A 53389-nucleotide genomic window follows, 5' to 3' on the forward strand; every position below is an offset into this window, starting at 1 on the left:
GTACGGCGTTGCTGACAAAATCTCCTACATCTCTACCGGTGGTGGTGCCTTCCTCGAGTTCGTCGAAGGCAAAACGCTCCCGGCAGTAGCGGTACTGGAAGAACGCGGCGCGTAACGAGTCACTGAAAGAATCCAACTATCCCCAAAGTCCAAACGAAGGAGACGACCCATGGCCCTGATTTCGATGCGGCAAATGCTGGATCACGCCGCCGAGCATGGTTACGGTGTGCCAGCCTTTAACGTCAACAACCTGGAACAGATGCGCGCCATCATGGAAGCCGCCGACAAAACCGACTCCCCGGTGATTGTCCAGGCCTCCGCCGGTGCCCGTAAATACGCCGGCGCCCCCTTCCTGCGCCACCTGATCCTGGCGGCCATCGAAGAATTCCCGCACATCCCGGTGGTTATGCACCAGGATCATGGCACCAGCCCCTCCGTGTGCCAGCGCTCCATCCAGCTGGGCTTCAGCTCCGTGATGATGGACGGCTCCCTCGGTGAAGATGGTAAAACCCCCACCGACTACGAATACAACGTCGACGTTACCCGTCGCACCGTTGAAATGGCCCACGCCTGTGGTGTTTCCGTAGAAGGTGAGCTGGGCTGCCTGGGTTCCCTGGAAACCGGCCAGGCCGGTGAAGAAGACGGCATCGGTGCCGAAGGCACCCTGGACCACAGCCAGATGCTGACCGACCCGGAGGAAGCGGCGGACTTCGTCAAGAAAACCCATGTGGACGCCCTGGCCATCGCCATCGGCACCAGCCACGGCGCCTACAAGTTTACCCGTCCGCCCACCGGCGACATCCTGGCCATCGACCAGATCAAAGCCATCCACGCCCGCATCCCGGACACCCATCTGGTTATGCACGGCTCCAGCTCCGTACCCCAGGAGTGGCTGAAGATCATCAACGAATACGGTGGTGAGATCCCCGAAACTTACGGCGTACCGGTTGAAGAAATCGTTGAGGGCATCAAGCACGGCGTGCGCAAGGTCAACATCGACACCGACCTGCGTCTGGCCAGCACCGGCGCTGTCCGTCGTTTCCTGGCTGAAAACCCGGCCGAGTTCGACCCGCGCAAATTCCTGAAGGAAACCATGAAGGCCATGACCGAAGTGTGCATTGCACGTTACGAAGCCTTCGGTTGTGCCGGCAACGCCAGCAAGATCAATCCGGTTAACCTTGAGCGCATGTTCGAGCGCTACGCCTCTGGCGAGCTCGACCCCAAGGTCAAGTAAGCTTAAGAGACTGGAACCTGATTGGCCTCCGCATTGCGGGGGCCTTTTTGCTTATGGCGCCAGGCTGCAAGGAAAATAAGCAGCCCGAGGGTTGCTGTAGTAGCCCCGACGTAGCCCGTCGATGACCAGCCGAAACCGGCTGTGATTGCCATGCCCGCCAGCCACGGCCCGAGGGCGTTGGCGACATTGAAGGCGGCATGGTGCGAAGCCGCCGCCAGGTTCTGTGCGCCATGGGCTACATCCATCAGATGGGTCTGAAGTGCCGGGCCCAACGCGCCCATCATGGCTACCAGGAAACAGGCAACCAGCAATACCGGGAGGTTGCCGGTGGTGGAAGGAAAGGCCAGCAGGATGCAGGCGCTCAGCAAAAGAATTACGCCGACTGCCCGAAATCCCAACCGATCGAACAACCAGCCACCGAGCAGATTGCCGGTAAAGCCGCCCAGCCCGAACACTGCCAGGGCCAGGGGAATCCAGTACTCCTCAACCTTTGTTACTTCCAGCAGCGTGGGCGCCAGGTAGCTGAACACGGCGAACATACCGGAAAAGCCGATGGCGCCGATGGCCAGGGCGAACCAGATACCGGCCCGGTTGAAAGCCCGGATTTCGCTGAACGAACCCTTCCGTTGTTCCTGCGGATCCACCGGCAGCACCGAGATCACCATGGTCAGTGTGATCACGGAAATCAGGCCCACGAACATATACACGTAACGCCAGTCCAGCGACTGCCCCATCCAGGCCGCCATGGGGTTGCCCAGCAGCAGCGCCAGAGTCAGACCCATCATGACGCGGCTGACCGCTTTCGCCCGTTGATGGACCGGTACCAGGGACGCCGCCACCAGGCAGGCTACGCCGAAATACGCCCCATGAGGGAGGCCGGCCACGAATCGTGCAATCATGACCCCCGTGTAGTCATCCGCCAGCGCGCTCGCCAGATTACCCACTGCGTAGAAAGCCATCAGCCAGATCAGCAACTGGCGCCTGAAAAAGCGGGCGCCGATCACTGCCAGCAGCGGCGCGCCCACCACAACCCCCAACGCGTAGGCGCTGATCAGGTGTCCCACCTGTGGTTCGGTAACACCGAGATCCTGCGACACATTGGGCATCAGGCCCATGATGGCGAACTCCCCGGTACCGATGGCAAAGCCACCCAGGGCCAATGCGAATTCGATCAGGAAAATCCGGAGTCGTGTGGCTGGTTCGCTGCTCAAAAAGCACTCCCTGAAGCCGGTTGAAAGAGTAAAACCGGCAATTGTCACCTTTCCCGGAACAAGATGCCATACGAATTACCACAGTCGGCACGGCCACAAGTGCCACCGGGTTTGATCTATCGCAACTGGGCATCACCGGGTGCTTGTATTTTCGCTGCCAGCGTCAAATATAGGTATCAGAGATCAATAATTGATCATGCCTGATGATCAGTAACGAGGAGTGCCATGGACTTCAAAGACTATTACGCCGTACTCGGTGTCAGTGAGTCTGCCTCCGCCGAGGAGATTAAAAAGGCTTACCGAAAGCTGGCACGGAAATACCATCCGGATGTCAGCAAGGAAGAGGACGCCGACACCCGATTCAAAGAGGTTGGTGAAGCCTACGAAGTACTGAAAGATCCCGAGAAGCGAGCGGAATACGACCAGCTGCGCAAATACGGCGCGAAGGCGGATGGCTCCTTCGAGCCGCCTCCGGGCTGGCAAAGCGGGGCCGGTTTCGGTGGCGGGGGTTACACCGAGGCCGACGCCCGCCAGTTCAGCGATTTCTTCGAGGAGATCTTCGGTGGTGGCCGCCGGGGCGGTTTTTCCGATGGCTTCGGTGGTGGTTTCCGCCAGAACATGAAACTGCGTGGTGAGGACGTGCACGCCAGGATTGCGCTGTTCCTGGAAGAAGCGTTTCACGGCTGTGAAAAACAGGTGTCTTTCGCGGTCCACGAGGCCGATGAGCATGGCCGGGTAATTCCCCGGCAAAAGACCCTGAAAGTGAAGATCCCGGCCGGCATGCGCGAAGGCCAGCACATCCGCCTCAAAGGCCAGGGCGCGCCAGGTGTAGGCGGTGGTGAGCCGGGAGATCTGTTCATCGAGGTGGAGTTTGCGCCGCATCCACACTTTGCTGTGGAAGGTCGGGATGTTCTGGTAACTGTGCCGATAGCGCCCTGGGAAGCGGCCCTGGGTGCAACGGTGACCATACCGACCGTAGGCTCAAAGGTGAATGTAAAAGTGCCGAAGGGCTCCACCAGTGGCCGGAAGCTTCGGCTCAAGGGCAAGGGCTTCCCGGGCAAACATCCGGGCGATCAGATTGTCATTCTGCAGATCGCCATGCCCGAAAAACACAGCCCGGAAGCCGAGAAGCTCTTCGAGCAACTGGCAGAGGCAGAGAAGAACTTCAATCCACGCAGCAAGCTTCACGTTTAAGCGGGAGAAAGGTATGAGCAAGCAGGATCATATTCTGACGGTAGAGGTGCTCGACCAGGATGGAAGCACCTTCACCCTGCGTGAGATCTGCGAGCGTGGCGAGTGCCATGCCGAGTTCGTGATCAAGCTGGTGGACTACGGGATTATTGCCCCGCTTGAGGACTCACCAGAGGCCCGGCAATGGGAGTTCGATATCGCAGCCCTGAGCCGATTGCGCAAGGCTCAGAGATTACAAAGGGACCTGAAAATGAACCTGCCCGGCCTCGCCATGTCACTCGAGTTGCTCGACGAGGTGGAGGAAATGCGTCGGGAAGTGACCCGTCTCAATCAGCGCATCCGGCAATTGATGGGGGAGTAGACCCTCCCCCGCTTATTTCTTCTCTTCCAGCGCCTGAATCTCGGCGTAGATCTTTTCCGCCTCCTCCATGAGGGTTCCGTGAGTTCTCAGATCGCCATTGCGCTGGGCATCCAGTGCCTTGGCGAGCTTCGCCTCGTATTCCTTCTGCAGTTTTTTCTTCGGATCGCCCTTCAAAAATCCCAGCATAGTAATGAACCTGTTTTGGCTGACTGTTCAGAGATTTACGTTTTCCGCTCCATAAAGTTCACAAAATTTTCATGATCAAAAACTGGACAGCTTCAAAAAATGGGATTAAATTCCCAAATACAAATTGGGAAAAATATCCCAATTAATGATCGGGTGGAAAACGTTGTCGCCCGCCGATGCAATAACAAGCCTGGAGAAGAACGATGAATCGCAAACCTTTAGCAATTGCAGTGAAGTTGGCCATGACCGGGGCTCTGGCCGGTGCCCTTGCCGCTTGTGGTGGCGGTGGCTCCGGAGACACTGCCACTAGTGGCACCTCATCGGGTACCAGTGTTGGGGCGGTATCCGGCTTCGGCAGTGTTTACGTTAACGGCACTCGCTTTGAAACCAATGGTAGCGTTAGCAGTGACGATGGCCTGGAACGCGAAGATCAGCTCGAAAAAGGCATGATCCTCAAGGTTGAGGGCGACTGGGATGACCGTGGCGAAGGCCGGGCCGACAGGGTCAGTTACGACGATACCCTGCGCGGACCGATTTCCGATATGAGCTGGGACGATGTAACCCGCACCGGAAGCCTCACGATGCTGGGCCAGAGCATCTCATTGGACGGCAAAACGGTCTTTCGTGGCGTGACTCCAACGACCTTGGCTGGTAACCCCCAGGGATATCGGGTAAGGGTCAGCGCCTGGCGCCTTGAAGATGGCAGCTTCCGGGCCAGCTTTGTCGGCGCCCGTGCCATCGGCCTGGATTTCGATGACGACAACGAGGTGGAAATTGAAGGCGTTGTCGCCAATCTGGATACAAGCGCCGAGACCTTCACCATCAATGGTTTCCTGATCGATTACACCAGCGCCGTCGGTGATGACGACTTCTCCCTGGATGACCTGGCAGACGGAATCGTGGTGGAAGTGGAAGGCTACCTGAACGGCAATACCCTCATGGCCGAGGAAATCGACGATGAGGATGACCTGTTCGACGATGATGACGACGTCGAAATCTCCGGAAGCGTCTACGACTACGATGCTGTCAGCCGTCAGTTCTCGGTGAATGGGGTCAGAGTCCAGATTAACGGTGGCACCGAGTTCGACGATCTCCGTGAAAGCAGCCTGGCCGATGGCCTGTTTGTGAAAGTGGAAGGGGATTACCGCAACGGCGTCCTGGTGGCTGAAGAGATTGAGGGCCGGGAGTCCGACGCCGAACTGGATGGCCGTATCGAATCCATTAATCTGGCCAACGAATCCATGGTCGTCAGTGGCGTTCGGGTTCAGCTAACCAGCAATACCCTGATTGATGACGACGACGATGATGACGATGACCGTCGCAGTCGTGTCCAGGATATCCAGAGCCTGCAGGTGGGTGACTATCTCGAGATTGAAGGCCGCCAGCGCAGCCGCGAGGGCGGATTTCTCGAAGCCCTCAGCATTGAGCGTGAGGATGACGACGACGATGACGATTTCGAACTCGAGGCACGGGTGAGTGCAATCGGAGCTGATTCCATCACCATCATGAACCTTGAGGTGCTCCGCAATGGCTACAGCCTGTCCGGGGCCCAGGTTGGTGACGAAGTGGAAATCGAGTATCGCCGAACCAGCGGTGGCCAATATGAGCTGACCGACGATGTCGAAGTCGACGATGATAATGACGACAATAACGACGATGATGATTGATCATTGAATTGCCGGTGCGGGCCGGACTGTTGCCGGCCCGCATCCTGGCTTTCGAAGTCGCTATGGGAATACAATCCCAAACATGAAAAAGTCCAACCCCCTGCATCAAGCGCTGTTTCGCATTCTGCGCCCTCTGGCGAGGTTGCTCTTGCGAAACGGCATTCCCTTCGGGGAGTTCTCCGAGCTGGTGAAACGTGCCTACGTGGAAGCCGCCCTGGAGGACTTTACCGACGGCCGGCGAAAGCCCACGGACTCACGGGCTGCGGTTATGACCGGGCTGACCCGCAAGGAAGTGAAGCGCCAACGGGAGATCCTGGCAGGGGAAGATACTGGGCACCGCGATGTACTTCATACCAACCGGGCGTCCCGGGTGGTATCAGGCTGGGTCCACGATGCGGTCTTCCAGGCCAAAGACGGAGAGCCAGCCATGCTGTCATTCGATGGGCCGGGGAGTTTCAGCGAACTGGTCAAGCGATACAGCGGCGATATGCCGCCCCGCGCCGTGCTGGACGAGCTGCTTCGGGTAGGCGTGGTGTCGGTAGACGGTGAATCGGGCCGACTGATACTGCAGCAAAGGGCCTATGTTCCGGCCGGAGACAGTGAGGAAATGCTCCAGATATTCGGCGAGGACGTATCAGATCTCATAGCGACCATTGATCATAATCTGGTCAGTGACGAGTCCGGACAGCCACCGCTGTTCCAGAGAACCCTGACCTACAACAACATTCCTCCGGAAGTGATGGAGCGCTGGCGCAGGCACGCAGCCGCCCAGTCCCAGGCACTGCTGGAACAGCTGGACAAGTGGCTCGGCCCCCATGATCGCGATATATCGGGGCAGAAGTCTGGCAGTGAGTCCGGGGATCCGGTCCGCACCGGCGTGAGCATCTTCTTCTTTGAAGAGCCTGCCGGGAAAGAGCCGAAAGGAGATTGAGTGCCATGAGTCTCACGAGGCAGCCGAACATTATTTGTCGCTGGGAGCCAACGGAGCTTGCAAGCACCATACTGTCCCCATCGTCCCGGCAGGTGATTCGTTCCTGGATCAGCTTCAACGAATTCCTCGATGAGCATCATGACCCTGTCATGCTGTTGATGGACAATCACGCGACGAATTCTTTCCGCAATCTGGTGCAAGTGACCAATCCCGATTTTGCCCCCACGGTAGTTCTGAATGAATTGCTCCGTAAGGGTGTGGTCGAACCCCTGGATAGCGGCTACCTGATGCTGAGGCGAAGTGTCTATGCGCCTTCGCAGCCCCGGCTTCCAGGCGATTCCCGAGTTGACCAGGTTTTTGAATCCGAGGACGAGATTCCGCGCAGGCGCTTTAACGATGCTGTCTAACATATACCGGCCAGGAATGCCGGAAAGGGAGAGGAACGAAATGAAACGGCACATCCGCAATCGTGTTATCGGGCTGGCCGCCGGCACAGTGGCCTTCGGGGCGATTTCCGCCTGTGGTGGAGGAGGCGCTGGCGGAGGCCTGGATATTGCCGATGGCGGTATACGGGGCACCGGGTCCAGCGTTGGGCCGGTTTCCGGGTTTGGGAGTGTGTTTGTTAATGGTGTGGAGTTCAGCACCGATGACATTCCGAATCGGGAAGTTGAAAGCAACGATGGCATCACCGCTGAGGGCCTGCTGAGCGAAGGGATGATTCTCAGGGTTGAAGGCGAGTGGCGAGATGATGGCACAGGGACGGCTGAGAAACTCAGTTACGACGATACGCTGCGTGGTCCGGTAGGCCAGGTGACTGCTGATCCGAGTGGCGCCGGTGAATTCGTTACCCTTTCAGTCATGGGGCAGTCAGTGCGGATCGATCGCCAGACGGTGGTGCGCGGTACAACCTACGCCACTCTGCTTGGCGGATCTCAAATTACCGATCATGTCCGAGTCAGCGCCTGGCGTCAGGCCGATGGCTCTTATCGGGCTGGCTACATCCAGATAATCAATCCGGATCTGACCGATATTGAATTGGAGGGCAGCATATCGGCGGTGGATACGGCGATCAATGAGTTCACGATTGGCACGATCACTGTTCAATACGATGAGAACAATGTCAGCTTTGGCTCCGGACTCACAGAGGCAGACCTGGAAACCGCCACCGCGCTGGAGGTTGAGGGGGAACTCAACGGGACCACGCTGGTAGCGGCTACGATCGACCGGGATGACGCCCGACGCTTTAGTCGCAGCAGTGCCGACGATATCGAGTTCACCGCGACAATCGATTCGTCCTACACCTCTTCGGGCGCTGTTGGCACAAGACCGGGTGAGTTTACGATGGGAAGTCTGACAGTTCGGGTGACAGATGAGACCGAACTTGATGACGGCATCACTCTCGACGAGCTCACTGAGGGGCTTCTGATTCAGGTGGAAGGGAAGTTCCTCTCCGATACGGTTGTTGAGGCAGATGAAATCGAACTCCGGGACGGCAATGCGAAAGTTAAAGGTGTGATTTCTTCCTCTGCGGACAACGCCTTCTTCGTCGGCGGTGTTGAAGTTCGGATTTCCTCGACGACAACCTTCACCGTTGAAGACGGCTCTGGTATCTCATTCCAGACCCTTCCCATTGGTACTACCACAGTGGAAGTCGAAGGTGTTGAGAAGGGGCAGGGGGCAGACATCTTCATCGAAGCCTTAAAGGTAGAGGTGGATGACGAATTCGCTGATTTCGATGATCGAGATCAGTATGAGCTGGAAGGGAAGCTTACGAACATTACCTCTAGCTCCATCACGATTCTCGGCGTATCGATAGATGCCGGTCCAACAGCCTATGAGGATAGTTCTCAGAATGAAATTATCGAACGTTTCGATGATGGCGAGCTTCTGATTCTCGAAGTTGAATACTCAGGAACGGGGAACGACTTCACCGCAGACGAAATCGAACTCGAAGAAGACGATGACGATTAACTACAAAACCCGTACATAAATGCGGCCCACGCCGGCCCGGGTTTTGCTATACATACGGACACGCTTCGCAGGGACGCTGTTACCGACTGTGCAGGATGCATGAAGCACACATGCTCGCGGAGTCCGTATGTCACTCAGTTTTATCCGGCGGCTGATCTCAAGCCGCCTTCTCCGACCGGTATTCATCGTTCTGGTGGTCGCCGGTCTGGTTCAGGTTGTGGTCAGCCAGTGGCTGATTTCCAGTCAGGTGGAGCGCCTGGTCAACACGGCGGGGTCTGCCCTTGAGGCCAGCAGCCAACAGGTCAGCGCCTCATTCGGGGATACCCGTGAGGATGTCCGAACCCGCCTGGAGACCATGCGGCAGAAGACCACCGAGGAACTCTCCGCCGAACTCACCCGCCAGCAAACCGCACAACAGGAGCGCGTTGCCGGCAACGTTCGAACCGCTGTCATGGCTGAGGCCCAGGGCCTGGCCGATGTGCTGGCTGCCGTCGCCGCTCCGCTGATCTGGGATCGGGATGTACCCCGCCTGACCGATCTGGTGGAACTGGCCGACGCCCGGGAATCTGTGCTGTTCGCGGTTTACTACGACCAGTACGGTGATCGACTTACCCGCTATGTGGATCGCACCGATGACCGGGTGCGCACCTTAATGGAGCAGGGCGAAGGCCGTGGTGCGGCAAATAAGGTCCTGGATGCGGCAAGTCGTGACCCCAATGTCGTGATCATCACTGCTGATATTGCACCCCAGGGTTCCGCCATAGGCCAGCTGAAACTTGGATTGTCCCTGGAAGGCATCAATCGGGACCTGTCCGCTCTGGAAGAGGAATTCAGTGCCACCATCACCGGCAGCATTGATGCCCTTCGCGACACCCTGGAGGCGGAAACCGATCAGGTGAACCAGCGCCTTCAGCAGCAGCTGGCCGGCATGGATTCCGACACTCGCTCCAGAATCCAGAGCACGGTGGAGGCGCTGAATGCCGAGGCTTCAAGCCTCTCCGCCAACCTCAGTATGCTGGCGATTGGCTCCGTGGTGGTTCTGATTCTATTGGTGGCATTGGTGCTGGGCGGAGGCCTTCTTCCACGAGTGTTCCGTTTGAGCTCGGCGATCTGGGGCATCGCCGATGGCGAGGCCGATCTCACCCGCCGGGTATCCATGAAAGGCAAGGATGAACTCACCGAGATGGCCCAGGGCGTGAACCGCTTTATTGCCCGAATCCAGGAGCTGGTCTCGGAAGTCAAAGAGTCGGCCGAATCGGCCGCCGGCCAGGCCCAGGCTCAGGGCGACATAAGCCGCAGTGCCGTGGCCGCGGTGAATCGCCAGGAGCAGGACGTGGCCGAGGTATCCGGCACCATGGAAGCCATGTCCCGCAGTATTTCCGAGGTGGCGGAAAACATTCAGGACATCGCCGGCTCCGTCAGCAATGTCAGTTCGGAGAGCGAGGCTACAGCGGGCATCTCCCGGGAAGTGCGAAGCCGACTGGATCAGGTGGTTCGTAACGTTGAACAGGCAGTAGAGGCCGTTAATCAGCTGGACCACCAGAGCAAGGAAATCGGATCTGTGCTGTCGGTGATTGGTGCCATTGCAGAGCAGACCAACCTGCTGGCACTGAACGCCGCCATTGAGGCTGCCCGCGCCGGGGAATCCGGACGGGGCTTCGCCGTGGTGGCCGATGAGGTCCGCACTCTGGCAAGCCGAACCCAGGAATCCACCACCGAAATCCAGTCCATCATCGAACGCCTGCAGAAGGGCAGTCGACAGGCGGTCAGCGCTATCGGTGAGGTTTCCGGCCAGGTTGCGGAATCCTCCTCGGAGTTCCGCCGGGCCGATGAACACTTCGATCGGATCAACCAGTTGCTCAGCAGCCTTCAGGATCGTGCCCTGGCGATTTCGTCCGTGGCAGAAGAGCAGGGCCGGCATGCCAGTGAGGTCAGCGTGAGCGTGAGTGATATCGCCGGTTCTTCCCGCCAGACGGTTGAAGCCATTGAGAGCTCCGATGAGGCCAGCGGCCAGATTGCCCGGACACTGACCTCGTTGAAGGATAAAGCCTCACAGTTCCAGGTTTAGGAACCTGAAGATAGCAGGCGCTCCCGGGCGTTTCTGTATTCGTCGGTCAGTCGGTTCACCAGATCCGGGACGGTCAGCACGTCGTGGATCTGGCTGACCCCCTGGCCTGCGGACCACACGGTTTTCCAGGCCTTGGCTTCATCGTCAATGGGCTTCAGTTTTTCCCCGTAGTTGATCTCGCCGGCCTGGTTTAATTTGTCCATCGGGAAGCCGGCCGCTTCCAGGCTCTGGCGCATGAAGCTGGCGGGTACACCAGATACCGCCGGTGTATGAATAATGTCGCCAGACACTGCCTCGATGATCATGTTCCGGTAGGCTTCGTCCGCCTGGGACTCGAACGTGTTGATAAAACGTGTGCCCAGGTAGGCCAGGTCCGCGCCCAGGGCCTGGGCCGCGAGCAGGTCCTCGCCATGGGACAGCCCGCCGGCGAGCAGAATGGTGCCATCAAAGACTTCCCGGATTTCATGCACCAGAACGAACGGGTTGATGGTGCCAGCATGGCCACCGGCACCCGCCGCCACGGCGATGATGCCGTCAACCCCCGCCTCCGCTGCCTTGCGGGCATGCTTTTGGTTGGTCACGTCATGGAACACCACACCGCCGTAGCTGTGCACCGCCTCCACTACCTGGCTGGCGGCGCCCAGGGAGGTAATGATGATGGGGACCTGGTGCTTTACGCACAGCTCCAGATCCGCCTGCCAGCGCGGATTGGTCCGGTGCACGATCAGGTTAACGGCGTAGGGCGCCGTTGTGACATCCGGATTCGTACTTCGAAAGGCTGCCAACTCTTCATTCATCTGGATCAGCCAGTCTTCAAAGCCTTCGCTGGACCGCTGGTTCAAAGCCGGGAAACTGCCAACGATGCCCTGCTTGCAGCAGGCAAGCGCCAGTTCCGGGCCAGAGATCAGGAACATGGGTGCGGCCACCAGAGGCAGTGAGAGGGAGTCTTTCAGGGAAGCGGGCAACGGCATGAGGATTCCTTAATTTTTGTTGGAACTTTTGTAGGATATAAAGGATCTTAGCGTGCCACGCCCGATCTGAAAACGGTCGCGACCTAATTAATTCCGGAAACCAGAAACACAATAAGGAGTCCCTCCATGGGTGAAGCAAAACGTCGCAAGGAAACCGGCGCACCACCTCCCAGAAAAGCAAAGTCCAACAAGCCGCTGTATGCAGGCATTGGTCTGCTGGTTCTGGCCGCCGTGCTTCTCGGTGTCTTTTTCCTGACCGCAGCACCCGAACCGAGCTCTGACGAACTGCCCGTCGCCGCGCCCAATGCCGACGAGTTCCCTGCCCAACTGGACCAGTACGGTGTCTCTGTAGGCCCAGAGAATGCCCCGGTAGTGGTGCGTGAATTTGCCGATTACCAGTGTCCTGCCTGCGGCAGCTTTTCCTCCGCCAGCAAGCAACTGAAGCAGGAATACGTGGACGCAGGCAAAGTTCGCTTCGTCTACTTTGATCTGCCACTGCAGCAGCATCAGAACGCGATGCCAGCCGCCCAGGCAGCCCGCTGCGCCGGGGATCAGGACGCCTACTGGCCCATGCACGATCGCCTGTACGATTCCCAGGCCGAGTGGAGCGGCTCGAACGATCCGGTTGCCACCTTCACCCGTTACGCCGGTGATCTGGGCCTGGAGGAGCGTCGCTTTCGCCGTTGTATGACCACCGAACTGCACCGGGAAGCCGTCGAGCAGAGCCGCCAGGTGGCCATGCAGCTTAGGGTAACCAGCACGCCCACCGTTCTGGTAGATAACATTCGCCTGACCCGGCCGGGCTGGGGTCAACTTTCGGCCGTGGTTGAGCGTGAGCTGGCCAGTGAGGCGGACTGATGCTGCGTAACCCCGCACTTGATCCTGAGCCTGAGTTGGTTAAAATTTGCGCCCTCTCAGGCTCAGGCCTCTGAGACGTTCCAACAGTCCCGAAACCATGCTCCGGATTTACGGTCCGGCCCGCAGGAGAAAATGATGAGCAACAACGTTGTTGTCTGCGCACTGTACAAGTTTGCAGTCCTGAATGATTACAAATCCCTCCGCCAGCCGCTGCTGGACCTGATGCTCGAGAAAGACGTGCACGGCACTTTGCTGCTGGCGCGCGAGGGCATCAACGGCACCATTGCCGGCAGCCGGGAAGGCATTGATGCCGTGAAAGCCTGGATCGCCAGCGACGAGCGGTTCGACGGCATTGATTACAAAGAGTCCTTTGTCGACATCCAGCCGTTTAAACGCACCAAAGTGAAGCTCAAGAAAGAGATCGTCACCATGGGTGTGGACGGTATCGATCCGAAGCGCATTGTTGGCACGTATGTGGATCCTAAAGAGTGGAACGATCTGATTTCCGATCCGGATGTGGTGCTGGTGGACACCCGTAACCAGTACGAAGTTGAAATCGGCACCTTCAAGAATGCCGTCAATCCGGCCACTGATACCTTCCGGGAGTTCCCGGAATACGTGAAACAGAACCTGGATCCCTCGAAGCACAAGAAGGTGGCGATGTTCTGTACCGGCGGCATCCGTTGCGAGAAATCCACCGCGTATCTGAAGGAACAGGGTTTCGAGGAGGTCTATCACCTCAAGGGCGGCATCCTGAAATACCTGGAAGAGGTGCCGGAAGAACAGAGCCTGTGGCACGGAGAGTGCTTTGTGTTTGATGACCGGGTAACGGTCAACCATCGGCTGGAGCGCGGCGATTACGACCAGTGCCATGCCTGCCGCCGACCGATTACCGAGGAAGACAAACAGCGCCCCGAGTATGAACAGGGCGTGAGCTGCCATCAATGTATTGATTCGCTGACCGAAGAGCAGAAAGCCCGGTTTGCCGAGCGTGAACGTCAGATGCGCCTGGCGGAGGAGCGGGGCGAAGCTCACGTGGGCGGAGAAGCCGCGCGCATCATTGCCGAGCGCAAGGCCCGGAAAAAGGCTGAAAGAGAACGTCAGGCCCGGAAAAGCCTGGAAGGTGAACTCGGTGTCAGATGAAAAGTTCATCTGACCCCCTTTTCAGAAAGGAGGCTTCATGGATTTACGACAGGCTGTAGCCATTGCCGCAGTTGCTATCGCGCCCTTTGCAGGTGCGCAGGAAGCAGACAACTGGAAGGGCGAAACCGAACTGGGTGTGTTGATTACCTCTGGCAATACCGAAGAGACCAACATCAAGGGTCGCCTGGGTCTGATCCATGAAGTCGAAACCTGGCGCAACACCGGTGAATTCCGCACCAATTATTCCGAGACAGACAACCAGACCACGGCCGAGAAATATCAGGCCGCGCTGGAGACGGATTACAAGTTCGCCGAGAATCAGTACTGGTTTCTCCGTGGCTCCTACGAGGACGACCGCTTCTCCGGCTACGATTTCGAATCTTCAGTGACTACTGGTTATGGAAACCGGGTCTGGAATTCAGGAGATCGCTCCTTCCTCGATCTCTCAGTCGGTGGCGGTTACCGCTACAACAAACTGGACATGGTGAATGCCCAGGGCGAGGATGCCGAAGAAGAGGCCATCGCCCGTCTGGCAGGCCAGTTTGATTACGCACTGTCGGAAAACTCTCTGTTCCGCCAGAAGCTGAGCACGGAAATCGGCCTGGATGAGAACAACACGGTGACCGAATCGGAAACGTCCCTGCAGGCGAACGTGGTGGGAAATCTCTCCATGAAGGCGGCGTTCCGGATCAAGCATCTGTCGGATCCGCCCGCAGGCTCTGAAGATACCGACACGGAAACCTCGCTCTCGCTTATCTACGGTTTCTGATCGAATTCTCGAACCTGGGGTGAAATGAAAAAGGGGTCAGATGACATTTTCATCTGACCCCGATTTTAGACGTTGTTCCTGAGGCCGAGCTCATCCGGGTAAGGCGTGAGATACTGCTGGGCATGCAGGTAGTCCACCGGTTCCCTGCGCTGAGCCATGCGCAGCAGGGTCATCGGCACTACCAAAGGCACCTCTCCCCGGCGGTAAGCTTCCATCTGTTCCATCAGTACCTTGCGATCTTCATCACCCATGGAATCCCTGAGATAGCCCATCAGGTGCTGCATGGCGTTCATGTGAGAACCCCGGCTCACCTTCTTGCTCATGGCCTCCATGAACAGGTGAATGTAGCGCTCGGCAATGTCTTCAAGTGGTTCGGATTTCAGATCGCCAAGCATGGGGCCGAGCTGGCGGTAAATCTTTTCCGAGTGAGCGAGAAGCTGGAACTTGTGCCGGGTGTGGAACTCGATCAGCGCCTTGGCTGAGCGCTGGTCGCCGGCGACATTCTGCATCCAGTCGTCGTAGGCGAAAACCCGTTCAATGAAGTTTTCCCGGATCATGTCATCATTGAGGCGCCCTTCCTCCTCCACCGGCATCATCGGGTAGGCTTTCAGCAGTGCCTCGGCAAACATGCCCCGGCCATCCCGGCGGATCACGTTGCCATCCTCGTTGTGTACCTTGATCCGCTCCATGCCACAGCTGGGGGACTTTGCCATCAGGATGTAGCCGCGCAGGTTCGCCAGGGTAGGCATGATCTGGTCGATAAAACCCTGCATGGCGTCGGTATGGTCCGCCGCCCCTTTGGTTTCAATCAGGCGCAGGCCATCACTGTACTCGCGCAGGTGGATGGCGGGCCGGGGCACGCCAAGACCGGCTTCCAGCTCCGGGCAGATGGAGCGGAAGTCAAAGTGCTTTGAAAGCACCTGGGTGCAGTAGCGGGAATGTTTATGGCCGCCATCATGGCGAACTTCCTTGCCTAGCAGGCAGGTGCTGATTCCGACGGGGATGCCGCTCACGTTAGTCTCCGATAATTCAGTCGGTCCGATGCCTAAAACTGTCTTTGTGATACGTGAATTCAGTCTAGCCCGATCAGGCCGCCGCGAAAAACCGTAACCCTACCTATTCGGGTTGGCTTGCCGAGCCTTTCCGTTTCTTGGCAAACATGGCCAGGGTAGTGGCGTAAATGGTGCGAACATCACTGGCAAACTGCTCCACGGAATAGTCCCTGGCAAACTCCAGGGCCTGTGAGGAAAGTTTGTCACGCAGTTCGTCGTCTTCCAGCAGCTTTTTGACCTGCGCCCGCCACTGGTCCTGTTTCTCCGGCGTCTTGAAGCCGTTGAACCCGTGCCGGACCACGTCTTCAATACCACTGGAGCGAACCGCTACCACCGGTAAGCCGGCCGCCATGGCCTCCAGGATTACCATGCCCTGGGTTTCAGAGATCGAGGCAAACAGGAAGGCATCACCCAGACGGTACCAGATGGCCATTTCGTCCGGCGGAACGGCGCCGACCAGGGTGAAGTGTTGTTGAAGCCCAAGGTCTTCGATCTTCTTCTGCAGCCGGTCTTTCTGGTGGCCATCGCCGATCATCAGGAACCGGAACGGCACGTCGGTTTCCCGTCTCAAGGCATCAATGGCCTCAATCATGAAGTCGATATTTTTCTCGTTGGAGATTCGGGAAACGCTGACGAATACTTTCTCATTCTTCAACTGCAGCTTCTCCCGCAGTTCCTCGACGTCCTTCTCCTGAACCTCCTGGAATTTGTGGTATTCGATGCCCGTGGGCTGTACGAAAGTCGGTGTTTTTACCCCGATCATGCGCAGGTATTCCTCGGTGGAGTAGGTCGGCACAATCACCCCGTCGCACTTGTTGGCAAAGCGCTTGATCAGGGCGTGGGAGATCAGGTTCCGGAACAGCATGCCCGGCAGTGGCACAAAGTGGGCGTAGTGCTCCAGACGGGTATGGTAGGTATATATGGCCGGTATCCGGAGCGTGCGCGCCACAAACAGTCCCAGCGACCCCAGCCAGAACGGATGATGCAGGTGGATGATATCCGGCTTGAACGCCCGGACCCGCTTGCGGATCCGGCCCAGAAAAATATTGGCCAGCCGGAATTCCCGCTTCTCTCCCATGGCCAGAAGTGAGGGGACCCTCAGCACGTGGGACTCGGTCTCAGACTGGCCCTTGTAACGGGGTGCCACCACAAGCAGTTTGTCGCCCAGCGCCTCCAGACCCAGCCGCAGGCGTTCAATCGAAATCGGCACACCCCCGATAAAGGGCAGGTAGTTATTGGTAAACATGGCTACCCGCATCGGTTTTTCGAGCCAGGGGGCCGGGTCCAGATCGTAGTCCGGGTAATAGTCCTTGCCGATGAAAATGGCGCCGTACAGCTTGATGGCAATGGCCGCAAACACGGCGACGATCAGAATAAAGTTGAGGTAACCGGTGTAGAACAGGGAGTAGATAAAGAACCACAGGCTTTCCAGACGCTTCAGAACCGGGTGCTGGCCCACCTCCAGGCGCTGAAGGCTATGTGTTACCTCGCCATCCGCGTCCACATTCACCCGCACGTAGTGATAGAAACTGGTGTCGTTGTTCATGACCAGGCCACCGCCGCCGCCCGTGGTAACAAACGTGGTGTCTCCTGCCGTCTTTTCCGAATAGAGCGAAAGGTTGGCGGAAAACACCCGGTCAACGTCATGCTCTTCGATGGCCTGGAGCAATGCGTCCCGGAACTCGGGCGGCGCCAGGTAATCTTCCCTCTGGTCGAACGGTGCATTCTCGTCCGGGCGCAGGGGAGGGTGGCCAATGAACAGGATCCTCGCCTTCGAAGTGTCCTGGGCCAGCAGATCCTTCAGCCAGCGGATCTGCCAGCGCCAGGGGGTTTTCCCGGTGCTGTCCAGGAAAATCAGCCGGCTGCTTCCAGCCTCAATGCTGAAGAAGTGAGGGCCGAAATGATCGTAGAAGCGGAAACTGCCAAAGTCCTCATACTCGTGGGCGCCGAAGGTCAGCAGGTAGGGAATCTCCAGATGGCTCAGGGTGCCGTACAGGGCCCGGAACTTGTCTTCGCCGCCGCCACTGACCGCGTTACCGGCCGAAACCAGAAAATCGAGGCCGGAACGGTTCAGTTCCGGAATAATACGGTCTTCGAAAATCCCCACCGAGTTGTTGATGTTGCCCACCACCGCAAAGCTGAACGGCTCTCCGGGTTCAAGCTTCTGATGGATCTGCTCTACCTGTTCGGTATGAACGCCCTCGAAATCCTCCGTGAACAGGTTCAGATAGGTCTTGTAGCCGACCAGCAGCACTACCACCAGCAGGCACAGATAGAACAGAAGCTTGAGTGGGTTGCGGAAAATCATCCTGCCCTCCTGCGATTGGCAACAAGTTCCCTCTGCAGCACCACCAGTCCGATGACCATGCCCAGGTAAATGGTCAACAGGCGCCAGCAGACAATAACCAGTATCAGGTGGTTACCGGAGAGGATATCCCGGAAAAAACTCCCGAAAATACCCTCGGAAATCCCAGAAGCGCCTGGCGTGGGCGAAAAATACATAACGAAGGTGGTGACAACCAGCAGCCCCACCGACACCACATAGTCAACACTGTAGTCCAGGCTGTGCATCAGCAGCGCGGGGAAGCTGAACAGGCTGAGCAGAAAGACCGCAGTGAACAGAATAGATAGCCACACGAACACGGGGGCACCACGCAGGTAATCGCCAAAACTTCGGGAAAGCCGCAGCATCTCCCGGCGCGCCTTGAACTGCCAGCGCCGATGGCGGTGCTCACTGATCAGGTGAAGCCGGCGAGCGGTCCTGAGCAATCGGGTCAATGGGCCGATCAGCCAGCGGGTCCGGAACAGCAACACCAGGAAAAAGCCGAGGTACAGAACAATGAGAACTGCCAGTGCGGTGCCGATGTCGCCGACAATGGAATTGCCGTCCAGAGGCTTGAGTGTAAGCAGGAACACCGGCGTGAGCGAGAAAATGAACAGCACCGCCAGTACCGTTCGAATCGTTGTTGCTGCCGTGGCCCTGCCAACCGGAACGCCATGCTGGCTCAGGAACCAGATCTGAGCGAAACCGCCCCCGGTGGCCATGGGCGTGACGTTGGAGAAAAACAGATTGATAAAGACCAGCCGGAACATCGCCGGCAATGGCAGCCGGTGCCCGAGCGCCCGCAGGGTAAAATACAGCCGAAGACCATCCGAGATGAAATAAACCAGCAACAGGCCGGCCACCGATAACAGGGTTCCCGGGGCGATCAGCCTGGCATCGAAAGTAAGGGTGCGCTCGGCAAACAGATCGTAAACGGCATACAGCCCGGCAGCGGTAAGCGCCACAAACAACAGACTGAACATCGCCAGCCTTTTTCCCGAGGCGCGCTTCGAATAGTTGATGTCCGTAGAGTGAGTCATGGGCTGCCCGTCAGAGTGAGACGGGCAGTTTACAGCGTAGGGTGTGGTGGGTGTCCAGTGTCCGGCTAGTGGCCATACACCATCATGGTGGTGTTGGTAATGGCAAAGTCCGTGAACTGAACGCTACCAATGCTGGTGCCGCCCATCTTGAAGACCGGCATATCAATATCCGCCCGGAACTCAACCTCATGCACCGAAAGCCCTTCGTTGCCTGAGGCAGAACTGGTGCCCCGTGACAGTTTTGCAGTGGCACTTGCCATACCGAAATGCCCCAGCGTGTCATCGCCCCGCCGGTTATGAATCTGCAGGCCCTCAATACCGACTGCGGCAAAGTTGAACAGCAGAATCACATCCGCTGCATCCCAGTTGAGGCTACCGTTGGTAATCTCGAAATGGGTATCCAGCTGCAGTTCAGAGCCAGACACCTCGTTGCCGTTGGCCAGAGTGCTAGTATCACTGCCCCCGTTACGGATCACCAGATCCGTCGGCCCGATGTGCCCTTGCAGCAGGATATTCGAGAACAGCGTCGCCGAGCCCTCGCTGCCCGAAGTGGTCACACTGTCCACCGCCAGCTCAAAATCCACCGCCTGCAGATAATCATCCAGGCTGCTCGGATCGCCATAATCCGTCGCACCCAGATGCATCACCAGATCACCGCTATTGAACTGCTTGCCAAAAGAGCCCGCGACGGAATACTTCGCCAGAGCATCGGCCACATCCGGGTCATTCTGGTCCAACAACCCCGCCTGTGCCCGCCGGGCAATCTCCGAAAACCCGTGCTCCAGCACCTCCCCATCGCCGGCAATATCGATCGTCAGCTTCATGTTATCCAGCACCGTATCGTTCTGCCCGGACAACCTCAGCCCATTCACATTCAACGAACCCTCATCAATCCAACTGAACCGATCAATGCTGAGTTTGGTCTCCAGCTCAATCGTTACCCCCGCCTGCCCGGTTACACCCGATAGCGCCCCATCATCCAACGGCCTGAACTCCGCCAACGCCGGTATTGGCAGCGAGAGGGCGAGCACCCAAAGCGAGAGCGTGGAAGATGTGGTGTTTCGACGACAGGCAAGTGACTGAGTCATGGTGGCCCCAAAAGTCTGGTTTATTGTTTTCAGCAGAGAGCGTTAAACACTCCCCGGGCCGCAGGGGGACAGCACAACCAATGCAGCAAAAACTTTGATTTGTTACAGACTGTTACGATAGGCGGGAGAGGGAGAAAGATCTGTGAGGCCTGTCACAGGGAAGCCACTGAAGAGGATGGGGCAAAGCGGGCGGGAGGTCCTCCCAAAACTGTGCGGAGCCATGGATGGCGGAGCCAAGCGTACAAGGATGTATTCACAGCGTGTTTTGGGAGGACCTCCCGCCCGATTTGCATGCACCAAAAGTTGAAAGGCGAAACTTGGACTAGGAAGCCAAAGCTTGCTGAATGAGAGATTTCTGGTGCTCCGCAAACTCCCGAATCAACGCCTGCGCCTTATCCGAATCCCGCGCCAGAACCGCCTGCGGCAGATTGGCAAAAAACTCACTGGTCTGCGCCAGGCCCCGCCGATACCGATCAGCGCTCAGGTAATAAGCCCGACTGACCGCCGGCTTGAAATTCGACAAAGCCTCCGTGAGATAAGGATTCCCCACCACCTCACAGCAGGCATCCATCACATTGAAACTCGCCTCAACCACCCCCGAAATGTCGCTGGACGAATCCTTTATCCGTTCAACAACATTACTGACCGCCCCCAGCATCCGCTGCTTATCGCTCTCCTGCCAGCGCTCACAGAGCCGCACCGCCATCATCATCAGCAAATGCATATACACATCGTAAAGTTCGGAAGCATGGGCCGCGTCCAGCCGGGTGGCTGAAGCACCCTTGCGGGGCGTGATCTCCACCAGATGCCAGCGCTCCAGGGTATACAGCGCTTCCTTGACCGAGGCACGGCTCACCTTCAGCTCGCCAGCCAGGGTGGCCTCCTGAATCCGCTCACCGGGGCGAATCTGCCCGGTCATGATCCGCTCTGCCAGGTAATTGGCAATCTGCTCGGCCAGAGTGTTGGGCACCTGAAAATCCATAAAGGCTCTCTGAACAGGTCGTAAAAACCGGTCGGCTGCTGCGGTGATCCGGCCGGCATGGGAGTGTGTGCGCATGAGTTTATCACAGCCTCTGAGTCTGACAGTCACAACGCCTTGATCCGCCGAGGGTTCCTGACAATTGTCAAAAAACTCCCCTCACGAAGTTGACGACTGATGCATTGTAGGACAATAATGCAGAAAATAACAGGTGATCAGAGTTTCACCAACACGCATTCGATGGAGAAAGCCCAATGAGCACAACGCAGTTATCGGTAGATCGCGAAGCCACCCGCCGGCGGATCTTGCTGACCCTGAAGAAGTACAGCTACCTGATAGCCATGGTCCCCCTGGCGTTACCGCCCCTGCTGCTGGCCGCAGGCCTCGCAACCGATCTGGTAAACCTATTCTCCTGGGGCGTACCGGTCTTTGTGTTCGGGATCATCCCGGTGCTGGACATGCTGCTGGGCAAGGATTCCCTGAACCCGGACGAAGAAACCGACGTGCCACGAATGGTCGGCGAGCGGTTTTATAAAGCCATCACGCTTGGCTGGGTCGCCGGCTTCGCGGCCTTGCTGGTCTGGAGCATGCTGGAGCTGGCTTCCGGCACATTCAGTCTGGTGGGAAGTATTGGCTGGATCGTCTCCATCGGCATCGTCGGCGGCCTCGGCATCAACGTCGCCCACGAACTCATCCACAAAGACGAAAAACTCGAAACCCGGGCTGGCGGCTTCCTGCTGTCACTGGTCTGCTACGCTGGCTTCAAAGTCGAACACCTGCGCGGCCACCATGTGCACGTATCCACCCCCGAAGACGCCTCATCGTCCCGTTACAACCAGTCCCTCTACAACTTCCTGCCCCAGGCCTACGCGCGCAACTTCCTCAACGCCTGGAAACTGGAAGCCGAACGCCTGCAGCGCAAAGGCCACAAAGCCCTCAACTGGCGCAACGAACTGATCTGGTGGTACAGCATCAGCGCCCTGGTACTGGCCGCCTTCACCGTTGCATTCGGCTGGCTAGGCGCCGTCTTCTTCCTGGGCCAGAGCTTCATCGCCTTCACCCTGCTGGAAATCGTCAACTACCTCGAACACTACGGCCTGCACCGGAGAAAACTCGACAACGGCCGCTACGAACGCACCGGCCCCGAACACAGCTGGAACAGCAACTACTTCCTCACCAACGTTTTCCTGTTCCACCTCCAACGCCACAGCGACCACCACGCCTGGGCCAAGAGACGCTACCAGATCCTCCGCCACCACGAAGTGGCTCCCCAGCTACCGGCCGGCTACTCCGCAATGATCGTACTGGCAATGGTCCCCCCACTCTGGCGACGGGTAATGAATTCAAGGGTGGAGGCTTATTACAAAGGCGAAGAGCACCAGTTGGCAGGATAAAAAGAAATTGCCTTCCCTCTTTTCCATGGTGCCGGCAACAAAGTGAGCCGGCAGGGGTGTGAGGGGGCTATTTCTGCAGGGAAACGACTGTCTGAGCAAAGCGAGTTCGGCTTCCCGGAAGAAATAGCCCCCTCATGGCCCTGCCAGCCCCCAAGCCCCGGTCGGCAACGGAAGGCCCCAAACCCCAGTTCGGCCTGAACCTATAGGCCACAGCAGCTTCAGAGCGTCTCTGAAGAAAAGCCGGCGAAAACCGGCCCTCAAGACCCCGCAGGTTAGTCTCTGGCCCCGGGGTCTTTTTTCATGCCCTTGAAATCCCCCTGAAACGCACACAGGTATAATGTCTGAATCCTGCGCAAAAAAGGGAAAACCAAAATGCCCAAGCATTTCGAACAGGCCCCCGGCCTACACGAAGACCCCGTTCCCGAAACCGAAGGCTACGTATTCAACCAGACCATGATGCGCATCAAAGAACCCGAGCGCTCCATGGACTTCTACACCCGAGTGATGGGCATGCGCCTGGTGCGCAAACTGGACTTCCCCGAAATGAAGTTCACCCTGTATTTCCTGGGTTACCTGGACGATCGACAGGCCGGCCTCGTGCCCCATGACGACGCCCACCGCACCACCTTTACCTTCGGCCGCGAAGCCATGCTTGAGCTGACCCATAACTGGGGCACCGAAGACGACAACGACTTTGGTTATCACAATGGCAACGACGAGCCCCAGGGCTTTGGCCACATCGGCGTAGCGGTACCAGACGTCTATGCCGCCTGTGACCGCCTGGAAAAACTCGGTGTGGAATTCGTGAAAAAGCCGGACGACGGCAAAATGAAAGGCCTGGCCTTCATCAAAGACCCGGACGGCTACTGGATCGAAATCCTGCAGCCAGACATGCTCGAGAAACAGCGTAAGGAAGACTGATCCTCCTTACTCCGCAGCGGCCTCCTGGCCGGCTGCGGGTTTACGGCCGTAGCGGGAGGCCACAATCACCGCTGCGGTCAGAATCAAGGCCCCGGCAATACCAATCGGCCCCAGAATCTCCTCCAGAAACACCCAGGCCAGCAGTGCCACAAACAGCGGTTCCAGAGTCACGATGATGCTGGAAAGCGTGGCCGGTGTCGTTTTCATGCCAGTGAAAAAGCACACATAACCGATGCAGGTGGGCACCACACCAACATAGACCACCATCAGCCAGTGTCTGAACTCCAGACTCTCCAGCCCCTCGAATCCGCCACTCAGGGCCACGACCGGCAACAGAATCAACGCCGCCGTAAAGAAACAGATAAACGCCGTGGTAAACACCGGTGTGCCAGCGGAGCTGTAGCGGCTGGTGAGCGTGAAACCGGTATACACACAGGCGGCCAGTAACGCCACCAGAATGCCGGCCAGTCGAAGGGTGCCGCTGGTGTCCATATCACTGAGAACCAGCATCCCCGTGCCCAAAATGGCAGCAATCAGGGACAGAACCGTAAGCAGGCCGGGTTTCTCGCCCAGTAAGGGCGCCGCAAGAATGGCCACCAGCACGGGAGGCAGACAGAGCGCGATCAGGGTGGCAATGCCGGCACCAGTCAGGTCCACGGCGAGTAGATAGCTGCCCTGGTAGAACGCCTGGAACAGCCCCAGCGCCGCAAGCGGAAGCAGGGCTTTGGGTGAGATGCTTCGCAGTGAACTCCCGGGCACCCTGGCGCCCGGGTTGGCACGCTCAAGTCGCGCCTGCTCCCGCCGCATTAGCAGCCAGAAAAACGGCAAAGCCACCGCCAGCCTCAGGAAGGCCAACGCAATGGCCTGAAGCTCGGTACCGGTAAACAGAAATTTCGCAACAATGCCCGTGGTCGCCCATAGCAGGGCAGCCAGGGCGATCATCAGGGCGCCTTGGATCATTCAATCATCAACACAATCAGCTCTTTGGGACCGTGAACACCGTAAGCCAGGGTTTGCTCGATGTCGGCGGTTTTGGAAGGGCCAGAGATTAGCAGGGCATTGGTCGGCATGCCAGCGGCCCAGTTCTGGGCCTGCATGGCTTCATGGAAGGTTGTGTAGAGTTCCGAGGCCTTGAGTACGGCGATGTGTACCGGCGGCACCAGGCTCATAAGCCTTGGCTCATCATCGTTCGGCCACAGGATCAGCGAACCGGTCTCGGCAATACCGCCGCGGGTAGAAGTAATGCTGGCGTCCACCTCGTTGAACAGGTGGGCCTGCCAGCTCTCGATCGGCTCGTCGTAGATCAGCAGCTCCGGCAGATCGTCACGGCCAGCATCGCGAAGGGCCCGGCCGATTTCGTGCTGCTGCGGAATCAGCAGATTCCTGGCACCGCGGGTGTTCAGCACCTCGGCCAGGCGATCCATCCACATGTCTTCGGTGCAGTGATGCACCTCGCCGTGGACTGATTCGATCATCTTCTCGAACCGCTCTATACGCTCTTTTGTCGACCAGTTATCCCGAACCAGAACCGAGAAGTCACACTCCGGCACCGTCAGTTCGCCGCCGGTACGATTGCGCAGACGCTGAAGAATCGTTTCCCGGGAACTCATTGGCCACGCTCCTTCATCCGCTGGTGCAGGGTTTTGGCGGCCAGTTTGGGGGCCGTGCGGTAATCGGTCCAGGCGCCGGCTTTCGAGGGCTGCAAGGCCCTGAATTTGCTGGCGGCACCGGTGCCGAAGCGGTAGATGCCGGGGCTGGCATGCATCCAGGCCCAGCCCTTCCAGATCATCGCTTCCATGGAACTTCGCTTGGCGCCATGGCCACGGACCTTGGCCGGGTGCAGTTTGTCACCATCCACCGATTCCTGGCGCAGCCGCACCAACAAGTCGGGTATGGGAATCTTCACCGGGCAGACCTCGCCACAGGCACCACACAGGCTGGAGGCGCTGGGCAGATGCCGGCCCTCGTCCAGGCCAATCAGGTGCGGCATCAGAATCTTGCCGATGGGGCCCGGATAGGTGGTGCCATAGGCATGGCCGCCCACCCGTGTGTACACCGGGCAGTGGTTCATACAGGCGCCGCAGCGGATGCAGCGCAGGGTGTCCAGCAGTTCGTCATCCTGGTAGATGGATGAGCGGCCGTTATCCACCAGCACCAGGTGAACCTCTTCCGGCCCGTCCAGTTCCTCGGCTTTGCGCGGACCGGAGATCATGTTGAAGTAGGTGGTAATGTGCTGGCCGGTGGCAGAGCGGGTCAGCAGCGCGAGCAGGGCAGAGACATCCTCCATGCTCGGTACCACCTTCTCGATGCCGGTAACGGCAATGTGGCACTTGGGCACCGTCGTGGTCATCCGGCCGTTACCTTCGTTTTCCACCAGACACAGCGTGCCGGTTTCCGCCACCGCAAAGTTAACCCCGGACACCCCCACATCAGCGTTCATGAACTTTTCACGCAGTTGCTGGCGGGCACTGGCGGTGAGGTATTCCACGTCGTTGGAGAGATCGGTGCCGGTTTTGTCATGCAATAACTGGGAGATCTCGCCGGTGTTCTTGTGAATCGCGGGCATGATGATGTGCGATGGCGTTTCATCCGCCAGCTGCACAATGTACTCGCCCAGGTCCGATTCCAGGGCTTCGATGCCCTGTTCCTCCAGGTAATGGTTAAGCTCCATTTCCTCGGAGACCATGGACTTGCCCTTGATCACCGTCTTGGCATCCCGGGCCTTGCAGATATCCCTTACGATCCGGCAGGCCTCGTCGCCGTCCACCGCCCAGTGCACCCTGATGCCGTTCTCGGTCAGCTTCTTTTCAAGCTGCTCCAGCAGGTCCGGTAAATTGGCGAGGGCCCGCAGGCGCACATTGGCGCCCAGATCCCGCAGGGTTTCCAGGTCCCAGCCCTCGAACGCCGTTTTGCGTTTGGACATCAGCCCGTCCATGGCGCTGCGGAAGTTCTTGCGGATCTTGGGGTTATGAATGGCCGCCTGAGCCCGCGGGTGAAACTCTTTTACATCGATATGATGGCCAGTGTGCTCGGCTGTCTCGCTCATGACTGCTGCCCCTCTTTGCCCTGGGTTCTCGCCCACAGGAAACTGAGAATGTGCTGGCCTGAAACCGGCTTCTGGTTCTTCTCGGCGTAGCCGGCAATGTTCATCAGGCAACCGCAATCGGTGGTGACAAATTCTTTGGCGCCGGTGTCCACAAGGGTGTCCACCTTCTCACTGACCATGGCTCCGGAAATCTCCGGGTGGCGAACCGCAAAGGTACCGCCAAAGCCGCAACACTCCTCCGGCCGGATCTGTTCTACCAGATTCACGTTCTTCAACTGGCCAAGGAGCTTCGGCCCCACCTCGGCCACGCCCATTTCACGGCGGGCGGAGCAGGAGGTGTGCATGGCCACCGTGGTGGGCTCGCCCAGGTCTTCCAGCTTGATATGGCAGACGTTAAGCAGAAAATCCGTCAGCTCCCAGACCCGGCCGGCCACCTCGGCGGCTTTCACTTCGTCCGGCGTGTCTTTGAACAGGTCCGGGTAGTGCTTGCGCATCATCCCGCCGCAGGAGCCAGACGGCACTACAATGGGCCAGTCGCCGGGGAAAAGATCGAGCTGGGCTTTGGCCACCGAGCGGGCCTGGTCATGGTAGCCGGAGGTGTAGGCCGGTTGGCCGCAGCAGGTCTGGTCTTGCGGAAACAGCACCTCAATGCCTTCGCGCTCCAGCAGCTCCACTCCGGCGATGCCCGCATCCGGGTAGAACATGTCCACCAGACAGGTGCCATAGAAATAGACTTTCGCAGGTTTGGACGGATAAACCTTGATCGGATCAACCATGTGCGGACGCTCAACGGTTTTTGAATTGTTATCCAGCAATAATAGGGTGGCGGGCGCGGTGTTGCCAGACGACTTTATGGGCAGCCGCAAATAGAAGGCGGGGAATGATGCAGGAACGGGAAGGGCAGCGGCAGCGAGCCACTGCCCGGGGTATTACTTCACGGTCAGGCGCGCGGCGTTCTTCTCAATGGTGCGCTCGCCGATTCCTTTCACGTTTGCCAGGTCTGCGGTTACCGCAAACGGACCGTTGGCTTCGCGATAGGCAACAATAGCTTCCGCCTTGCTCTGGCCAATGCCGTTAAGGCTGGCGAGGGTAGCCACATCGGCTGTGTTGATATTGATGGCGGCTTCCTGGGCATAAGCAAAACCGGTAACCAGGCTGAACAGCAGAACGAGTGTTGCGAAAAGCGGTGTGCGTTTCATAGATACGAGCTCCTGAAGCTGTGTTGCGTTTTTTTGGTTTTGTGCCAGGGCGCAAAGCAGCAGAAGCGAAATGTAAGAAGAGAGCAGAAATGTCTGTGGGGATGGGGAGTGCACGGACGGGACCACAATCCTTGTGATCCCCGATTCCGTGGCTGACCCCTGCCTGATCCTTCAGGCGTGCGACTCATCCTGAGCGCGTCTTCCCTGTATTCATCCCTGTAAGCCCTGATCCTTTGGGCAACTCCTGAGCCGCAGAGGACTCTTCCCTGGAGTTCTCATCCTTGAGCCAACGTTCCTTGCTGGCTTGTCATCCCTGACACTGACCATTCTACTGGGGATCGAATTCCTACCTATCGGAGAATCGCTCCGGGGTTTGTGCGATATGTCTTACAGATTTGTAAGCATTTCGGCGGCGGCGAAAATGAACGCGAGTTCAGTATTTACGCGCCTTGGGAGGCAATTTGTTGCCCGCTGCGATGGGCTTCAGCGGCCTCGCGAATCCGTTCCATGGTGATTTCGCGAACCGCCTTCTGGCTGGCCCGGATATGGCGGGTCAACCGATCCGCCGCCTCGCTGGCCATGCCGCTCCGGAGCGCTTCCAGAATTGCGGCGTGCTCCACATAGGTGGCGTCCACGCGGTCTTCCCGGGTAAAGTCCAGGCGCCGGATAATCCGGAGCCGGTCGGTGATCTCCCGGTGAATCCGTGTCATCTCCCGGTTGCCGGCGGCGGCCACCAGGTCGCAATGAAAACTCTCATCCAGCGCCCGAACCGTGCTGCCCACCGCCCGCTCGGAGGGATGGTCCGGGTTCCAGATGGCGGTCAGCATGCGGATTGCCGAGGGTTCCTCATCCAGACCACAGATCTTGTGCATCGCCGCCCGCTCCAGGGTAATCCGCAGGTCGTACAGCTCCTCCACCTGCCGGAAATCAAACGGCTTCACCTGCCAGCCACTGCGGAACAACACCTCCACGTAGCCTTCCCGTTGCAATCGGTAAAGGGCCTCCCGAACCGGCGTGCGGCTGGCTTTCAGGCGCGTGCCTACATCGCCCTCGCTGAACTTGTCACCAGGGATCAGGCGGAACTCAAAGATGTCGTCCTTCAGGGCTTCGTAAACCCTGTCTGCCATAGACTCTTTTCTTTTGGTGTTTGTTGCCATGTTCTTTCCCTTATTTGCGGGAGGCCTCTTGGTTTGGTGATTGACCGCTGGGCAGTCTGGTGGGGTGCGGGTTTCAAAAGACGCCGTGAACCCATCCCTGGGGGCTTGATCGCAGCATCCATGCTGCTCACACTTTTGAAACCCGCACCCCACCAGCCGTCCCGACTCCCTTCGCATGCCAGAAACCAATACCGGCATTTTGACAAATTTCTTTTGAAATCTCGGAAATATGCCGCCGGTCAGGCAAACAAACCACCTTTCTTTCCCTCAAACCGCCGACTCCCTTGTCCAAAAGCCGGTGGGGGCAGGTGTGTCACAGACTGTGAGCAGCATGGATGCTGCGATCAAGCCTACATGGACGTATTTACGGCGTGTCTGTGACACACCTGCCCCCATCGGCTCCACACCCAAGCAAGCGGCCAGAAGAGGCCAAGCTCCCAAACCTAAACCTTGATGCTCAACAAAGGCTCCCCGGGAGTAACAGCCTTACCGGGCTCCACATGCATGGCACTGATCTCCCCGGCCTGGGTTGCGTTTATCTCGAATTCCATTTTCATCGCCTCCACGATCACTAGCGGATCACCTTCGGCCACGGTATCACCGGGCTTCACCAGGCACTTCCAGATGTTGCCGGCGATCTCGGCACTCACCAGCTCGCCGAATTTCGCCAGGTCGGATACGTCCGCTTTCGGCGGGGCCTTGGCCAGTTTATCCAGTTCCTCGGCTTCGCTGTCTTTCCACAGGGCCACTTCTTTAGCATAGGCCGCCTGCTGCAGTTCGCGGAATTCGGCGATGGAGTCGGCGTTGGCGTCCAGGAAGGCCTGGTGGGATTTCAGGTCGAAGGTTTCTTCCTCGATTTTCACAGTCAGCTGGCCTGCCCGGAACTGGTCGCGCATTTCGTCCAGTTCGGCTTCGGTCACCGGGTAGTAGCACACCTGGTCGAAGAACCGTAGCAGCCAGGGGGCGCCTTCGGCGAACTGTGGGTTCTTCAGGTACTTGTTCCAGATCGGAAGGGTGCGGCCCACCAACTGGTAGCCGCCGGGGGAGTCCATGCCGTAGATGCACATGTACACGCCACCGATGCCCACGGTGCCCTCTGCGGTGTAGGTACGGGCCGGGTTGTATTTGGAGGTGAGCATTCGGTGCCGTGGGTCCAGGGGTACGGCGCAGGGGGCGCCGAGGTAGACGTCGCCCAGGCCTAGCACCAGATAGCGGGCCGAGAACAGGATGTCGCGGACGGCCTCGCGGCTGGGCAGGCCGTTGATGCGTTGCATGAAGTCGACGTTGTTGGGTAGCCAGGGAGCGGTGTCGCGTACGGACTGGCGGTATTTGTCCACCGCTTCCAGAGTGGCGCTGTCTTCGAAGGCCATGGGCAGGTGAATCACCCGGCTGCGGACTTTCAGTTCATCCGTGGCTGGCAGGGTAGCCTCCAAGTCCAGCAGGTACTCCATCAGCGCCGCCTGGGGCAGGATGCGGGCGTCGTATCGCAACTGCAGGGAGCGCACGCCGGGCGAGAGTTCCAGCAGGCCGTTGGGTTGCACGTCGGCGATGGCTTCCATCAGGGCGTGGATGCGGAGGCGGAAGCCCAGGTCCATCACGTTGGGGCCGTATTCCAGCAGGATATACTGGTCGCCGGCCTGGCGGTAGGTGACCTCCGGGCGGCCGTCGGTTTCTTCCAGGTGGGCCAGGATGGTTGCCGAAAGCCCGTTCTCTGGTGCCAGGTCCGGCTTCACCAGGTCCTCCATCGGCGGCGCCATCAGGCTCTTGATAGCCAGTTCCTGGCGTTCGGACAGTGCCACGGCGGTGTCGTTATCAATGGCCACGAAGCGGATGGTATCGCCGGGTTTCACCTGGCCGACTTTCCAAAGCTCCGCCTTGGCGATGGTTACCGGGCACACAAAGCCGCCCAGGCTGGGGCCGTCCTTGGTGAGGATCACGGGCATGTCGCCGGTGAAGTTGATGGAGCCGATGGCGTATTCGCAGTCGTGGATGTTTGACGGGTGCAGCCCCGCTTCGCCGCCATCGGCCCGGGTGAACTCCGGCTTGGGTCCGTTCAGGCGGATGCCCAGGCGGTTGGAGTTGTAGTGTACTTCCCAGTCCTGTTCGAAGAACTTCTCGATGGACTTTTCGGTGAAGAAATCCGGTGCACCATGGGGACCATAGAGCACACCGATTTCCCAGTGGTCCGGATAGCCCGGGATCAGGTCCGGGTCCGCCGGGGCGGGATCGTGTGTCGGTGCCGTGGTGGTGCAGGCCGGCAGGTTGATCTGGCTGATGCCGAGCATGTCGCCGGGGCGCAAAGGCCTGCCACCGTGGCCGCCGAACTGGCCGAGGGCGAAGGTGGAGCGGCTGCCCAGGTAGACCGGCACATCAAAGCCACCGCGCACGGCGAGGTAGGTGCGACAGCCCTTGATGGCCTTGCCCACCGTCAGAACCTGGCCGGCTTTCACGGTGATGGGTTTCCAGAATTCCACCGGTTTGTCATCCAGGGTGGCCTCGGTAAGCGCACCGGTCAGGGCGACGACTGAGTCCTTGTGGAACTTCAGGCTGGGGCCGATCAGGGTGGCTTCCAGGCCGGCGGCCTCGCTGTGATTGCCGACGATTCGATTGGCAATCCGGAAGGCGTAGTCGTCCATGGGGCCGCTGGGCGGCACGCCGATGTTCCAGTAGCCCACGCGGCCCGGGTAGTCCTGCACCGTGGTGTAGGTGCCGGGCTTGACCACTTCCGCCACCGAGGGTTTGAACTCGAAGCTCTCCAGTGCCCGGGTGGAGACAATGCCATCGGCAAAGCTCTGCTGGGCCACCACCTGGCGCAGGTAATCCAGGTTGGTGGCAATGCCCATCAGCCGGGTTTCTGCCAGGGCGGCTTTCAGTTTGGTCAGGGCGTCGTGCCGGTCTTTGCCGTGCACAATCAGCTTGGCAATCATCGGGTCGTAGTGGGCGGACACTTCGCTGCCGTTTTCCACCCAGGTGTCCACCCGCACATCGTCTTCCGGCCAGTGCACGTCGGTCAGTTCACCGGGGGAGGGCTGGAAATCCTTCAGGGGATCCTCGGCGTAGATGCGCACTTCCATGGACGCGCCGTTCAGTTCCGGCTCGAAACCGGCCAGGTCCGGGCTTTCGCCGGCGGCGATCTTCAGCATCCATTCGATCAGGTCCAGACCGGTGACAGACTCGGTCACCGGGTGCTCAACCTGTAAGCGGGTATTCACTTCCAGGAAGTAGAACTCGTCCCGGTCGGCGTCGTAGATGTATTCCACGGTGCCGGCGGAGCGGTAATTCACCGACTGCCCGAGGGAGACGGCGGCATCCAGCATCTTCTGGCGGGTGGCGGCCGGCAGGTTCGGCGCCGGGGTTTCCTCCACCACTTTCTGGTTCCGGCGCTGCAGGGAGCAATCCCGTTCGCCAAGGGCAACCACATTGCCTGCGCCGTCACCGAACATCTGAACTTCCACATGGCGGGCCCGGGCGATGAAGCGCTCCAGGAACACACCGCTGTCGTTAAAGAAGCTCTGGCCCTGGCGGCGCACGGTTTCAAAGGCGTCCCGCAGTTCGCTTTCGCTGTTGCAGCGGGTCAGGCCGATACCACCACCGCCGGCGGTGCTTTTCAGCATCACCGGGTAGCCCAGCCGGTCGGCGGTTTGCAGGGCTTCGTCCGGGCTTTCCAGCAGGCCGCTGCCGGGCGCCAGGGGCACACCGGCGGCTTCCGCCAGTTCCCGGGCCCGGTGCTTCAGGCCGAACTCTCGCATCTGGTCGGGCGTGGGGCCGATAAAGGCAATGCCATCGGCCTCACAGGCCTCGGCAAAGTCGGCGTTTTCGGAGAGAAAGCCATACCCCGGAATTATCGCCTCGGCGCCGGTGTGCTTGGCGGCCGACAGGATCTGGGCCTTGTCGAGGTAGGTTTCGCTGGCGCCGTTACCGGTCAGGGCGACGGATTCATCGGCCAGGGTGACATGCAGGCTATGGCGATCCTGGTGGGAATAGACAGCAACACTGCCAACGCCCATGGCCTTGAGGGTGCGAATGGTTCGGACCGCGATTTCGCCTCGGTTGGCGATCAGTACTTTCGAGAACATTGTCTGGAATCTCCTGTGAACCCGGGGTCAGAAGAAAGCCTTCTTCTGACCCCTTTTTTAAATCGTGAACTTGGGGTCAGGTGAAGATTTCATCTGACCCCGTTTTCATCTGACCCCGATCAGGAATTGATAAACGCGCGCCAGCCGCCGAATTCGGTGACATCCCGGGCGCCGTCGAAGCCGTAGCCTTCACAGATAAAACCGTTTACCCAGCGGCCATCGGCCAGCTCCACATTGCCGATGCCCAGGGGCGCCGGAATCAGATCCACAAAGGAGCCGAAGGCCGAGGCGGGCATTTCCCACACTTCCACGATGATCTGTTCACCTTCTCCTGCGGCTACCCGTTTCAGGCCGGGTTTTGGCGGTGTGGTGTTGGGCAGGGCGTAAAGCCGGTAATTGGCGGAGGTGGTGGTTTGCTCCAGCAGCACCGAGAAGCGCTCGGTGAGCTGGGTGTTCAGGGGCATGCCGCTGAGATGAGCGCCAACCACCGCCACTCGAACCGTGGGGGTTGAAATGGCCGCGCCCGGGGTTTCTTCCGGGCGGACTTTATCGGTGGCGCCCAGGGGCGTCGGGTGGGCGTTGAGCCACTGGCAGGCCAGGTGCTGCAGTTCGGTGTCTTTCCAGGCGCCGCTGATCAGGGTTACGCCGAAGGGCAGGCCGTCGTCCCGGAAGCCTGCGGGAATGGCCAGGGCGCTCATGTCTGCCAGGTTTACGAAATTGGTGTAGGTGCCCAGCTGGCTGTTGAGGGTAACCGGGTCGGCGTTGACCGCTTCAATGGTGGGTGCGGTAGGCGCAGTGGGCACCAGCAAGGCATCCACATCGGCCAGCAGCTCATCAATCTGGCGCTGCAGCTCTTCCTTGCGGTACTGGGCCTTGAAGGTGTCCGTGGCACTGAACTTGTTGGCGTTGCTGATAATGCCTTTGACCACCGGGTTCATATCATCGGCGTGGCTGGTCATGAACGCTTCCACGGCGGCGTGGCGCTCGGCCACCCAGGGGCCTTCGTAGAGCAGCGCCGCCAGTTCCAGCATGGGGCTGAAATCCATGGGAACCAGCTCCACATCCAGCCCGCGCCACAGGCTGATGGCGGTGTTCCAGGCCGCCTCCGACTGCTGGTCACCGAACCACTGCGGATGTTCCGGAATGGCGAGCCGTCTGATCGGGCCGGGTCGACGAAGGGCGGGGCCGTCCAGGGGTAGGGCGTAAGGCGCCTTGCGGGAGAAGGCATCACCGGCGTCGAAACCGGTCATCACACCCGATACCAGCCCGGCATCGTTAACGGTAAGCGCAAAGATGGAGACGCAATCCAGTGAACGACAGGCCGGCACCACGCCCCGAATACTGAACTGGCCTTTGGTGGGCTTCAGCCCCACCAGGTTATTCAGCCCGGCTGGGACCCGGCCGGAGCCGGCGGTGTCGGTGCCCAGGGCAAACGGCACCAGGCCCCGGGCCACCACGGAAGCCGAGCCGGAACTGGAACCGCCGCTGACCACCTCCGGCTTGAAGCTGTTGGGCACGGCGCCGTAGGGCGAGCGGGTACCCACCAGGCCGGTGGCAAACTGGTCCAGGTTGGTCTTGCCGATCACTACCGCGCCGGCGGCCTTCAGGCGGGCGATGGTGGTGGCGTCTTGTTCCGGGGTATAGGCGAAAGCCGGGCAGGCAGCGGTGGTTTCGAGGCCCTTCGCATCAATATTGTCTTTTGCCGCGAACGGAACGCCATAGAGCGGCAGCGCGGCCTTGTCGCCGCCGGCGGCTTCCAGGGTCTGTTCCAGTTCTGCCAGGGCATTGGCCAGGCCGTCGCCATCCAGCAGGGAAATCCAGGCCACGTCTTTGCCATCCAGGCCGGTCAGCAGCTCGCCCAGCAGCGCCGCCGGCGTTGCACCTTCTCTATAGGCGCTTTGCCAGTCCTTGATGGTCCATCCGAGAGTTGAAGGCATTGCTCGTCCTCATGTGCGTTATCAACTTGTATACATGTGGAATGGCAATGCCTGTGCCATTTGCGAAAAATTCTTAATAATTCAATAAAAACAGTTGGTTAATGATTTCCGCTCCAGAAGTGCCACGGCGCAGCGCGCCCAAGGCCGGTGCGGGCGCACCAAAACTGAACGATAAAACAGGGGTTTGGCGGGGTGTTGATGGCTCCCTGGTAGCTCAGGTTCGGCTTGTATACTAGATAACTATTTGTTTTCGCTGGATATACATGGAATGTGGAACAGCAGATGCAGTGGCTCCTGTGCGTTTCATGACGAACTGCACTCTCAAACCCAAGACCGAACCCAAGACCCAACTCAAGAAAAGGACGCACAACATGAGCCTCAAAAAACACGTGAAACTGGGCCTCTCTGCACTCGCACTTTCCATCTCTTTCAATTCCGTAGCCGCGGAAGATCCCATCAAGGTGGGCATTCTGCACAGCCTCTCCGGCACCATGGCCATCAGTGAAACCGTTCTGAAAGACACCGTTGAAATGCTGATCGAGCAACAGAACGCCAAGGGCGGTGTACTGGGTCGCCAGATGGAAGCGGTTGTTGTGGACCCGGCTTCCAACTGGCCGCTGTTCGCCGAGAAAGCCCGGGAGCTTCTGGCCCAGGAAAAGGTCGACGTGATCTTCGGTAACTGGACCTCGGTTTCCCGTAAATCCGTACTGCCGGTGGTGGAAGAGCTGAACGGCCTTCTGTTTTACCCGGTTCAGTACGAGGGTGAGGAATCCTCCGAAAACGTCTTCTACACCGGCGCTGCGCCCAACCAGCAGGCGATCCCTGCGGTTAACTACCTGATGAATGAAATTGGCGTGGAGCGCTGGGTACTGGCGGGCACCGATTACGTTTACCCGCGCACCACCAACAAGATCCTTGAGACCTACCTGATGGACATGGGTGTGGCCAAGGAAGACATCATGATCAACTACACGCCTTTCGGTCACTCCGACTGGCAGAACATCGTCTCTGACATCAAGCGCTTCGGTTCCGCCGGTAAGAAGACCGCCGTGGTTTCCACCATCAACGGTGACGCCAACGTGCCCTTCTACCGTGAACTGGGTAACCAGGGCATCGCTGCCTCCGATATCCCGGTGGTTGCTTTCTCCGTGGGTGAGCAGGAACTCTCCGGTATCGATACCGCCCCGCTGGTTGGCCACCTGGCCGCCTGGAACTACTTCATGAGCGTGGATAACGACGCCAACTACGACTTCATCGACCAGTGGATCGAGCACACTGGCAACGAGCAAGCGGTAACCAACGACCCGATGGAAGCCCACTACATCGGCTTCAACATGTACGTGGAAGCGGTCAAGAAAGCCGGCACCACCGACGTGGACGCGGTGAAAGACGCCATCATCGGTGTAACCGTACCCAACCTCACTGGTGGCTACGCCGCCATGATGCCCAACCACCACATTACCAAGCCGGTATTGATTGGCGAGATCCAGGACAACGGCCAGTTCTCCGTGGTCTGGGAGACCCCGTCTCTGGTTGCTGGCGATGCCTGGTCTGACTACCTGCCGGGCTCACGGGACATGATCGCCGACTGGCGCAAGCCCATGTTCTGCGGAACCTTCAACACGGCAACCGGCACCTGTGGTGCGTCTGCCGGCGAAATGGCGGCTGCTGACGAATAAGGCACAGCAACCGACATCGCAATACAGGCAACCCGGGGGTAGCGATGCTGCCTCCGGTTGCCACCCCGCACCACGCTTTCAACAGACAGGACACACTCATGAGCATCTGCCGATCGCTCACATTGCTGCTTATCGCCCTGGTTTGCCTGTTGTCGCTGCCGGCAACGGCGCAGGAAAACGACCCCGGCAAGGCTCTGCTGATCAACCTGGCAGAAGCGCCTGCGAGCAAAGTAGAAGAGGCGGTGAACGCCATCGTCAGCAGCGGCGATGAAAGAGCCAGGGGCTGGCTCGAAGCCTACGGAAACAACCGCCTTAGCCGGGTAAAAGACACCGGGCAGGTGGTACTGGTACTGAATAACCGGGGCAGGGATTGGGAAATCGCCGATCCGCTGACCGGAGAGAACATGGGTGAAATGTCCCGCCGAGAGCTGGACAGAGTCGCCATCAACAACACCATTCGGGGTCAGCTTGAAGGCATACTCGCCATGCTGGACCTGAACGCGCCCGATCCGAAAGTGCGTGAAGCCTCCGCACAGGACATGATGGGTAAAGTGGACGCCTCACTGGTCGAACCGCTGGAAGCGCAGCTGGTCCAGGAAGACAACGCCGGCGTGCGTGACCGGATTGCACTCGCCCTGGCCATCTACCGGGTGGGCGAAGGCAACGTGGAGGCGGTGGACGTGCTTGCCGGAAGCCTGCACCCCCGCGCCCGCGCCGCCCTGAACGAAGCGGCCCGCAGCGATAACCAGGAACTGGCGGCAAGCGCCACCAGAGCCCTGGAAAGCATCGAACAGAAACTCAAACTGAACCGCGCCGCCGAGACCCTGTATTTCGGTCTTTCCCTGGGTTCGGTTCTGGTGCTCGCCGCCATCGGCCTGGCCATCACCTTTGGTGTGATGGGCGTGATCAACATGGCCCACGGCGAGCTGATCATGCTGGGTGCCTACACCACCTGGGGCATGCAGCAGCTTTTCCCCGGCCAGCCTGGCCTGGCCCTGATTCTCTCGATTCCCGCCGGCTTTATGGTGGCCGCCACCGCCGGCATCATCATCGAGCGCAGCGTGATCCAGTACCTCAAGGGCCGTCCGCTGGAGACTCTGCTCGCTACCTTCGGTATCAGCCTGATCCTGCAGCAGCTGGTACGCACCGTGATCTCTCCCCAGAACCGCACCGTGGTGACCCCGGAGTGGATGAGCGGCTCCCTGGTGATCAACGACGCGCTCTCGCTCACACTCAACCGCCTCTACGTGTTGGCCTTTGCCTTGATTGTCTTTGCCGGCCTGATGCTGATCATGCGCAAGACCCGCCTGGGTCTGGAAGTGCGCGCCGTTACCCAGAACCGCGCCATGGCCCGTTCCATGGGCATCCGCGCCACCCGGGTAGACATCATGACCTTTGCCCTGGGCTCCGGCGTCGCCGGCCTGGCCGGTGTGGCCCTTTCCCAGCTCACCAACGTGGGCCCGAACCTGGGCCAGAACTACATCATCGACTCGTTCATGGTGGTGGTGTTCGGTGGCGTGGGTAACCTCTGGGGCACCCTTATTGCCGGGCTCTCCCTGGGTACCATCAACCAGCTGCTCGAACCCTGGGCCGGTGCCGTACTCGCCAAGATCATCGTGCTGGTGTTCATCATCCTGTTTATCCAGAAACGGCCGAAGGGATTGTTCCCTCAAAAGGGCCGCGCAGCAGAAGGCTAAGTTATGTGGCTAACAAGACCCCTGCGTGAGCGATCCACGCAACTGTTTCTTGGTGTACTGTTCGCGGCCCTCGTGGCGGTGACCTTCCTGCACCTGTTCATGCCCCAGGACAGCGCCCTGCACGTGAGTGCTTTTACTGTCACCCTGCTGGGCAAATACCTGTGTTACGCCCTGCTGGCGGTGGCGGTGGACCTGGTGTGGGGTTACCTAGGTATCCTCAGCCTGGGCCATGGCGCCTTCTTTGCGCTCGGTGGCTACGCCATGGGCATGTACCTGATGCGCCAGATTGGCGACCGGGGCGTGTATGGCGACCCGGTGCTGCCGGACTTCATGGTGTTCATGAACTGGCAGGAGCTGCCCTGGTTCTGGCACGGGTTCGACATGGCCTGGTTTGCCTTCATCATGGTGCTGCTGGCCCCGGGCCTGCTGGCGCTGGTGTTCGGCTTCCTGGCCTTCCGCTCGCGGGTAACCGGGGTGTACCTCTCCATCATCACCCAGGCGCTCACCTTTGCCCTGATGCTCGCCTTCTTCCGCAACGAGATGGGCTTTGGAGGTAACAACGGCCTCACCGACTTCAAGGACATTCTCGGCTTCAACCTGCGCACCGACGCCACCCGCCTCGGGCTGTTCATCGCCACCGGCATTGCCCTGGCCATTGGCTACGTGATCTGCCGGGGCATTGTGACCAGCAAGCTCGGGCGGGTGAGCGTGGCCTGCCGGGATGCCGAGGCCCGTACCCGCTTCCTGGGTTACCGGGTGGAGCGGGTGCAGCTGTTCGTGTTTGTGGTCTCCGCCATGCTGGCGGGTGTGGCCGGGGCCCTGTACGTGCCTCAGGTAGGCATCATCAATCCCAGTGAATTCTCGCCGCTGTTCTCCATCGAGATCGTGGTGTGGGTGGCCCTCGGTGGCCGGGCAACGCTTTACGGCGCGGTGATTGGTGCCATCCTGGTGAACTACGCCAAAACCGTGTTCACCGGCATCATGCCGGATGCCTGGCTATTCGCCCTCGGCGGCCTGTTTGTGCTGGTGACCGTGTTCCTGCCCAAGGGCATTGCCGGGCTGCTGCAGAAACGCCGCAAAGCCAAAACCGATAACGACACACCCACCGGGCAGGAGGCCACCGCATGAGCATTTTTCAGGAACTGGCCGACCGCGAGCATGTATTCGAGTTTCTGACCCAGGTGCAATCGCCGGTGGACGTGCGCCACGGCCCCATCCTGTACCTGGAAGACGTGAACGTGAGCTTTGACGGCTTCAAGGCCATCAACAACCTCAACCTCACCATCGACGACGGCGAGCTGCGCTGCATCATCGGCCCCAACGGCGCGGGTAAAACCACCATGATGGACATCATCACCGGTAAAACCCGGCCAGACACCGGCTCGGTATGGTTCGGCAGCCGCCACAACCTGCTCACCATGAACGAGCCGGACATCGCCAGCCTGGGCATCGGCCGCAAGTTCCAGAAACCCACGGTGTTCGAAGCCCTCACCTTGTTCGAAAACCTGGAACTGGCCATGGCGGCGGACAAGCGCGTATTCCCCACGCTCACCGCCATTATGAAACCCGAATTCCGGGACCGCATCGACGAAGTGCTGGAAATGATCGGCCTGAAAGACCTGCGGGACCGCCTCGCCGGCATCCTCTCCCACGGCCAGAAACAATGGCTGGAAATCGGCATGCTGCTGATGCAGAAACCCCGGCTGTTGCTGGTGGACGAGCCGGTCGCCGGCATGACCGAACAGGAAATGGAACGCACCGCCGAACTGCTCACCAGCCTGGCCGGCAAACAGTCGGTTGTGGTGGTGGAACACGACATGGGCTTCGTGCGCTCCATCGCTCGCAAAGTGACCGTGCTGCACCAGGGCAGCGTGCTGGCCGAAGGCACCATGGACCAGGTCTCCAACGACCCGGAAGTGATCAAGGTTTACCTAGGGGAGGAGGCGTAATGCTGAAGATCCAGAAGCTCAATCAGTTCTACGGCGAAAGCCACACCCTCTGGGATCTGGACCTGGACGTACCCCAGGGCAAGTGCACCTGCGTGATGGGCCGCAACGGCGTGGGCAAAACCACCCTGATGAAATGCATCATGGGCGAGGAAACCACCAAGAGCGGCATCATTGAATTTGCGCAGGATGTGGAACTCACCAAAAAGAAAGTGGAAGACCGCTCACGCCTGGGCATTGGCTACGTGCCCCAGGGAAGGCAGATATTCCCGCTGCTGACCGTGGAAGAAAACCTCCGCACGGGGCTGGCCGTGCGCAGGGACGGTAGCAAGAAGATACCGGAGCGGGTGTATGAGCTGTTTCCGGTGCTGAAGGAAATGCGACACCGCAGAGGCGGCGACCTCTCTGGCGGGCAGCAACAGCAGCTGGCAATTGGGCGAGCATTGGTGATTGAACCCAGGCTGCTGATTCTGGATGAGCCGGGGGAGGGGATTCAGCCGAATATTGTGGCGCAGATTGGGGAGGTTATTCGTCGGCTGATCGAAGAAGACGGACTGACGGTGCTGCTGGTTGAGCAGAAGTTGCCGTTTGCCCGCAAATACGCCGACCGCTTTGCCATACTCGACCGCGGTCGCCGGGTGGCGGAAGACGAAATTGCCGGCCTTACCGATGAACTCATCAAGAAGCATCTGACGGTATAAAGATCTTCGAGCGCATAGAACCTGCCATCGCTTCGACGCAAGTCAGCGTCCATTTGCCCTGAGTGTCCACACCCGGCCCGATGGCAGAAACACCGCTACCGGGATCTGGAGCTGGTTGAATCCGACGGAGACAACCTCTCCGCCACCTTCATCCCGGAACTGAGCGACCTCACCTTGTACGTGATCGACGTCTCCGCCGGCGACAAGATCCCTCGCAAAGGCGGCCCCAGGATCACCAAATTCGACCTGATGATCATCAACAAGATCGACATTGTCAAACAGGTGCACGCATCCCCGGATGTGATGGAGCGGGACAGCAAGAAAGTGCGTTGTGAGCGGCCCTTCGTGTTCACCCAGCTGTCCGACAGGGTAAGGCTGAAGACGATTATCAATTTCATTTTGGAGTGGGGCATGTTACCGAAGCGCAGGCCTGAAAAATTGCCTGATCAGGCAGTTTTGGTTTTAACCGATAAAGGGGAAATAGACATGAAAATGACTCAAAAATCAGTGCCAATGTGGGGCTTCTAGTGGCCTCGACAAGCGTGCTAGCGCATTCCGGGCGAGGATATTGGCGATGGGCTGCACGTTGAGGATTTGTTTGTAGCGGGAATTATTGGTGCGATTTTCATGATCTCCTGGAAGAAGGTTAGGGGGCGTCGCTGAGGATTGCGCAAAGGGCCTCAACTCATCACTGTAAAAGTGTAGGCTTTACGGGAAACCGTGTGGCTTTTTTTCGTTGAAAATGTCGATTTTTGTAAGCAAAACAAGCGTGAACAGTTCAAATGGTCTACTGTATTTGACGTTCGTTATGAGAGCCCAAATGTGTAGGCCTAATGCGCGATTAGTGTCGCCGTGCTGGCAAAACTGTTAATTTAATTTCAATCTTTCATGGCAATTGCATTGCTGAGTATGTTTTTGAGTTGTCTCTGCTCCAGGGCGCCATCGGATGAATTAATTTTAAAGGCTCCAGTTATTTTTGCCACGGAAGGAAGCAGGATGCAGTGATGCGAAAACACGACAGATGCCGATCTTTGAGGCCAATAAGATAAGATTAGTGATTTTTAAGATCTGGGGAACAGAATGAAAGAAGAAGAGAAGCGTATTATAAGGGAAAAGATCGCCCCAAAATTGAAATTTGGAGAACTTGCTCTTTTTTTAGGTGCAGGTTTTAGTGTAGGCGCGAGATCAGTAGATGGCGGCGGGATCCCATCTACACCCGATCTAATTAGTAAAATATTTAATAAGCTAGGAAAGCCCGATTTGGCAAAGGAGAGCGGATTGCCAGATACGTTCTCTTTTGCTAGTAAAAAAATGCCAGATTTCAATAATTTTTTAAAAGATACGTTTATGTGTGCCGAGCCATTTTCATGGCATGAGGATGTATTTAAGTATTGGTGGCGGGTGGTTTTTACGACAAACATTGATGATATTCCTGAGGTTTGTGAAGAGAGGAAAAAGCAACCAAAAATTTATCCTAACTATAGAATATTTAACTATAAAGATAGAGAGCCGGTTGATGTATTTATTGTAAGGCCAAGTGTAGTGCATCTTCACGGATATGTAAGAAGGATTGACGAAGGTGTGGTTTTTGATAACGTACAATATGCAGATTATACAGTAAGTAGTCCGGATTGGTTGCGAAAGGCGGCATTAAATATTCAGAAAGGCGACTGCTTATTCGTTGGATCTAGGTTTGAAGAAAGGGATATCGAGGCAGCGCTTAGGGAAAGGCAAATGTTTGACAGTGAGGGCGTGTCAGATAGTTGGATCGTTTTACGGTCGGTAAATGAAGTGGCGCGCGAGAACTATTTGGAGCGCGGAATCTACCCGATAGAAGCGACTGCAGAGGAGTTCTTTGAGTATTTGTTTCGGCAGGTAAAAACGGTCTCTCCTGAAAAGTTTATAAAAATGAAGGCGCCATTTTTACAGGATACAAATAGAACAGAGTCTTCATCTTGGTTTTATCAGAATTTTGACCATGTCGGTAAATCATTGTCTAAATCAAAACTAGAAAAAGGCGTAGAATCGTTTTTTTATGATGGTGATGTTCCTGATTGGTATTACATCGCTAACGAGGTTCCGGCCAAACTTTCATTTTGCAATAATTTGGTGGATATTCTCCACGATTTCCATAAGTCTGAAGCTAAAATTTGTGTTGTCCCAGTAATAGGTCCGATTGGTTGTGGGAAAACGACTGCGTGTATGTTGGCTATTGCATCGATTTCGAGTTTCGAGCAAAACAGTTACTCTCATTCGGGTTTAGATGGTATCGACATAGAACATACGTGGAATATTCTTAAAAATGCGAAAGGTGCGTTTTATATATTTGTCGATGCTTCATCTGAACACTTCTATGCTGTAAATGAATTAGCGAAAAGGGTTAAGGAGAGGCAAGTTGGGTGTCGAGTTTGCTTTATTCTTGAGGAACGGTCGCTTCCTTACGACAAAAACATCAGGCATCTTTCAGAAATCGGCGATACAGATATTAGGCAGGTTTCTATAGAATCACTAACTGAAAACGATGCAAAATTACTTTTGAGAAAAGCCGAATCTCTGGGTGTAAAGTTTGAGAAACTTAAAGGTCTAAATATAGAGAAATCGGCGAGAAAGCTGATAAGTTTTGATCAGGGATATAAGGGAGATTTGCTCGCAACACTCCACGATCTATCTTCTAGTCAGGCATTTGAGGACAAAATAAATTACGAGTACATCGAGATTCAGGATGATCTCGATAGAGATATTTATATAACAATTTCTCTTGTTTCGGCAGCGAGACTGCAGTTGCCCATAACCTATATTTCCGCGGCTCATGAGGTTGGTATCCCGGCTATTGTGAAAAAATTAAGAAATAACCTTAAAGGGAAGGTCTACTTAAATAACAATAGGGATTCTGTATTGTCTAGAGGGCACTCTATATCCCAGTATCAACTTAAGTCGGTATTTCCAAAAGAAAGGGTTAAAAATTCGATACTCTTGCTTTTAAAGGTCGTTTCTTCTAAGTTTGAGATTTCTGATATTAAAAGGCACCCTATTAGTTATAGGGTATATAAATCTTTGATATCGTACAGGTATCTTTGCTTTGATATTTTCAGTTTGAAAAACGATGAAGAAATGATTCACGAAATATATTCTGAGGCTCAGAAGTTCTATGCCCATGATGGTGTTTTCTGGCTTCAATACGGGAGATTTCTAGAACTTATAGGTCAGATTGATCAAGCTGTGCATTGTTTTAGAAAAGGTTTAACGCTTTACGAGGGGTCATTTCAAATATCTCATGCCCTTGGCCAAACGTTGTTGAAAAGATATGTATCCGATGGACTTGTAAATGCAGAGGACAAAGAAGAAGGGATTCAGATACTAGATGTTGAGATAAACTATAGAGGAACTCAAGATCCATTTCCATTCTCAGCTATGCTTCGTGGCCTTTTGGATATCCTAAAAGTAAATAAACATGATGAGGAATTACATAAATCCTTCACGAACTATGCGAATGATGCGATTAGGTATCATCCTAAGGAAAGCCGAATTAGGGAGATTGTTAAAGAGTATACCTCCCTGCGAGAGAGCATCTAGAAAACAAGTGGTAAAGCTATATGTCAAATGTAGTTTGTAAAAAATACTGTCCCGGTTTTCCAGCCAAGTCGGAGCCCGAAGTGATCAAGCCGAGTTGTTATCGCAGAAAACCGGGACAGAATTATTTATTCTTCTGGCAACCAGTAATCAGATAGTTTGACGGTCAGAGGTACGCCTCAGGATCCATCCTTTGGTGCAAGACTCGAAGAATGATAATGGACGGATTGTGCGTATCTTCTCCCACCCTAAGATAAAACTGATGGGATGAAGCTTTGCCTTCCTTTGCAAGCGGATAGGTAGCGATCCCGGTCCGAATTTCTGACCTAATCAGGTATCCCGTTTCTTCCTGATGGCTTGCTCCGAACGCTTAGAAAGGTAAGTAGCGAACTCGTCACCCGTGAATGTTCTGGTTCTGCCAGCCTCCAGGTCTTCCTGGCCCGCATCGATGGCGGCTCTCAGGTCATTCATTTTCGTGACGTAGCGGGACTCGGCTTCCTCGACCATTCTCAGGCCGGCTCGAAGTACTTCGCTGGCATTTTGATAACGGCCCGAGGCAACCAGGTGATCGACTACTTGGGATTGATGGTCCGTGAGTACTATGTTTCTCGTCGCCATGAGGGTGATCCTGTCAGCATTGCATTGGCATAATATGCCAATGCATCGGTTTCCTGTCTAGGAGGAAACCAATAACCGGGACCAATAACCATTAACCATAACCTTAACCATAACCGGGACAGATTTATTTTCCCGATTTATTTTCCCTCCCTGGAGGCAGGTTCCGCGGCCTTTTCCGGAAAGATATCCTCGCCGCCGGCAATACCGGTCAGCTCGGACACCCAGCCAATGCCGGTGATCATGGGGTCACCCCATTCTTCGAAATACACGCGTGGTCGGCTGTGTTTAGGCTTTTCCTTCCGGGCTTTCTCTGGCCGCACTATACCTTGTAATTCCTCTCGCGGGTCATGCCTCGAGATCCGAACGGTTAACGGGAGCCACACATTGTTTTACCGTGTAGTTAGATGAATGCGATGCAAACAAGGGAGAGGGAGATGACGGCACCAGGTGATCAGCTTCGCGTGTTCTACGATGGCGCCTGCCCGAGCTGTGTCAAGGATCGCAGGCTCTATGAGCGACTCGCGGGCAGGACCGGCGAATCGGTGGAGTGGGTGGATATCACCGGCCGTGATGAGGAGTTGAAAGAATGTGGTATAGACCCGCAAGCAGCGCTTCAGGAGCTCCATGTGGAGGATGGCCAGGGCAACATCCACCGGGAACTGGATGCCTATATCCTGTTGATGTCGCGGGTCTGGCTGCTGAAACCGTTTGCCTGGCTGATTGGTTTGCCGGTGATTCGGCCAGCGCTGGCGAAGCTTTACCACAAATGGGTGAGCGAGCGGCTGGAGAGAACCGGGCGCATGCCGGATTCAAAGGAAACGCAGAGAAGCATCGAAGCGCGCAAGGCCGAGGTTGAAGCTGAGGAAAGCGCGGAGGACAGATAGACGTGGTAGGGGGCTCGGAAACCGGAAAACCGGGACAGATCCATTATTGCGGTTATTTGGGTAAGCTGGCCCGCTTTTCCGAAGACATTCTCTTTTCCCACTCAGCTTCCTCTCCCGGCGCTGGCAAATTTGATATTGAAGCAATGAGCTATCCTGAGACTCTCGACCCTCAAGCATGCGAGCCAAACAATGATCGAAACGCCCCAGGAATTTCAGAGCGATGGTACAACCTGTCGCGGTGTTCTCTATACGCCGGATGCCGACAGTAAAGGTTTACCGTGTGTCGTCATGGCCCATGGTTTTGGGCTGACTCATGCCAGTGGTCTGGCACCGTTCAAAGAAGCTTTCTGCAATGCGGGTTACGCGGTCTTTGCCTTTGACTACCGCCATTTCGGTGACAGTGATGGCCAGCCACGGCAGACGCTGAGCCCTTGGAAGGAAGTGGCAGATTGGCTGGCGGCACTGAATTTTGCGCGGCAGCTCGATCGTATTGATGGCAGCCGCATTTGCCTGTGGGGAACGTCGTTTTCCGGCGGGCTTGTGATTGCGGCTGCGGCAAAGGATGGAAACGTGCAATGCACCATCTCCCAATGCCCGATGATGGATGGTCTGGCGTCTTTACTGGGGGTTGTCGGTTACGCCGGCCTCATGCAGGCGATGCGCCTGACCTGGCACGGAACGGTTGACTGGCTTCGTCGTGGGCTGGGGATGTCTCCCCGGTATATTGCGTCGGCCGGCCGCCCCGGCGAGTTGGGCATGATGACGGCTGAGGACTGCCAGGAGGGGTATGTTCCCTTGCTGGCCGATAACGCATCGAATTACGTCGCAGCGGGCGTGAGTTATGCCATTCCTCTTTTCCGGCCCATCCGGTTGGCCAGCAAAGTCGCCTGCCCGGCACTGGTGTTGATTTGCGACCACGATACCGTCGCCCCGGCGAGTTCTGCGGTCAAAGCGGCCCAGAGAATGCCGAACGCGGAAGTGAAGCACTATCCGGTGGGTCATTTTGATGTCTATCGTGGCGAAGCTCTGGATCAGTCCATCGAAGATCAGTTGGATTTCCTATCCCGGTTTTTCAAACAAATCGGAGCCCGAAGTGATTAATCCCAGTTGTTACAGTTGCCGAAAAAGATTTGAGCCGTCTGAGCTCCGGGTCTCTTACTCGAAAAACTACTGTGAGCACTGCGGTGTTGGGCTGTTTGGTGAGGATTATTTCAGTTTCAACGCCAAGCCCGCCCCAACTATCCGAAAGAACCTGGCTGTCCATTTTGCAGTGCTTCTTTTCGGGGTTGCTGGCTTGTTGTTATGGCTTTTGACTGGCTGGTGAAGTGAAAACCGGGACAGATCTATTTTTAGCCCTACACTTCCAGACAACAGTTATCTTCTCAACTGTCAGAGTGGGAGAGTCACAATGCAGGACTACGAACTCTATTACTGGGGCCTGACGTCTGAAAACAACAGAAGTGGACCTGGAGTCCTCTATGAAAACCGCCCAACGCCGCGGCAGTTCTCTTTCCAGCCCTGATTTTGCGCGCCTGCAGGGTGTCTGGCGTTCCCAGGGTTACGGCACTGTGTTGCTGATCGAGGAAGATTGGTACACCCTTTTTGAAGAAACCAGCATCAGCTGCCTGAAGATTCATGCGGGCAGTATTGAAGAACTTGGCCACTATTACGAAGACTTGGCGGTATCCCCTGGTGGCCAGGCGTTCAGTGCCCATCGGGTAACTGGAGTAGCACGTATCAGCTTCCGTCGCCTGAATGGATTGCCCGCCAGTGTCACTGAAAGTCACAGGCACCGGGCAAAGGATCCGCAATACAACTTTGACGTTTTCTGGCGAACCTTTCACGAGCAATACGCCCTGTTTGAACTCAAGGGTGTGGCCTGGGACCGGGCACATCATGACTATCTTCCCCAGATTAACGCGAACACATCACAGGAAGCGCTCTTTGCCATCATGGTTGCGATGCTACGGCCCCTGAAGGATGGCCATATTCGTCTGCATTCACCCTGGGGTAATTACAGCGCAGGTGCCCAGCCGGCGCTCTTCAGGCGGCTGACACAGGAACTTGAAGACGCCAATGATGACCGGGAGCTCGCCAGCTACCTGGGCGATCTCAAAGAGTCGGCGCGTGACGTGATCCATGAGGATTATCTCGCAAGCGCCGTTAGCCATGGCGGCAACCGGCTGGTGGAGTGGGGGCGCCTTAATGACCTCATCGGTTACCTGAACATCCGGGCCATGGCCGGGCAAAGCGGCAAGTCAGGCAAACCGGCTGCGGATCTCAGTGCGGTCGATAGTGTGATGAAGAGGGTGCTGGCAGATGTTGGCGAGCTCCCCAATCTGGTGATCGATCTTCGCAATAATGGTGGGGGGTACGATGGTGTCGCACTGCGCTTTGCAGCGTACCTGATGAATCGCAAACGGCTGGCTTTCACCAAGTCAGCCCGTCATGGCAATGGATTCACCGGAAAGCAGTCTGTCCATATCACGCCTGTCAATGAGACTTACCAGGGCAACCTGTTTGTGCTGACCAGCGAGCTAACGGCCAGTGCCGCAGAAATCTTCGTGCTCTCATTGCTGCAACATCCCCGTCTCACTCTTATTGGCGAGCCTACCCAGGGCATCCTTTCCGACACGCTCGAGCGCCATCTGCCAAATGGCTGGCACCTGACCTTGTCCAATGAAATCTACCGGGCCTACGACGGTGAGATTTACGAAGATGTCGGCATCCCGCCACACATCCGTCTCAAGTACCTTGGCCGAAAAGGGCGCGAGGAAGGCAAAGACCCGATGCTGGAGCGGGTAATTAAGCTGGTCGGCGGTTGAGGGTCGAAGTATTAATCACGAGGTTGGCGTTTTGAGGAAAACCGGGACAGATTGGTGAAATAGATCTGTCCCGGTTTTCTGTCAGAGCCGATTGCCGGTGCGAACCTCGAGCAACTCAAATGTCAGTTCTCCCGTGGCGCTGTATTTCCGAAAGGCGCCGTCCTGCTTCATGATGGTCATGCATCGCAGGCGTCCTTTGTCCTGGGCCATGGATAGGCAAACCGAATCCTGGTCAGTGATACCGTAATAGCCAGTACCGGACCAGCCGCCGCCGACCAGCTCGCCCGCGATCACGTTATCCGTGCCGTAATGGAAATTGAAAACCTTTTCGCCTGCTTTGGCCGTCACTGTGTTACCCACCACCAGCGCCTCGATTTCCTCCGAGCTCAGTTGCACTGCTCCATGATCAATGGCCGCCTGCTGCTCCGAGTCTGCCACTGCCAGGCTCGTCATCAGCAGATAAGCCGGCATCGCGGTGAACAGTAGGGTTGCCTTCATCTTTAGGTTCGTCATGGTTTGTTTCCCTCTTTAACTGTCGGGAGAGCGCCATCCCGCTCTGCCTGGTAATCGCTACGCCGTCAGGATGGAACAGACTTCAGCGAGTATTATTCCCCGCAGAAGAGGGCGGTGCTTGAGGAATATCTGAGGAATATCTGAATAAATCTGCGGATGATGGGCGTTTACAGCATCCTGAGAGAGAGGCCATGTTTTATTAGAGGCAAAGTTTCCGTGGGTGTAAATTTGAGGAGTGATATCTCAACAGAACGGCGGCAGTCTGATTAACCAGAGGACAGGAACATGGAAGGGCAGGAAAGGAAGGGTCTGCCTGATAAGGTCTACAGGTTTGGCGATTATCTACTGGATTGCAATCGTGATGGGCTCTCACGCAATGGCGAAAAGCTGCACCTCGAACCTCAGGTCCTGTTTTTGCTTTGCTACCTCGTGGAGCATCGTGACCGGGTTGTTTCCAAGGGCGAGCTAATCGAAACGATCTGGCAGGGGAGGGTCATTTCCGACGCGGCACTCAACACGTGCATCCGCTCTGTCCGGCGTGCCCTGGGGGATGACAGCGGCAGCCAGCATTATCTTAAAACCTATCCAAAACGCGGATTCCGTTTCATTGGCCCGGTTAACGGGAGCGGACAATCTGAGGCGGCCAATAACGCTCCGGTCGATGGGCTTTCAGGCGCATCTCGAGCAGACGACAGCCGAAACCACCGGGCAATCGGTGCTGCTGTGCTCTTGCTGCTGTTTTTGTTTGCCGGACTCGCCTGGTGGGCCTGGCCTGACCATAATGATGACGCCGCGCTGGCACTGCCAGGAAAGCCATCCGTTGCCGTGCTTAAATTTGCCAATCTGAGCGACGATCCAGACCAGGTTTATTTTGTTGATGGCCTGGTTGAGGATCTGATCACAAGCATTTCCCTCAATCGGGAGCTGTTTGTGATTTCACCGTACTCCACCTTTCGCTATGCCGCAGGAGATGTGGATATGGATAGGATTGGGCGCGAGTTGGGTGTGGTCTATATTGTGCGGGGCAGTGTTCGGCGGACAGACAATCGCGTGCGTATCAGTGCTGAGCTTATTCATGCCCCAACCGGTGCAACAGTCTGGTCAGAACGGTTTGATCGAGAGTTGGTAAATATTTTTGCCCTTCAGGATGAAATCAGTCGCGCCATTGCCGGGCGCCTGGCCCCGGAAATTGTCACGGCGCAGGCCGAGGAAAGCAGGCGTATACCCACCAGTAGCCTGCACGCCTGGGACCTCTATCTTCAGGCAAAGGCTTTGCAGGCAACTTTTACTGAAGAGAACCAGGAAGAGGCTATTCGCCTGGCTGGCCTTGCGATCCAGCGGGATCCGGAATTCGCCGCACCTCGAGCATTGATCGCAAAGGCCAAGGGTATTCAGTTTTTCCATGGGTGGACCACAGACCTGGAGCGGACGTTGGCGGAAGCGGTCCAAAACGGCCGTGCGGCGATTCGCCTGGATGGCAAGGACCCGGCCGGGTTTGCTGCGCTGGGTTACGTTTTCAGGCTTACCGGCGATGAAACACGTGCGCTCGGCCATCTGGAAAGGGCAAAGCAGCTTAATCCTAACGATGCCAGCATACGCCTTGAACTGGCTCATACTCTGGACTGGTTTCGTCACCAGGATCGGGCACTTGCAGAAATCGAGGAGGCCATCCGCCTTAGCCCTCGTGACCCCAGGCTGGAAATGATGTTCTTCTATCACGCTCACATCCTCTTCCACCTGGGCGATTATTCAGGCTCCCTGGCCGCGACTGACAGGATGGCAGGGGCTCTTACCAATGATACCTGGCGTACGTTCTACCATTTGATTCGCGCCGCAAATTTTGCCTCTATGGATCGCAAAAATGAGGCGAAGATGGAGGTGCAAAGTGCACAGGCAATTGCTCCCCAGCTGTCCATCGCTTCCATGAGAAAAAGATTTGAAGGCGGACATAATCATCCGGAAAATCGCAGGGTCTGGCTGGAAGCCCTGCGCAAAGCGGGGGTGCCGGTGAACTAAGCCTGTGAAAACCGGGACAGTGAAAACCGGGACAGAACTATTTTCCAGTCCACAGAACGGTCTCCTTGCTCAGCTGCAAGGAGACGCTTACGCCAAGACAGAGCAGGGTGATTGTGCCCGGCTTTCCTAGATTCTCCCCGCCAACGCCTGTATCCGTTCGATTGAGCCGCGTTCCGTTTCCGGGGCCATCTCCAGCAGTCGACGGGACCACTGCTCGGCGGATTCGGTATCGCCAGTCAGATCGGCCGCGCGTGCCGCTCCCTCCAGGGTGTTATACCGGTTCGGCCAGGTTTGATCGGACTGCTCATAAGCGGCGAGGGCCTGGGCCGGTCGATCCAGGGCGACTAGCAGATCGCCAAGCGCCTCGTACGGCGGGAGAAGGGCGCCGGGGGTGACCGGGTGCTTCTCGACACTGGCTTCCAGCTCCCCGGCGGAACGCATCAGTTCGATGGCACGGTCTGGTTCACCCTCGGCTTTCGCAATCCAGCCGGCAAGGATCCTACGATCCACCTCGATGTAGGTCGAGAAACGCTGATCGGCCGCGGACCGGGCGGCTTCCGCCAGAGACTCCAGGCGCTGTTCGGCCTCGCGAGCGGCCTCCAGATCACCGGTGTGGACGGCTCCAAGCCCATGTGCAAACCAGCTCAGCGCCTCAGGCCAGGCGAACTTGTCCCATCTGATGTAGTTGACAGCGCGAGGTGTAATGGCGGCGGCTGCCTCCCAATCCCGTGCCTCTACGGCCAACCTTGCAGGGATGGACGCCAGGTGGAATGCGCCCGGGAAATTTGCCTGGTGTGGTCCGTTGGCCCGGGCCGATTCCCAAACACTGCGTGCAGCGCTGTCTTCACCCCGCTGAAGGTGGCCATAGACCAGATAATCAAGGGCATGAACGTAGTGGAACGACGTGGCGTCATCCACCTTGTGATCGACCGCCACGTTCGCGGACTGCTGATTCCAGTCAATCGTCCGGGGCCAGTCACCAAGCCGCACATAAATGTGAGATGGCATGTGCAAGGCATGGGGAACGCTGGGCGCTATCCCGGAATAGGAGTCCACGATTGATGTGGCGTTGGAAGCGCGGCCATCGGCGTCCGTAGCGTGTATGGAATAATGCACTGCCCCGGGATGGGTCGGTTCGGTCTCCCAAACCGCACGCAGCACCTCTTCTGCTTCGTTGTGGAGTGCTTTGCGGTCTTCGGCGGACAGTGCCAGCGTCAGGCGGGACAAGGCATAGAGGGTTGCGACGTTAGGGTCATCCGGGAAGGCTTGATAGGCCTGCTCCATACCCTCAATCCAGCCGGCTAGCCGCTCCCGGACCTGGTCGGTATCCGGCTCGAAGAATGCAGCGGTAGCGTCTATCAGCAGGCGTTCACGCTCACTGTCGGCAGAGTTACGGGCTTGCTGGACCGCCTGGCGACCCCGGGAAATATCCTCGGCACTCGGTGTGGTGCCCCACAATGGCTGGAACAGCGACGTGGCTAAACCCCAATGCGCCATGGCACAGTCGGGATCGGCCTGAATAATGGCGTTGAATTCGGCGCGGGCCTGGGTGTACATCATGTGATGCATCATGCCCAGTGCGTGATCGACGTCAGCGCGCACACTCTCATGACAGTCGGCCTGCAAATTGACGGTACCGATGCCATCTGCGGCGCTATGGAGGTGACCATCATTCGTGGTGTCCTGATGCGCCGATGCGGGAGGAACAAAGCTTATAGTGACGGCAAGTGCCAAGCGAGAGATTGTATTCATGACATGACTCCATTTGGACCGTGTTACTGGTGGAGCCGGCATGTTTACTGCGGTCAGAGTCTGAATGCGAATTGCCAGTTACTGGCCCTGCATGCGCAGCTTACAGCTTTCAATCTACTCCTATCGTGGCTGCTTTGCGAGCTAACAGCCGACGTCGTGAAAAAACGGAAAACCGGGAATGACCTATTTCTCGGAGGATATAACAACATAGAATGGGCGAATGGTATCGACTGTGTGTTTAGGTGGCACCCGGATAACAAGCCCAGAGCTCCTCAGAGGTAACCTTGGCGATAAAAAAGGTTCATCGCGCTTTACCGGGAAACGCTGCTTTTATCTTTAGGAAGAAGTAATCGTTGTCCCGGTAGCCATAAGCCATCCGCTTGATCACCTTGATCTTGTTGTTCATTCCCTCCAG

The 53389-nt window shown here is 57.4% G+C and carries 44 protein-coding genes and 1 pseudogene (1 of these 45 running past the window's edge); 25 read left to right on the top strand and 20 right to left on the bottom strand.

What is annotated here, in order from left to right:
• Nucleotides 1-115: the 3' portion of a phosphoglycerate kinase gene (locus KEHDKFFH_RS09480; protein ID WP_104321694.1), read on the top strand. It extends 1046 nt beyond the left edge of the window; only the last 115 of its 1161 coding nucleotides appear in the window; its start codon lies off the left edge, out of view; it ends in the stop codon at nt 113-115.
• 54 nt (nt 116-169) lie between these two features.
• Entirely contained in the window at nt 170-1234 is a 1065-nt protein-coding gene (fba, locus tag KEHDKFFH_RS09485) for a class II fructose-bisphosphate aldolase (RefSeq protein WP_104321695.1), read from the top strand.
• A gap of 2 nt (nt 1235-1236) precedes the next feature.
• On the opposite strand, the gene KEHDKFFH_RS09490 is transcribed toward fba, so the two are convergent.
• Nucleotides 1237-2445, bottom strand: coding sequence for an MFS transporter (locus KEHDKFFH_RS09490; protein WP_241956474.1), 1209 nt, complete (start codon nt 2443-2445; stop codon nt 1237-1239).
• A 225-nt stretch (nt 2446-2670) separates the two neighbouring features.
• Between KEHDKFFH_RS09490 and KEHDKFFH_RS09495 the strand changes: the two genes are divergently transcribed.
• Nucleotides 2671-3639 (top strand): DnaJ C-terminal domain-containing protein, encoded by a 969-nt coding sequence (locus tag KEHDKFFH_RS09495; RefSeq protein ID WP_104321696.1) that lies wholly within the window; start codon nt 2671-2673, stop codon nt 3637-3639.
• Nucleotides 3640-3652: 13 nt separating this feature from the next.
• Complete coding sequence (locus KEHDKFFH_RS09500; RefSeq protein WP_104321697.1) at nt 3653-3997, top strand: chaperone modulator CbpM; 345 nt, start codon at nt 3653-3655, stop codon at nt 3995-3997.
• A 12-nt stretch (nt 3998-4009) separates the two neighbouring features.
• Here the strand turns inward: KEHDKFFH_RS09500 and KEHDKFFH_RS09505 are convergent, their stop codons facing one another.
• On the bottom strand, nt 4010-4183 hold the full coding sequence (locus KEHDKFFH_RS09505) for a DUF6435 family protein (protein WP_104321698.1): 174 nt from the start codon (nt 4181-4183) through the stop codon (nt 4010-4012).
• A 203-nt stretch (nt 4184-4386) separates the two neighbouring features.
• Here KEHDKFFH_RS09505 and KEHDKFFH_RS09510 point away from each other — a divergent pair, with 203 nt between their 5' ends.
• From KEHDKFFH_RS09510 to KEHDKFFH_RS09530, 5 genes are all read left to right on the top strand, one after another.
• A complete protein-coding gene (locus tag KEHDKFFH_RS09510; protein ID WP_104321699.1) occupies nt 4387-5850 on the top strand; it encodes a DUF5666 domain-containing protein in 1464 nt (487 codons plus the stop codon).
• Nucleotides 5851-5932: 82 nt separating this feature from the next.
• Nucleotides 5933-6781, top strand: coding sequence for a DUF6502 family protein (locus tag KEHDKFFH_RS09515; protein WP_104321700.1), 849 nt, complete (start codon nt 5933-5935; stop codon nt 6779-6781).
• 5 nt (nt 6782-6786) lie between these two features.
• Nucleotides 6787-7188 carry a hypothetical protein gene (locus tag KEHDKFFH_RS09520; RefSeq protein WP_104321701.1) on the top strand — a complete coding sequence of 134 codons (402 nt, stop codon included), beginning with the start codon at nt 6787-6789 and terminating at the stop codon, nt 7186-7188.
• A gap of 40 nt (nt 7189-7228) precedes the next feature.
• The gene (locus KEHDKFFH_RS09525) at nt 7229-8752 is read left to right on the top strand and encodes a DUF5666 domain-containing protein (RefSeq protein WP_104321702.1); all 1524 of its coding nucleotides are present in this window, start codon (nt 7229-7231) and stop codon (nt 8750-8752) included.
• Between the two features lie 127 nt (nt 8753-8879).
• The gene (locus KEHDKFFH_RS09530; protein WP_104321703.1) at nt 8880-10820 is read left to right on the top strand and encodes a methyl-accepting chemotaxis protein; all 1941 of its coding nucleotides are present in this window, start codon (nt 8880-8882) and stop codon (nt 10818-10820) included.
• Here KEHDKFFH_RS09530 and KEHDKFFH_RS09535 read toward each other — a convergent pair.
• Entirely contained in the window at nt 10817-11791 is a 975-nt protein-coding gene (locus KEHDKFFH_RS09535) for an NAD(P)H-dependent flavin oxidoreductase (RefSeq protein ID WP_104321704.1), read from the bottom strand. The two genes, KEHDKFFH_RS09530 and KEHDKFFH_RS09535, sit on opposite strands and share 4 nt — an antisense overlap.
• 126 nt (nt 11792-11917) lie before the next feature.
• Between KEHDKFFH_RS09535 and KEHDKFFH_RS09540 the strand changes: the two genes are divergently transcribed.
• From KEHDKFFH_RS09540 to KEHDKFFH_RS09550, 3 genes are all read left to right on the top strand, one after another.
• A complete protein-coding gene (locus KEHDKFFH_RS09540) occupies nt 11918-12649 on the top strand; it encodes a DsbA family protein (protein WP_104321705.1) in 732 nt (243 codons plus the stop codon).
• Nucleotides 12650-12784: 135 nt separating this feature from the next.
• A complete protein-coding gene (gene trhO, locus KEHDKFFH_RS09545) occupies nt 12785-13792 on the top strand; it encodes an oxygen-dependent tRNA uridine(34) hydroxylase TrhO (protein WP_104321706.1) in 1008 nt (335 codons plus the stop codon).
• A 37-nt stretch (nt 13793-13829) separates the two neighbouring features.
• On the top strand, nt 13830-14561 hold the full coding sequence (locus tag KEHDKFFH_RS09550) for a DUF481 domain-containing protein (protein ID WP_104321707.1): 732 nt from the start codon (nt 13830-13832) through the stop codon (nt 14559-14561).
• Between the two features lie 65 nt (nt 14562-14626).
• Here the strand turns inward: KEHDKFFH_RS09550 and KEHDKFFH_RS09555 are convergent, their stop codons facing one another.
• The 5 genes from KEHDKFFH_RS09555 to KEHDKFFH_RS09575 form a co-directional block, all read right to left on the bottom strand.
• Complete coding sequence (locus KEHDKFFH_RS09555) at nt 14627-15574, bottom strand: YbgA family protein (protein WP_104321708.1); 948 nt, start codon at nt 15572-15574, stop codon at nt 14627-14629.
• Nucleotides 15575-15677: 103 nt separating this feature from the next.
• Entirely contained in the window at nt 15678-17921 is a 2244-nt protein-coding gene (locus tag KEHDKFFH_RS09560; protein ID WP_104321709.1) for a glycosyltransferase, read from the bottom strand.
• Nucleotides 17918-18976: a lysylphosphatidylglycerol synthase transmembrane domain-containing protein gene (locus KEHDKFFH_RS09565; protein ID WP_104321710.1), complete on the bottom strand. Its 1059-nt coding sequence runs from the start codon at nt 18974-18976 to the stop codon at nt 17918-17920. The genes KEHDKFFH_RS09560 and KEHDKFFH_RS09565 overlap by 4 nt, the downstream gene beginning before the upstream one ends.
• A gap of 65 nt (nt 18977-19041) precedes the next feature.
• Nucleotides 19042-20064 carry a DUF6160 family protein gene (locus KEHDKFFH_RS09570; protein WP_104321711.1) on the bottom strand — a complete coding sequence of 341 codons (1023 nt, stop codon included), beginning with the start codon at nt 20062-20064 and terminating at the stop codon, nt 19042-19044.
• 322 nt (nt 20065-20386) lie between these two features.
• Nucleotides 20387-21046 carry a GntR family transcriptional regulator gene (locus KEHDKFFH_RS09575; protein WP_104321712.1) on the bottom strand — a complete coding sequence of 220 codons (660 nt, stop codon included), beginning with the start codon at nt 21044-21046 and terminating at the stop codon, nt 20387-20389.
• Nucleotides 21047-21297: 251 nt separating this feature from the next.
• Between KEHDKFFH_RS09575 and KEHDKFFH_RS09580 the strand changes: the two genes are divergently transcribed.
• Nucleotides 21298-22437 carry an alkane 1-monooxygenase gene (locus tag KEHDKFFH_RS09580; RefSeq protein ID WP_104321713.1) on the top strand — a complete coding sequence of 380 codons (1140 nt, stop codon included), beginning with the start codon at nt 21298-21300 and terminating at the stop codon, nt 22435-22437.
• A 372-nt stretch (nt 22438-22809) separates the two neighbouring features.
• The gene (gloA, locus tag KEHDKFFH_RS09585; protein ID WP_104321714.1) at nt 22810-23358 is read left to right on the top strand and encodes a lactoylglutathione lyase; all 549 of its coding nucleotides are present in this window, start codon (nt 22810-22812) and stop codon (nt 23356-23358) included.
• A 6-nt stretch (nt 23359-23364) separates the two neighbouring features.
• On the opposite strand, the gene KEHDKFFH_RS09590 is transcribed toward gloA, so the two are convergent.
• From KEHDKFFH_RS09590 to atzF, 8 genes are all read right to left on the bottom strand, one after another.
• Nucleotides 23365-24318 (bottom strand): DMT family transporter, encoded by a 954-nt coding sequence (locus KEHDKFFH_RS09590; RefSeq protein ID WP_104321715.1) that lies wholly within the window; start codon nt 24316-24318, stop codon nt 23365-23367.
• Nucleotides 24315-24968 carry a LutC/YkgG family protein gene (locus tag KEHDKFFH_RS09595; protein ID WP_104321716.1) on the bottom strand — a complete coding sequence of 218 codons (654 nt, stop codon included), beginning with the start codon at nt 24966-24968 and terminating at the stop codon, nt 24315-24317. The genes KEHDKFFH_RS09590 and KEHDKFFH_RS09595 overlap by 4 nt, the downstream gene beginning before the upstream one ends.
• Nucleotides 24965-26404, bottom strand: a complete 1440-nt coding sequence (locus tag KEHDKFFH_RS09600) for a LutB/LldF family L-lactate oxidation iron-sulfur protein (protein WP_104321717.1) — start codon at nt 26402-26404, stop codon at nt 24965-24967. Before KEHDKFFH_RS09600 ends, KEHDKFFH_RS09595 begins: the two co-directional genes overlap by 4 nt.
• Nucleotides 26401-27180 (bottom strand): (Fe-S)-binding protein, encoded by a 780-nt coding sequence (locus KEHDKFFH_RS09605; RefSeq protein ID WP_104321718.1) that lies wholly within the window; start codon nt 27178-27180, stop codon nt 26401-26403. The genes KEHDKFFH_RS09600 and KEHDKFFH_RS09605 overlap by 4 nt, the downstream gene beginning before the upstream one ends.
• A 153-nt stretch (nt 27181-27333) precedes the next feature.
• Nucleotides 27334-27603: a ComEA family DNA-binding protein gene (locus KEHDKFFH_RS09610; protein ID WP_064227691.1), complete on the bottom strand. Its 270-nt coding sequence runs from the start codon at nt 27601-27603 to the stop codon at nt 27334-27336.
• A gap of 440 nt (nt 27604-28043) precedes the next feature.
• Nucleotides 28044-28760: a GntR family transcriptional regulator gene (locus KEHDKFFH_RS09615; protein ID WP_104321719.1), complete on the bottom strand. Its 717-nt coding sequence runs from the start codon at nt 28758-28760 to the stop codon at nt 28044-28046.
• A gap of 443 nt (nt 28761-29203) precedes the next feature.
• Nucleotides 29204-32836 carry an urea carboxylase gene (gene uca / locus KEHDKFFH_RS09625; RefSeq protein ID WP_104321721.1) on the bottom strand — a complete coding sequence of 1211 codons (3633 nt, stop codon included), beginning with the start codon at nt 32834-32836 and terminating at the stop codon, nt 29204-29206.
• A 119-nt stretch (nt 32837-32955) separates the two neighbouring features.
• Complete coding sequence (gene atzF, locus KEHDKFFH_RS09630; protein WP_104321722.1) at nt 32956-34773, bottom strand: allophanate hydrolase; 1818 nt, start codon at nt 34771-34773, stop codon at nt 32956-32958.
• A gap of 371 nt (nt 34774-35144) precedes the next feature.
• On the opposite strand from atzF, the gene urtA reads away from it, so the two are divergent.
• From urtA to KEHDKFFH_RS09665, 7 genes and pseudogenes are all read left to right on the top strand, one after another.
• Entirely contained in the window at nt 35145-36452 is a 1308-nt protein-coding gene (urtA, locus tag KEHDKFFH_RS09635; RefSeq protein WP_064227695.1) for an urea ABC transporter substrate-binding protein, read from the top strand.
• A gap of 98 nt (nt 36453-36550) precedes the next feature.
• Nucleotides 36551-38149 (top strand): urea ABC transporter permease subunit UrtB, encoded by a 1599-nt coding sequence (gene urtB, locus KEHDKFFH_RS09640; RefSeq protein WP_104321746.1) that lies wholly within the window; start codon nt 36551-36553, stop codon nt 38147-38149.
• A 3-nt stretch (nt 38150-38152) separates the two neighbouring features.
• Nucleotides 38153-39277 (top strand): urea ABC transporter permease subunit UrtC, encoded by a 1125-nt coding sequence (gene urtC, locus KEHDKFFH_RS09645; RefSeq protein WP_104321723.1) that lies wholly within the window; start codon nt 38153-38155, stop codon nt 39275-39277.
• A complete protein-coding gene (gene urtD, locus KEHDKFFH_RS09650) occupies nt 39274-40098 on the top strand; it encodes an urea ABC transporter ATP-binding protein UrtD (protein ID WP_104321724.1) in 825 nt (274 codons plus the stop codon). Before urtC ends, urtD begins: the two co-directional genes overlap by 4 nt.
• A complete protein-coding gene (urtE, locus tag KEHDKFFH_RS09655; protein WP_104321725.1) occupies nt 40098-40796 on the top strand; it encodes an urea ABC transporter ATP-binding subunit UrtE in 699 nt (232 codons plus the stop codon). Before urtD ends, urtE begins: the two co-directional genes overlap by 1 nt.
• 102 nt (nt 40797-40898) lie before the next feature.
• Nucleotides 40899-41213: pseudogene (locus KEHDKFFH_RS09660) on the top strand (GTP-binding protein); the annotation flags it as partial.
• 663 nt (nt 41214-41876) lie between these two features.
• Nucleotides 41877-44369, top strand: a complete 2493-nt coding sequence (locus KEHDKFFH_RS09665) for a P-loop NTPase (protein ID WP_104321726.1) — start codon at nt 41877-41879, stop codon at nt 44367-44369.
• Nucleotides 44370-44696: 327 nt separating this feature from the next.
• Here KEHDKFFH_RS09665 and KEHDKFFH_RS09670 read toward each other — a convergent pair whose 3' ends face one another.
• Nucleotides 44697-44984, bottom strand: coding sequence for a type II toxin-antitoxin system ParD family antitoxin (locus tag KEHDKFFH_RS09670; RefSeq protein ID WP_104321727.1), 288 nt, complete (start codon nt 44982-44984; stop codon nt 44697-44699).
• A 434-nt stretch (nt 44985-45418) separates the two neighbouring features.
• On the opposite strand from KEHDKFFH_RS09670, the gene KEHDKFFH_RS09680 reads away from it, so the two are divergent.
• The 3 genes from KEHDKFFH_RS09680 to KEHDKFFH_RS09700 all read left to right on the top strand — a co-directional run bounded on the left by KEHDKFFH_RS09680 (nt 45419) and on the right by KEHDKFFH_RS09700 (nt 48693).
• On the top strand, nt 45419-45868 hold the full coding sequence (locus KEHDKFFH_RS09680; RefSeq protein ID WP_241956475.1) for a thiol-disulfide oxidoreductase DCC family protein: 450 nt from the start codon (nt 45419-45421) through the stop codon (nt 45866-45868).
• Nucleotides 45869-46057: 189 nt separating this feature from the next.
• Nucleotides 46058-46969, top strand: a complete 912-nt coding sequence (locus KEHDKFFH_RS09690) for an alpha/beta hydrolase (RefSeq protein WP_104321728.1) — start codon at nt 46058-46060, stop codon at nt 46967-46969.
• Between the two features lie 377 nt (nt 46970-47346).
• Nucleotides 47347-48693 (top strand): S41 family peptidase, encoded by a 1347-nt coding sequence (locus tag KEHDKFFH_RS09700; RefSeq protein ID WP_104321730.1) that lies wholly within the window; start codon nt 47347-47349, stop codon nt 48691-48693.
• Between the two features lie 81 nt (nt 48694-48774).
• Here KEHDKFFH_RS09700 and KEHDKFFH_RS09705 read toward each other — a convergent pair whose 3' ends face one another.
• Nucleotides 48775-49206, bottom strand: a complete 432-nt coding sequence (locus KEHDKFFH_RS09705) for a hypothetical protein (protein WP_104321731.1) — start codon at nt 49204-49206, stop codon at nt 48775-48777.
• Between the two features lie 285 nt (nt 49207-49491).
• On the opposite strand from KEHDKFFH_RS09705, the gene KEHDKFFH_RS09710 reads away from it, so the two are divergent.
• The gene (locus KEHDKFFH_RS09710) at nt 49492-51222 is read left to right on the top strand and encodes a winged helix-turn-helix domain-containing protein (protein ID WP_104321732.1); all 1731 of its coding nucleotides are present in this window, start codon (nt 49492-49494) and stop codon (nt 51220-51222) included.
• Nucleotides 51223-51348: 126 nt separating this feature from the next.
• On the opposite strand, the gene KEHDKFFH_RS09715 is transcribed toward KEHDKFFH_RS09710, so the two are convergent.
• Both KEHDKFFH_RS09715 and KEHDKFFH_RS09725 read right to left on the bottom strand, forming a co-directional pair.
• Nucleotides 51349-52974, bottom strand: a complete 1626-nt coding sequence (locus KEHDKFFH_RS09715) for a tetratricopeptide repeat protein (RefSeq protein ID WP_146084202.1) — start codon at nt 52972-52974, stop codon at nt 51349-51351.
• Nucleotides 52975-53275: 301 nt separating this feature from the next.
• On the bottom strand, nt 53276-53389 hold a 114-nt coding region (locus tag KEHDKFFH_RS09725), incomplete at its 5' end, for a transposase (protein ID WP_146084203.1).

Source organism: Marinobacter maroccanus (assembly GCF_002933275.1).
Classification (GTDB): domain Bacteria; phylum Pseudomonadota; class Gammaproteobacteria; order Pseudomonadales; family Oleiphilaceae; genus Marinobacter; species Marinobacter maroccanus.

Coding starts and splice junctions, on each gene's coding strand:
- fba (WP_104321695.1), top strand. CDS start 170: ATGGCCCTGATTTCGATGCGGCAAATGCTGGATCACGCCGCCGAGCAT.
- KEHDKFFH_RS09495 (WP_104321696.1), top strand. CDS start 2,671: ATGGACTTCAAAGACTATTACGCCGTACTCGGTGTCAGTGAGTCTGCC.
- KEHDKFFH_RS09500 (WP_104321697.1), top strand. CDS start 3,653: ATGAGCAAGCAGGATCATATTCTGACGGTAGAGGTGCTCGACCAGGAT.
- KEHDKFFH_RS09505 (WP_104321698.1), bottom strand. CDS start 4,183: ATGCTGGGATTTTTGAAGGGCGATCCGAAGAAAAAACTGCAGAAGGAA.
- KEHDKFFH_RS09510 (WP_104321699.1), top strand. CDS start 4,387: ATGAATCGCAAACCTTTAGCAATTGCAGTGAAGTTGGCCATGACCGGG.
- KEHDKFFH_RS09515 (WP_104321700.1), top strand. CDS start 5,933: ATGAAAAAGTCCAACCCCCTGCATCAAGCGCTGTTTCGCATTCTGCGC.
- KEHDKFFH_RS09520 (WP_104321701.1), top strand. CDS start 6,787: ATGAGTCTCACGAGGCAGCCGAACATTATTTGTCGCTGGGAGCCAACG.
- KEHDKFFH_RS09525 (WP_104321702.1), top strand. CDS start 7,229: ATGAAACGGCACATCCGCAATCGTGTTATCGGGCTGGCCGCCGGCACA.
- KEHDKFFH_RS09530 (WP_104321703.1), top strand. CDS start 8,880: ATGTCACTCAGTTTTATCCGGCGGCTGATCTCAAGCCGCCTTCTCCGA.
- KEHDKFFH_RS09535 (WP_104321704.1), bottom strand. CDS start 11,791: ATGCCGTTGCCCGCTTCCCTGAAAGACTCCCTCTCACTGCCTCTGGTG.
- KEHDKFFH_RS09540 (WP_104321705.1), top strand. CDS start 11,918: ATGGGTGAAGCAAAACGTCGCAAGGAAACCGGCGCACCACCTCCCAGA.
- trhO (WP_104321706.1), top strand. CDS start 12,785: ATGAGCAACAACGTTGTTGTCTGCGCACTGTACAAGTTTGCAGTCCTG.
- KEHDKFFH_RS09550 (WP_104321707.1), top strand. CDS start 13,830: ATGGATTTACGACAGGCTGTAGCCATTGCCGCAGTTGCTATCGCGCCC.
- KEHDKFFH_RS09560 (WP_104321709.1), bottom strand. CDS start 17,921: ATGATTTTCCGCAACCCACTCAAGCTTCTGTTCTATCTGTGCCTGCTG.
- KEHDKFFH_RS09565 (WP_104321710.1), bottom strand. CDS start 18,976: ATGACTCACTCTACGGACATCAACTATTCGAAGCGCGCCTCGGGAAAA.
- KEHDKFFH_RS09570 (WP_104321711.1), bottom strand. CDS start 20,064: ATGACTCAGTCACTTGCCTGTCGTCGAAACACCACATCTTCCACGCTC.
- KEHDKFFH_RS09575 (WP_104321712.1), bottom strand. CDS start 21,046: ATGGATTTTCAGGTGCCCAACACTCTGGCCGAGCAGATTGCCAATTAC.
- KEHDKFFH_RS09580 (WP_104321713.1), top strand. CDS start 21,298: ATGAGCACAACGCAGTTATCGGTAGATCGCGAAGCCACCCGCCGGCGG.
- gloA (WP_104321714.1), top strand. CDS start 22,810: ATGCCCAAGCATTTCGAACAGGCCCCCGGCCTACACGAAGACCCCGTT.
- KEHDKFFH_RS09590 (WP_104321715.1), bottom strand. CDS start 24,318: ATGATCCAAGGCGCCCTGATGATCGCCCTGGCTGCCCTGCTATGGGCG.
- KEHDKFFH_RS09595 (WP_104321716.1), bottom strand. CDS start 24,968: ATGAGTTCCCGGGAAACGATTCTTCAGCGTCTGCGCAATCGTACCGGC.
- KEHDKFFH_RS09600 (WP_104321717.1), bottom strand. CDS start 26,404: ATGAGCGAGACAGCCGAGCACACTGGCCATCATATCGATGTAAAAGAG.
- KEHDKFFH_RS09605 (WP_104321718.1), bottom strand. CDS start 27,180: ATGGTTGATCCGATCAAGGTTTATCCGTCCAAACCTGCGAAAGTCTAT.
- KEHDKFFH_RS09610 (WP_064227691.1), bottom strand. CDS start 27,603: ATGAAACGCACACCGCTTTTCGCAACACTCGTTCTGCTGTTCAGCCTG.
- KEHDKFFH_RS09615 (WP_104321719.1), bottom strand. CDS start 28,760: ATGGCAACAAACACCAAAAGAAAAGAGTCTATGGCAGACAGGGTTTAC.
- uca (WP_104321721.1), bottom strand. CDS start 32,836: ATGTTCTCGAAAGTACTGATCGCCAACCGAGGCGAAATCGCGGTCCGA.
- atzF (WP_104321722.1), bottom strand. CDS start 34,773: ATGCCTTCAACTCTCGGATGGACCATCAAGGACTGGCAAAGCGCCTAT.
- urtA (WP_064227695.1), top strand. CDS start 35,145: ATGAGCCTCAAAAAACACGTGAAACTGGGCCTCTCTGCACTCGCACTT.
- urtB (WP_104321746.1), top strand. CDS start 36,551: ATGAGCATCTGCCGATCGCTCACATTGCTGCTTATCGCCCTGGTTTGC.
- urtC (WP_104321723.1), top strand. CDS start 38,153: ATGTGGCTAACAAGACCCCTGCGTGAGCGATCCACGCAACTGTTTCTT.
- urtD (WP_104321724.1), top strand. CDS start 39,274: ATGAGCATTTTTCAGGAACTGGCCGACCGCGAGCATGTATTCGAGTTT.
- urtE (WP_104321725.1), top strand. CDS start 40,098: ATGCTGAAGATCCAGAAGCTCAATCAGTTCTACGGCGAAAGCCACACC.
- KEHDKFFH_RS09665 (WP_104321726.1), top strand. CDS start 41,877: ATGAAAGAAGAAGAGAAGCGTATTATAAGGGAAAAGATCGCCCCAAAA.
- KEHDKFFH_RS09670 (WP_104321727.1), bottom strand. CDS start 44,984: ATGGCGACGAGAAACATAGTACTCACGGACCATCAATCCCAAGTAGTC.
- KEHDKFFH_RS09680 (WP_241956475.1), top strand. CDS start 45,419: ATGACGGCACCAGGTGATCAGCTTCGCGTGTTCTACGATGGCGCCTGC.
- KEHDKFFH_RS09690 (WP_104321728.1), top strand. CDS start 46,058: ATGATCGAAACGCCCCAGGAATTTCAGAGCGATGGTACAACCTGTCGC.
- KEHDKFFH_RS09700 (WP_104321730.1), top strand. CDS start 47,347: ATGAAAACCGCCCAACGCCGCGGCAGTTCTCTTTCCAGCCCTGATTTT.
- KEHDKFFH_RS09705 (WP_104321731.1), bottom strand. CDS start 49,206: ATGACGAACCTAAAGATGAAGGCAACCCTACTGTTCACCGCGATGCCG.
- KEHDKFFH_RS09710 (WP_104321732.1), top strand. CDS start 49,492: ATGGAAGGGCAGGAAAGGAAGGGTCTGCCTGATAAGGTCTACAGGTTT.
- KEHDKFFH_RS09715 (WP_146084202.1), bottom strand. CDS start 52,974: ATGAATACAATCTCTCGCTTGGCACTTGCCGTCACTATAAGCTTTGTT.